Consider the following 57,671-nt stretch of genomic DNA (forward strand, 5'->3'; position numbering starts at 1 on the left):
TTACCTCCTGAAGGGTTCCAATGGTGTTATGACCATGTGAAAAAGGATTTATGGATTGCCTCAGCAAGTGGTGGGACCGATGTATGTACAGCATTTATATTAAGTGTACCTACCCTTCCCGTTCATGCTGGTGAATTACAATGCCGTGGGCTCGGTGCAAAAATAGAAAGCTTTAACGATTTAGGTCAGCCAACGATGGATGAAGTGGGAGAACTCGTATTAACCGAACCATTTCCTTCCATGCCCATCTACTTTTGGAATGATAACGATGGTTCGAGATTATATGAAAGCTACTTCAACGTCTTTCCAGGAATTTGGCGACATGGGGATTATATTAAAGTGACCAATCGTGGTACTTGTGTGATTTATGGAAGGTCCGATGCAACCATTAATCGAGGCGGTATTCGAATTGGAACAAGTGAAATTTACCGGGCAGTTGATCAGGTCAAAGAGGTTGCCGACAGTTTGATTGTCGATGTACCATTACGTAATGGCGATTCCTCCACCCCACTTTTTGTCGTCATGAAGGAAGGATATTCGTTAACCGATGAGACAAAACAGGCGATTAAACATCAAATCCGTACACAATGCTCACCACGTCATGTCCCTACTGGCATTTATGTAGTAGAAGACTTGCCTAAAACATTGAACGGCAAAAAGCTAGAAGTACCAATCAAAAAAATACTGATGGGCAAACCTGTGGAGGAAGTTGTTAACAAAGGGTCTCTAAATAATGCCAATGCTTTGGAATACTTTGTTAGATTTGCTCAAGAGGAGATTTTAACATAACTAGCCAAAGATAAATTAAAAATGGTTCCAAACATCTTTTTTGATGTTTGGAACCATTTTTTCGTAGAGTTATTTCCGTTAACTATTGTCTAATTCGCATTCATAATGGTGTCCTTCTTTAAGTTTACCGCCGTGAATACATTTTCTACCTTTTCTTTCCCCGTCATGGACAAACGAATGATACACAAAAAATCCAAAGACCTGTCCCTTACAGCATTCTCTCAACGGGGCACTTAGACCGATTCTACGTGACCGAATGTCCTCTAGATTCTTTCTTTGGGGCACCTAGAACGCTTCTACGTGACCGATTACTCAGAACTCAATCAAGCGTCATGGAAAGAAAGGGCAGATTCACTGTCCCAAACTTACTACAAACACAAATGGAACAAGTTACATGTGTAAGGCTGGATAAGAGTGTTTTAAGTAATGAAAAATCCGAACCATGATTCAAAATTCTTCATTTAGAATTCGAATTAGTTCGGATTTTTCTTTTACATGAAATTATCATCTTTAGATTTGGGGGAGTATGTCCAGCCAATCCATATAAAAAATTGGTAAATGTACCCCTTAAAAATAGTTAAACATGAATCTGCTTTTTCTCAGTCCCTAGGCTAAACCCTACATAAGCAATAAACGCCAATAAGATAGATAAAACAACTGTATGCATGCCTAGCGGGTCTGGATAGAATGTTTGGAAGATAATATAGGATGTAACCCCTACCGCCATTGAAGCAATGGCACCATATTTATTCCCTCTATCCCAATACAAGCCCATCACAATCGGCCAAATAAACGCCGCTTCCAAACCACCAATGGCAAATAAATTCAGCCATATAATTAAATCGGGAGGATTCACAGCCATTAAAAAGACAATAACGCCCAGTACCGCTGTAACCCCCATACTTAGACGCTGAACTTTCTTTCGGACGGCATTTGGATTGATATAATTGATATAGACATCCTTTACAATGGTGGAACTAACTAATAATAACAACGAATCTACCGTTGACATGATTGCTGCTAGCGGCGCTGCTAATACAATACCAGCTAGCCATGGTGGCAGTACCTCTAAAGCAATTAAAGGCATTACCGTATCCCCTACTTCGATTCCTGGCAAAATCGGTCGGGCGAACACACCAATTAAATGCATGTTCAGCATAATAAAGCCGACGACTATCGTGCCGATTATCAACGCACGATGAAAGGATCTCGTATTTTTATAGGACATCGCCCGTACAGCAACCTGTGGAAGTGCCACAACACCGACACCTACTAAAATCCAATAAGAGGAAACATATGCTGGTGTTAAAGTTCCCTCCGCACCAAACGGAGTAATTAAGTTGGGATTTTCCGCTTGTAAGTCAGTGATAATTGCCGGAAGTCCACCACCCGCAATGATAACTGCAATTAATAATACTAGTGTACCGATAAACATGATACTTCCTTGTATGGCATCTGTTATAGTTACAGCACGAAAGCCACCAAAGGTTACATAAATTAAAACGGTTATAACAAAAATAAACAATGAGGAAGTATACGATAATCCTGTCAGCGATTCTATTAATCGGCCTCCACCAATCCACTGTGCTGCCATCGCCGAAAACAGGAAGATGATAATACTAAATGCAGACAGCAGAACAACCCACTTCGATTGATAGCGTTCTTTCAGATAATCTACCAAGGTTACAGCTTTATATTTTCTAGTTACAATCGCAAATTTTTTCCCTAAAATCATTAAAGTGAAATAGCCTGTTGCGACCTGTGTTACCGATAATAATACCCAGCCAAGTCCTTCATTGTACGCAGCACCAGGGCCGCCAATAAAACTGCTGGCACTCCCATATGTAGCAGTCATTGTCATCGCTAAAACAAAGCCGCCCAAACTGCGTCCACCTAAATAATACTCTTGCATAAAAGAGTTATTTGTTTTCTGACTTCTGCTTGCTATTAAACCGATTAAAAATATGATTGCAACGGATCCAAACAATGTAATTGTAGCTTGCCAATTCATTTATCCTCTAACTCCTCATCCTCAAATGGTACATCTTTAAAAAACAATTTTACGACAATAAACACCAATACAGCCATGACAACAATGCCTAATACACAACTATAAAAAAACCAGGATGGAAGTCCAAAGACATACGAATATTCAGAAGGATCCTTACTTCCTAATCTATAAGCAAAAGCAAACCACCAGATAAAATTAAAAACAACTAATCCAATCCCTATTAGCGCTTCTCGATTTGCTATTTTATATCGATAGTCTTTTTCTTGAATCCTATCTTTCTCCAAGGTAAGTCCCCCTCTATTAATCTTATAGCAGGAAAATATCGTAAATGTAAATGTATTTTAACACTATTTTAACTGGTACAGTGGATAAATGCGAGAGGCAAATATGAAAAAGGACTCAGTCTTTTAATCGACTGAGCCCCTTTTCCTTAATCTAGGCTAACTTTTAAAACTCTATCTTCCACTCTAGACATTTCAAATGTCTCTGAATGAGTACCATCTGTTACAACTAATGTTACTTCTTTTTCTTTGAGAATATCTACTTGCTCTTTATTCAGCAATAAATCTCTTGGTTTCTTGTCATTATAAATATTGATAACCGCTTGTTCACCCTGTTCCAGTTCCTCTAAGTCTTCCGTATGAACAGTGGCAGTACCGTTATTTTCCTTTGGTTCGATTTCTGTGATAGGCTGTTCTTCTTCCGATTCTCCTGGAATGTCATCTGTTACGGAGATTCTTCCTTCAGAACCGTAAACAATTGGATTATCCTCAGAGCTGTTCAAACTTTTCACAAAGTCCACCGCAGCATCAATGTCTACTGGCCCCATTACAGGATTTTCGCCTAAATTCATAATTGGCCCATCCTGTGTTCCCATATAGTTATTAACTGTTAACGTATATGTCGCATCCTTATCAATTGGTGTTCCATCAGGGAATGTGATGTCAACAACCTGCTGTAATTCCGGATTATACGTATAGTGGAATCCTGCTACACTGTAATCTGACCCGTAGCTGGATAACTGATCATTTAAAATTGGGTATAAATCTGCCCCTTTGATTTCATAGGTCATAAGTGTGTTGCCAAATGGAAGGACGTTAAACATTTCACCCCAGGTAACTGGTCCAGCTAGGAGATCATCTCTTATTCCACCACCATTTGTCATCGCAAAATCACTGTCCATTGTCCAATTCATACCATCTGTAATTAAGTTACCTAAGCCATGGTCGCTTCCATTCGTGTAACTACCTGTTAAATCCTGTGTATTGTATCCAATTACTTCATTTACAATCGGAGCAATCTGTTCTTCATAATGTGCTAATATTTCAGCAACCGTTTCATCTGGCGTATAATCATTCTGTTTTACAAAGACAATCTCCGCTTCTTTCTCTACGATATCGCCTGATTCACGGTCAATCGCTATATCTACATCCGCAAAGGCTTTTCCATATTCTGAGGCTTGTACAATTAGCTTATTATCTACTTCCACATTATTCACGGCATGATTATGTGCTGCAAAAATGATGTCCACAGCATCATCCACATTCGCTGCTAAATCAGCTGCATCTCCAGTAGCACTATCCCCATCCTGATATGCTGGCATGTGAGCAAGAACAATAATTGCTTCTACACCTTGTGCTGTAAGCTCAGCAACTGCATCATTCACTGCTTCTGTTTCATCGGTAAATGCAATTCCTTCTAAGGAAGAAGGCATAACCATATTCACAGATTCTTTTGTATTAACACCGATAAAACCAATTTCAACACCATCTACTTCTTCAATGTAATATGGAGGTAGGTAAGTTTCCCCACTGTCTTCATAAACACAATTCGCACAAAGAACAGGAAAATTCATTCCATCATATCCTTCTGTACCTTTCCCCTCAGGGTGTTCCCCACCATTGATCATACGTAGTAATTCCTCTACACCTTCATCAAATTCGTGGTTTCCTACCGTACTAACATCAAAACCAATTTCTTCCATAATTTCGACAGTTGGTTCATCCTGCAATAATCCTGATACCGGGGAACTTCCACCAATCATATCCCCTGCATGAACAATCAATGTGTTTTCATTTTCCTGTTCACGTTCTTTTATCGCTGCTGACGTATAATCCATACGACCATACATATCATAAGTACCGTCCCCATCAGGATCCAAACTATATTCCTGATCAATTTTCCCATGAAGATCATTCATGCTTAATATTTGCAGGTCAAGAAGATCTCCATCAGAACCTCCTTCTTGTGCTGGAGTAAACCCGTAAGATTCTGCCTCTTCTGCACTAACGAAAAAGATTCGTTTCTCTACTGGTACTTCTTCATATGCTTCTGGTTCCACGTATTCCATCGTTTCTGAATTCCCTACATATCTTAGCAAACCTTTTTGGTCATCAAATGCACGGAAAACAAATGGTAATTCCAGAAGTGGATTTTCCGGATTCCAAATTCCAAGCCCTGCATCTTTGGCTTCTTTTACCGCATCCTGATATACCGGGTATGCTTCTTCATCAATTGGTGCTAAGAAATACGAAGATGCGTAGCCTTGTGCTACCATTTCCAAATTAATGTTCAATCCATCATCTTTACGAATCACTTCTGCTAAAATTCTTCCATAATCATCAGTTGGCTGATCACCTATTTTAAGTTGAATCTCATCACCTGGTTGAATGAGCTCTTGAATATATTCCGTTGCTAAATCCCCATAGTATTTTTGATTCTCATTAATTTCTGCCCGATCAGGATCATTATTTTTCGCTGCATATGTTTCGGGTGTATCCATATTCAAGAAACGAACCCTCGTTTCTCCAAATACCGGTGATTCAATGCGTAGTGTATCACCGTCCGTGACACTAGCAACCGTAGCATCATATAGTCCTGCTGCCGATGGTGCTTCTGGCTGTTCTTCCGCAACTTGCAAATCGTCTTGTTCAGTTGGAATCAATTGGTACGTATCATATTGACTGACAATTGCCGTAATATCATACCATAGCCCTGATTCCACTTGGGTTATATCCATGGAGTTTTCCATGATTCTTAACGTTGTTCCATTAAAATCCTCATCAATGAAAGAAACATTGTAGCCTCCACCTGCAGGACTTCCTGGAATATTGTTTACATATCCATTCACCTGTACGAGTTGCCCTTCATATTGTTCCGCAGTATCAGAACTTTGAAGGTCTTCAATGGTCATTTGCTGTGGTTGTGGTAGGTCTTGTCCAGTTTCGAGCACTTCAATGGAGGTTGGTATAATTTCTTTTAATCCATTATAGGAATCTAGTTCCCCAGAAACTAATACTCTATCACCTTTTGATACATCTGGTAATTCTCCCTGATTATAAGCAAACAAATTAATCCCTGCTGTTTCATCTTGAATGTATGTTGTAAACTGTGATCCATTGCTGATGGCATCATTATCAGCCAATACCGTTCCTTCCACCGTAACCACTGTACCATCACTTAGATTACGGGCTTCTCCAATGGTGTACTCTCCAGTACCAGGTTCTGAAGGTTCACCAGGCTCCTCTGGTGGATTAGATGGTTCAATACCATCCATTGCGTGACTTCCAAGATATGCAAATGTATTCGTATCATAATCTGTCCATTGTGATTCATCATAGATAGTACTTGGTGCGGTAACCGAAGCTTTTCTAACTAGGGTTACATCAGGAGCATAATTATTTTGGACCCCAATTTCTCCAAGAACATCTATGACATTATCATTTTTGGATAAAGTAAACGCATCATCCCCATTAAAATTAATAACGCCACCATTGGTTCCATCTGCATGTTCAAGGATGGTTGAATCTGCACTAGGGTGAGCTAAAACGTAGACATCACCATGCATTAATTCTCCTTTTAATGTAAAGGTTTGAGATGGGTCTGAAGCACCATTACTGTATAATGAAACTTGATACTCAGATAGATCCACTGTTTCTCCTGTACCATTATAAATCTCTATCGCCTTATTATAAGAGCTACCTTCCACATACTCTGAAATAAATAATTCCCCAGCAAAAACTTCATTCTCCTCTTGCGCTGTCTCTGCAAAAGTTATCACCGGAGAAAAGTTCATAAAGACAAGTGTAAAAATCAGCAACATAATAAGTGGCTTTTTCAACTTTACTCTCTTCATTGTCACCCTCCATAATTTGATAGATTTTTTTCCAATTCGTGTGTTTACAACATGTAGATACAAATTTAATATGACATATTCATAGAATGGATACTATTAAATTAGTCTAAAATTATTGTAAATACAGACTATTTACCTATATAATTCAAAAAAAGGTTATTTAGTCTCTCTAACAAAATCAAAACCGCGGTACTATTGAAATGGTTGAGATCGCGTTATATAAGTTATATAATAAAAATAGTCACGGGGCATTAGCTCAGCTGGGAGAGTGCTTGCATGGCATGCAAGAGGTCACGGGTTCGAGCCCCGTATGCTCCATTTATTAAAGAAAGGATGATAGGCTTTGTAACCTGTCATCCTTTTTTCTTTTATCCCCATACTTAAAGAGGATTTCAAAATCCCGGTGAAAATGACACGTCGAAACATACACGCTTAAAACCACCTTTTATAATATTCGCATCCTTAGTTTTTCTCTTAACTATACCAATCCTCTGTCTCATAAATTTTCTATATGATAACAAACAAAAATCTCCATTTCCCGGGCAATATCGACAATTGGGAAGAATAATTATGTGTAGGAAACTAATACATTATGCTAAATAATCCTATCTATTCATTTAATATTTAGGATCTTTTCGAAAGTTTCGTTGCTTTTTAATCCTCACGTCTATAGTAAAGTGAATCTTCAATCAATGGGGGCTTGCACCCATTTAATCACGTAATAAAATCCGACATAATTTGAAATACTTTAGACCATAGTTGTTCCTTACCTACTTTCGGAATACACTAGTCCTAGGCTATACAACTTTAAGTTAGTATTACGATGGTTGATTAAGGGGAAGGAGGATATAGTCTACAGTGCATGGATATGCCTTTTCTTTAAGTATGGTTGAAATAAAACCGTCCGGGTAGTATAGTTACAATTATATTGAATACGAAGAAGGTGTTTCATAACTATGGGCAGAAATTCACGAAAATCCGACATACTAGATGCTGCTTCGAAAATTGTAAACGAACAAGGCATATTTAATTTAACATTGGATGCAGTCGCAAAAGAAGCTGGATTAAGTAAAGGCGGCCTCCTTTATCACTACCCCTCAAAGGAAGAACTAGTGAAAGGAATGGTAGCGTATTTAGCTAATAACTATCAGGAAAAAATAGCAAAGGACATGGAGGGTGACCCTGAAGATAAAGGGAAATGGTTACGTGCATACGTCAATGTCACCTTTAATCAATCGGAACAGAACAAACAAAAAAATGCTGTCCTTTTAGCTGCAAAGGCCGTTGATTTCCAATTACTCGATCCAATACGTGACTTGTATAAAAGCTGGGAAAAAGAATTAGAAAATGATGGGGTTGATCCAATGAAAGCTGCTATCATCCAGCTTGCAGCAGACGGGGTTTGGCTGTCTGAATTATTTGATATCAATCGAATGGAAGATAAAAAGAAAGAAGAAGTGTTTCAATATTTAATGGACTGGGCTAAAGAGTAATTAACATTTTTAAGGCCCTCGAACCAAAAGGCTGTTTTCTAAAGAATTGTTTCCTTTTTGAGAAAAGGGATTCCTTGTATCTTCCCTACGCTTGGTAGGACGTATCTAATCCCACTTACGAATGGAATAACACCTCATTTCTTACTTTCTTATCTATCAAGAAAGGATTGACAGTATTTACAAGGGCCTGGAATACAGCGCATGAAATCTAGATTAATCGTCTTAGTCTTGATTCCATGCGTTTTTATTTTTATGTCCAACCTTTTTTCCATTTGTCCTCTAAATCAATTATTTCAGACAAATCACTCTAAAAATCCAAAAAAACTTTTATCCCCCCTCAGCTCTCCAATATCAAGGACTACAGCGATTTGTACCGACAATTCAAAGAAGTGGAAACTTGATACAAAATTTTAATAGTGTTATAGTTTTTAACTGTATTTATGAACCGTCTGGTTGGTTAACTAAAAAGCAAGGAGGCATTACGATGAAAAAGGTATTACTTACTGCTGCGGTTACAGGAGCTGGAGATACAACTAAAAAAAGCAAATATGTGCCAGTTACCCCTAAAGAAATTGCTGATTCAGCTATCGCTTCAGCAAAAGCAGGTGCCACAGTAGCGCATATCCATGCTAGAGATCCGCAAACTGGCTGGATAAGTCATGATATCGAACATTACCGTGAAATCGTGGACCGTATCAGAGATTCAGACACAGATGTCATTATCAATATTACCGCGGGTGGTGGCGGAGATTTTATTCCTAATTTGGACACTCCAGCTGCTGGAGGAAACGGGACACTCATCCAAACCCCTGAGGAAAGACACCAGCCAATTGGTGAATTACTTCCGGAAATGTGCACATTAGACTGTGGCAGTGTCAACTTTGGAGACATGATTTACATGAGCCCTACAGAGTGGTTAAGACAACAGGCAAAACTCATTCAAGATAGTGGTGTGAAGCCAGAGATGGAATGCTTTGACACAGGGCATTTGCGATTTGCTAAGCAATTAGTTGAAGAAGGATTAATTGATGGCGATCCGATGTTCCAATTTTGCCTAGGAATTCCATGGGGTGCGGAAGCTGATGTGGAAACAATGCTATATATGAAAAATCGTTTACCGGAAAACGCTAGCTGGTCTGCATTTGGGATTGGAAGAATGCAATTACCTATTGCCCTGCAAACTGCCCTCCTTGGTGGAAATGTGCGAGTTGGACTCGAAGACAACCTATATTTAGAAAAAGGCGTGCTTGCCAGCAATGAACAACTCGTTGATAAAACTGCAAATATGCTCTATCAAAATGGAATAACTATGATGACACCAGCAGAAGCACGTGAGTATTATGGTTTGAGACAGGTTAAGTAGGAGGATTTATGATGCAGAATAATATTAAAAAAATAGCCGTAGTTGGAACAGGCGTAATTGGTAATGGGTGGATTGCAAGATTTCTGGCAAAAGGCTATGATGTCATTGCCTTTGACCCAGCGGAAGGAGCAGAAGCCAGAACACGGGATATGCTCGCACGAGTTTGGCCATCATTACAGGAACTCGGAATGTCCGAGACTGCTTCCATCGATCGCTTGTGTTTTGTGGAAACGATGGAAGCTGCTATTAAAGATGCTGATTATGTACAGGAAAATGTACCAGAACGGGAAGATTTGAAGAAAAATGTGCTACAAGCCATTGATAAACATACAAATCCGGAAGTCATTATCGGTTCCAGCACTTCTGGAATTATGCCTTCAACACTACAAGAAGGGTTAACACATCCGGAACGTTTAATTGTTGCACATCCATTTAACCCCGTTTATATCCTTCCATTAGTAGAGATTGTTGGTGGGAAAGATACTTCATCAGAGGTTATTGAATATGCTGAAATACTTTTTGAAAATGTAGGTATGAAGTCACTCGTTATTAACAAGGAAATCGAAGGACACGTTGCTGACCGGCTAATGGAAGCACTATGGCGCGAAGCACTTCATTTAGTAAACGATGGAATTGCCACAACCGAAGAAGTAGACAAAGCTATCATTTACGGTGCTGGTTTACGCTGGGCACAGATGGGACCATTCATGACATTCCACTTAGCTGGTGGCGATGCAGGCATGAGACATATGCTGGAACAATTCGGTCCTGCTTTGAAGCAACCTTGGACAAAACTAGTTGCTCCAGAGTTAACCGATGAATTAAAGGAAAAAGTAATCAACGGCTGTGAAGAAAGTGCAGGAAATGAATCCGTTGCTCAATTGGAAGAGAAGCGAAATGAATTTTTAATCAAACTACTAGATTTAGTAGAAGATTACTGGCCAGCATTTCATAAACAGTAAATGATCAAAAGTCAGGAGGCTATACATGGAATCCTCATCTTTTCAATACGAATGCATAGTTAAAAAAAACTGGGTGGATTACAACTGTCACATGAACGATGCCGAATATGCGAAAGTATTTAGTTTGGCCCTTGATCAATGGATAGAAGAAATTGGATTAGACCAAAATGCAAGAAATGATTATGGATATACAATTTTCACCTTAGAAACACATCTTTGTTATTTACAGGAAGTACATGAAGGGCAAAATTTAAATGTTTCTTTACAATTGCTTGATAATGACGAGAAACGGATACATGTTATTTTCCTTATGAAAAACGATGAAAATAAAGTCGTTGCTACAAGTGAGCAAATGCTGATGGGGATCGATACCCAAACAAATCGACCAGCCCCATTTCCTGATGTGATTGCAAAAAATATAGATGAACTCAATGAAAACCAAAAAGAAATGGAAGCTCCAAAACAGGCAGGAAGAAGAATAGGAATCAAACGATAGGTCGCGCTAGACCATTAAAAAAAGAGGAGGTAAGAAGCAATGAATAAGATTGAAGTTAAAAATCTGACAAAAATCTTTGGTTCCCATCCTCAACAAGGTCTTAAACGACTTAAAAATGGAGAATCCAAAGATGAAATCCTAGATAAAACCGGGATGACAGTTGGTGTAAATCAAGCTAACTTTTCCGTTAAACCTGGTGAGATTTTCGTCATAATGGGGCTTTCCGGCAGTGGGAAGTCCACATTAATTCGACTAATTAATCGACTAATCGAACCGACAGATGGCGAGATCTCAATTGATGGCGAAAGTATTACCAGGATGGACAAAAATCAATTAATTGAGGTTCGCCGAAAGAAACTAGCAATGGTTTTTCAAAAATTCGGCTTACTCCCCCACCGGACCGTATTAAATAACGTTGCTTATGGCCTAGAACTCCAAGGTACTGATAAACAGGAACGTGAAAATCTCGCAGCTAAAACGATTGAAGATGTTGGTCTAAAAGGCTATGAAAATAGTTATCCAAGTGAATTAAGTGGTGGAATGCAACAGCGGGTTGGCCTGGCAAGAGCGTTAACCAACGACAGTGACATTCTGTTGATGGACGAAGCCTTTAGTGCCTTAGACCCCATTATACGAAAAGAAATGCAGGATGAACTGATTCGGCTTCAAAGTAAATTAAACAAGACCGTATTATTTATCACACATGACCTGGACGAAGCGCTAAAGCTTGGAGACCGTATTGCCATCATGAAAGATGGTCAAATTGTACAAATTGGCACATCAGAAGAAATTCTTGAAAATCCGGCCAACACATATGTTTCAAACTTCGTAAGGGATGTGGATCGTTCCAAAGTCTTAAATGCAAGTCATGTGATGAAGAAACCAGAAGTACTTGTTACTTACAAGGCTGGAGTTCGTGTAGCAGTTCGAAAAATGGAAGAAGTCGGTGCCTCCAGCATTTTTGTTGTTGATAAAGACCAAAACTTTAAAGGATTGCTTACGATTGATGATGCTATCCGGGCACATAAAGAACAACTCCCAATGGAAGACGTACTTATCGATAATGTACAAGTTATCACACCGGATACATTACTAAACGATATGGTTGGATTAGCAGTAGAAGCTAAATATCCAATAGCCGTCGTAGCAGACGGAAAATTATGTGGAATTGTTTCTCGCGTATCTATCCTGTCTGGGCTTGTTCTCGGTAAAGAAAGAGAGGAGGTTATGCAATGAATTACTTCGAGTTCCCATTAGAGGATATAACAAATGACTTTGTCAATAATTGGCTATTACCAACTTTAAGTGGATTTTTCGATCAAATCAGTGTTATATTACGTTCCTTTGTTGACGCTGTAACCAATGTCTTAACCTCCACCCCCGCAGAAGTGATCGCAATCCTGCTCATCGCCCTAGCGTGGTGGATTTCTGGAAAGGGAGTTGCACTGTTTGCACTTATCGGTATGCTTTACCTCGGATCAGTGGATCTATGGACAGAATCGATGCAAACACTAGCTATTGTCATTGTTTCTACTATTATTTCGGTTTTAATCGGAATACCGGTTGGAATTTTAAGTGCAACCAATTCTGTTATTGATAAAACCGTTCGTCCGATACTGGATTTCATGCAAACACTCCCTATCTTTGTTTATCTAATTCCTGCTATTCTATTATTCGGACTTGGTGGAGTTCCAGCAGTTATTGCTACTTTTGTGTTCGCTGTACCACCTGCAGTAAGAATGACTAGTTTAGGGATAAAACAAGTTCCTGGCGAAGTAGTAGAAGCTTCTCGTGCTTATGGATCTACTCCTAGACAGCTCTTAATTAAAGTTCAGCTTCCCCTCGCCCTGCCAACCATCATGGCTGGAGTCAATCAGACAATTATGCTTGCATTATCGATGGCAGTAGTAGCATCGATGATAGGAGCACCAGGTCTTGGATCGATTGTATTAACAGGAATTTCTCAAGTAAATGTCGGCCTCGGACTAACTGGTGGATTGGCTATTGTTGTACTCGCCATTGTTTTAGATCGAATCACTCAAGGTATTACAAATAAAGTAAAATAAGGAGAGATAATAATGAAAAATAATTTATTGTTCCTATCTATGCTATTAACCTTACTCGTACTGGCAGCTTGCTCAACTGAATCAGGAGCAGCTGATTCCAATGATAAAGAAGAAACTGAAAAGCCGGTTCTGACCTTTGGGGTAACCCCTTGGACTAGTACAGTCCCTCCAACAGAAGTAGCTAGCCTAATTCTTCAGGATATGGGATATAAAGTTGAACAAACGCAAGCAGATGCGGGAAATGTTTATATTGGTCTTTCCCGTGGAGATATTGACATCTTTATGGATGCATGGCTTCCAGCACATGAAGTGTATTTAGATAAATACAGTGATAACATTGAAAGTGTTTCTGTCAGCTATGATGGCGCAGATGCTGGATGGGTAGTACCAACATATTTAGAAGATATCAACTCTATTGGAGATATTAAGGGAAACGAGGACATGTTTAATCATGAAATGTATTCCATTGAAGAAGGTGCAAGTGCTACTGGAATCATTGATGAAGCAATCGAAGGGTATGAGTTAGATTTAACACAGATAAATTCTTCTGAAGGTGGAATGATTGCACAAGCCATGCGTTTAATGGAACAGGAAAAACCTGTTATCTTTTACGGCTGGCGTCCACATACGATGTTTAACCGATTCGATATTAAAATTTTAGAAGATGAGAAAGGGTACTTCAATAGTGCTTCTGTAGAAATCATTACAAATAATGAATTAAAAGAAACTGCACCAGAAGTATATGAGTTCTTAGGCAATTGGGAAATCTCCATTGATGATGTGGAAGAAATGATTGCCCAAATCGAAAACGAAGATCGTGACCCTACTGAAGTAGCTCAAGAGTGGATTGATAACAATGAGGATAAAGTAAATGAAATGCTAGGAAAATAAGAACCATATTTTGACATGCTGTACGGTTATGCAGCATGTCAAATTTACAAAGAATTAGTAAGCGAAGGGAGTATCAATGATTCATGACAACGAAGGAAAAAAATGTACAAATTATTGTTGATCGTGATGTAGCATGCACATTAAGAGATGGGACGAAATTGTATTCCAACATTTATAGACCCAACAATAATGAAAAACATCCTGTCCTATTAACCCGGCTTCCGTATAATAAAAATCTCCCTAATTTTTCCCATCGTTATATCGATCCGATTCGTATGGCGATGAATGGTTATATCGTTATTATTCAAGACGTCCGCGGGAGATTTTCATCAGAAGGAGAATTTGAACCATTTGTTCAAGAACTAAAAGACGGCTATGATTCAGTGGAATGGGCCGGAGCTCTCCCCTATTCAAATGGCAAGGTTGGTATGTTCGGTTTATCTTACTATGCGTTTACCCAATTATATGCAATGATGGAACAGCCACCATCTTTAAAAGCAATATTACCTGCGATGACCGGCCATATTTTTGAAGATGCATTTGACAGGAATGGCGTATTTAATTTAGCTTCCAGTGAAACATGGGTATTAGATTCCGTTGCCACCGATTATTTAAAACGGAAACAAAAATCCGGCTATTCGGAAGCATTAAAAGAAATTATCCATGATTTAAACAATATTGCTGAATGGCATACATTTACACCAGTTAACCTTTGGCCACCAGCAAATAAACATCCTGAACTGCAGGAGTTTTTCCGAAAATATTTACATCAGGAATTTACGAAACAAGCACGTGAGCAAATTAATTTTAAAGGAAATCCCAATGAATTAGGGATGCCAGCATACCATATTGCAGGCTGGTACGATAACTTCCTTGGACCAACCATTCGCAATTATGAAGCAATGAAAGGCAAACAGCATAATCAAAAATTATTAATTGGTCCATGGGGACATGGTATGTTTCACTCTGACCTTGGAGAAAGAAGCTTTGGGTTTAACAGTGCTGGAACTTCCATTGATGGGAAAGAGGATATAACAGGCCTACATATTAAGTGGTTCGATTATTGGTTGAAAGAAGAACAGGAATCCCTTCCAGAGGATGACAAACCGGTAAAAATCTTTGTAATGGGAGAAAACAAATGGCGTTCCGAGGAAGCTTGGCCTATCGAACGAACCATTTACACACCTATGTATTTGCACAGCAATGGAAAGGCAAATCTGAATCATCAATCCGGTTCCCTTTCTTTCGAACAGCCAGAAAATGAACCCTTTGATCAATATGTACATGATCCTAACCATCCTGTTCCTACCCATGGTGGGGGTGTTCTGTTCTATAATGGCAGAAATGCTGGCCCTCGTGATCAAAGGAAACTGGAAGAACGGGATGACGTATTAGTCTACACTTCCGACCCATTGGAAGAACCTATCGAGGTAACTGGTTGGGTAAAAATGAACCTATGGGCCTCTACTAATGCCAAAGATACCGACTTTGTTGTTAAACTTATTGATGTTCTTCCTGATGGTACAGCATACAATTTAACGGATGGCGTGATTCGTGCCAAATATCGTGATGGTAAGGATGAAGAAAAATTACTGAATGGGGAGATTATACAAATGGAAATTGACCTTTGGGCAACAAGTAATGTGTTTCTGCCAGGCCACTCCATTCGAATTGAAATATCCAGTAGTAATTTCCCACAGTACGATGTAAATCCTGGGACTGGAAAAACGTTAATCGACTCAACAGAAGTTAGAACAGCAAACCAAAAGATTTACCATGATGAAGACCATCCATCACATGTTGTATTACCAATTATTCCGAGAAGTGAGTGAAGTTTTTAAATTTACTAGATGACAATGGCGCTATCATTTGTTATCCTTAAAGTGATTCATAATTTAATAATCTTAGAAACTACTAGGGGTGCCCAAATCCGGGCTGAGAGGAATAGGTTTTCCGACCCTTATGGACCTGATCTGGTTAGTACCAGCGGAGGGAAGTAGTATGACGAAACGGTCAGTCTATATTCTCGAATGTAAAGCCAGGTCCTTATTGGATCTGGCTTTTTTGGTTCCCCTATTAGGAAAGGAGGAAAGGAGGAAATAATGAATAAAACACGACTAATCACAACCATGGCTGTCTTCATTGCAATTGGAACGATTACTGCACAGTTAATCTGGTTCCCGGCTGGTGTTGCAAAAGCATATCCAATGCAACATGCGATTAATGTACTGGCTGGAGTTCTGCTCGGGCCAGGCCCTGCCGTCATTATTGCATTTATGATTGGTCTGCTTCGCAATATGCTTGGTCTAGGAACATTACTGGCTTTTCCTGGTGGAATGGTTGGTGCCTTTTTGGCAGGTTATTTCTATAAAAAGTCAGGCAATAAGGGATTAGCTGTTGTTGGAGAAGGCTTGGGAAGTGGAGTAATTGGTGCGCTATTTGCTGTACCTTTTGCCTATATTTTTATGGGTAGCGCTGCCGGTGCATTTGCCTTCATGCCAGCATTCCTTGTCAGCAGTATTCCGGGAGCTATCATTGGATGGTTTATCGTATCTCGAATAACGAAATTAGAAGGTATAAAAATTAGTAAAACTAGCAACTAATAATATTTTAAACGGAAACTACTTGTACGTGTTTACCCCCATATTTCAAGGAGGAATTTTCATGTCATTTACAGAACAATTACGTAAAGAAAACGATGCTATTTTTCAGCAGATTTTTGAACATCCTTTTGTTGACGGAATCGGAAAAGGAAATGTTCCAAACGAATCCATTGCCCATTATATTAAAGCGGATTTTGAATATTTAAATGCATTTATGAAAATCTATGGAATTGCCATTTCCAAATCGGATAACAGAGGAGACATTCAATATTTCTTTGACAAGATGGCATTTATTTTAAACGATGAAATTCACCCGCATCATAATTTTTGCGAATATATTGGAGTTCCCTATGAAACGTTGCAAGGACACCCACTGCCACCGACAGCCGATCATTATATCAAGCATATGATGTACCATGCTCAAACAGGGACCATGGCTGAAACTTTGGGAGCACTACTTCCTTGCCCTTGGACCTATCAGGAGATTGGAATAGAGCTCATGGAAAAATATCAGCCGGAAAAGGACCATCCCTTTTACCAATGGATTAGCTTCTATGGTGATACGGGGTCCCGAAATGTTACTGCGGAAATGCGCGAACGTTTAGATGCTCTTGCGGAAGAAGCTTCTCCACTTGAAAAAGAGCGTATCAAAGAAGCTTTTCGTAAAAGCTGTGAACTCGAATTGGCTTTTTGGGAAATGGCTTATACATGTGAAGTTTGGCCATCCAAAAAGGCGGTGACCAAAGCATGACACAAACCGCCTGTGCACTTACTATCGCTGGAACAGACCCTAGTGGCGGGGCTGGTATTCATGCTGATTTAAAAACGTTTCAGGAACTAAAAAGCTACGGAATGTCAGTCATTACTTCCGTTGTTGCCCAAAACACGACCGGTGTTCAAGGGATTCATCACATTCCACTGGAAATGATTGAACAGCAAATGGATTCTGTTACATCTGATATGCCAGTTCACGCATTAAAAACAGGGATGATTGCCAATATTGATATGATGAGAGTTCTTGCAGAGAAAATCACTAAAATCGATGCACCGTATGTGATGGACCCTGTCATGGTAGCGACAAGCGGAGATGCATTAATCGAAGAACAAGCACGTGATTTTTTAAGGGAAAACCTTTTGCCATTAGCTACCGTCGTTACTCCAAACATTCCTGAAGCTGAATTTTTAATCGAAAAGAAAATAGAGATTATGGAAGATATGGAAAAGGCAGCAAAGACCATTGTTCATGAATTAGGTGCAGGGGCTGCCCTGGTTAAAGGTGGACATTTACAAGGGGAAGCCATTGACTATCTTTATGATGGAGACGAGTTACACACATTTTCTGCTAAACGGATTGATACCAAAAACACACATGGAACAGGCTGTACCTATTCCGCTGCCATCACTGCTTATTTAAGTCAGGGGCTGTCCTTATATGATGCAGTTGAAAAAGCAAAACACTTCGTAACAGCAGCAATTCAACATTCATTTTCACTAGGGGCAGGAAATGGGCCAACTAACCATTGGGCTGTACGTGAAGAAGAGGGTGTACGATGAATACGCAACACATTATTGAAGAAGTACGTACAAATACGCCATTGATTCATCATTTAACGAATCAGGTGGTTATGAATTTTACTGCTAATGGATTATTATCTTTTGGTGCTGCACCGGTAATGGCAAAAGCCGAGGAAGAGGCTGCTGACATGGCCTCTCATGCGGATGGCTTATTAATTAACATAGGTACATTAACATCAAACGAATTAAAAGCCATGATTTCGGCTGGAAAGGCAGCCAACAAAAAAGGAATTCCAGTTGTACTGGACCCTGTTGGAGTGGCTGCCACCCCATTTCGAACCAATGCGTTTCAACAAATTGTAAAAGAGGTACATCCGACTGTTATTAAAGGGAATGCTGGAGAGCTGGCTCACCTGGTTGATATACCTTGGCAGACAAAAGGGGTTGACTCTATTGGTGATGGAAATGTGGAAGAAATCGCGGTGAATGTAGCTAAAACCTATCAAACAACCGCCGTTTTAACAGGGAAGTCAGATGTCATAAGTACATCCCAATCGACATTAACCAATGATACAGGGCACGCTTTATTATCTAAGGTAACGGGGGCAGGCTGTTTATTAGGGTCGATTATTACTGCCTGTCTAACAACAAAGGATTCAGTGGAAGATCAAGCCCATGCCGCCGTATATTATTACGGATTAGCAGCTGAATTCTCTGCTGCCCAAGAAAATGTGAAAGGGCCTGGGACTTTCACCGCCCATTTTCTTGATGCCCTTTCCATGGATATCGATCATCTGAAGGGAGTTCAATAATAACAACCATGAATAGACAAATTTTGCGTAAATATTTTATTATGGGCAGTCAAAACTGTGATAAAGATCCAGTAAAAATATTAGAAACTGCTGCATTAGGTGGAATAACTGCTTTTCAATATCGTGAAAAAGGAGAAGGTTCACTGACTGGCAAAGCAAAATTGGAGCTTGGCAGAGAATTGCGTGAAATCTGCAGAAAGTATCATATCCCATTTATTATTAATGATGACGTGGAGCTGGCTGAAGCGTTGGATGTGGATGGAATTCATGTAGGTCAAGATGATCAGTCAGTCGAAGTGTTAAGAAAGATTTTTCCGAATATGATCATTGGGCTTTCTGTTTCTAATGACGAAGAGCTGGCAAAGAGTCCGATTGAGCTTGTAGATTACGTAGGTGCTGGTCCTGTTTTTTCTACTGCCACAAAGACAGATGCCAAAGAAGCTGTTGGACTAGAATGGATACAAACATTAAGAGGAAAATATCCTGATCTTCCAATTGTCGGCATTGGTGGAATCAATACGGAAAATGCAGCTTCTGTTCTGGAGGCTGGTGCCGATGGAGTATCAGTTATATCAGCCATTGCCAAAGCTAGAAATATAGAAAGTGCAGTAGAACAGTTGTAGAGAAAATAGAGTCCGTTGACTAAGAAAGGGAAAGAGAAACTACCCGCTTTCCGCGAATGAACTGGTGATCCCCTCGCTTTTTTACTGCAGGGGTCCCGCCAGCCCGTTTTTTCCACAGTACAGGAAAAGATTCGGCAGCGTTACATTACACGAAAAAACACATATTTGTTGCAGTTTCTCTTCCTAAATTAATTTTAGATGCACAAATTCACTTAAAAAATGGGATAAAGCTTATAAAGCTTATAATTGTCTTTTCATCTACTCTCTTGGCATTAATCCATTTGATAATAGTTCAATAATTTTGTCTATCTCCTTTGATTCATCTTCCCAATTCGCTTCAGGTATAGCTATATGTCTTGCTAAAATATAAGATAATATTGCTCCTGCCACCATACGAATAATCGTATTAGGGTCTGCTTCAATAATCTGGCCCTTCGCTTGATAGTGATCAACTATCTGTCTAAATTTATCAAAGATTTCCTTGCCGATATGCTCAATAAATCGTTCCTTTAATTCTGGATGGAACGGGATTTCCTGAACTAATATACGTAATAGCGGCAAATTCTTTTTAATAAACTCTTTTCGGTTTTCAATCATACCTCGAATAAAGTCCTGAAATGTTTCAAAATCCCGGTCTAGTACCTTATTCATATCGTTTTTTATCATCGGTGCAATTAATTTAACCATCATAGGTGATAAAACCGACAATAGCAGCCCTTTTTTTGATTTAAAATGTTTAAAAATGGTACCTTCTGCAACTTCGGCCTTTTTTGCAATTTCATTCGTAGAAGTTGCTGCAAATCCCTTTTCGGCAAATAATTCCACTGCTGCATCTAAGATTGCCTTTTGTTTTTCTGTTAATTTTTCCTCATCATTTCCCATGAATAATCGCCCTCTTATCTAGACTGTCTTTCTCATTAACTAAGTATATATAATAATGGTTACACTGGAAAGTATCTTTATATTTTACGATATTTTCTGAGTGCCGTTACATTCAGTAGGATAAATAAACATGAAAAACCGAGCATGACGCTTATATCAGCATAAATTTCTCCCCAGCCAGCTCCTCTTACCATGACATCCCGTAAAGCTTCCGCCGCATAATATAATGGCGTAAATGGTCCTATCTAGCTCACCCATTCTGAAATGGTTTCTAAATGGAACAAACCGGAAAAGAAGATCTGTGGGATGACGACAATTGGGATAAACTGAATCATCTGCAGCTCATTCTGGGCAAAGGAAGATATAAGTATTCCCAGTGTAAGTGCAGTGAAAGCTAAAAATAAGATAATGACAAGGACATGCCAAAAGGCTCCTTCCATTAGCATTCCAAGCACATAAATAGCATACCAGGCTATGATAGTAGATTGGACCATTGTAAATAAACCAAAGCCTAGCACATAACCAATAACAATTTCCCATTTTCGAATGGGGGTAGAAAGCAATCTTTCCAAAGTACCTGTTGTTCTCTCTCTAATAAATGAGACACCAGCAATAATAAAGACAAAGAAAAATACAAAAAAGCCTAATAAAACAGGTCCAAAATAATCAAATGAACTCATTTCACTGGAACCATGCAGGTAATGAATGTCGATTTCCTCACCACCTGCAATGCCTTGCATCGGAGTCAACTTCGTTTGCAGCCATTTAATTACAGCACTGTTTACCGATGGATCACTTCCTTCCAGAATTATAGAAGGAGAATTTTGATCAAATACTAGGTAAGCATCTATTTTCCGAGCATTTAGTTCTTCCTTAGCAATTTCCCCCTTCTCATATGTTTTTATTTCCACTTCGGATAAGTCCATTTGTTCTGTCACCGCTTCTGGAAACTCAACAAACCCTATTTTAGGTAGATAATTATCACCATTAAAAACTAGATGAAGCATGGTTAATACTAAAATTGGAGCAAAAATCAATAATGCCATCGTTCTCTTATCACGTACAAGCTGCTGTAGTATTCGTTTTGCTAAAGCCAATATTCTCACTTTAAACACCCCCATATGCCAAAAAGACTTCTTCCAGACTGACTGAACCTGATTTGCCTTTTAACTCTTCCGGTGTACCAACAGCAATAAGTGAGCCATCTCTCAACAGACCTAATCGATCACATTTTTCTGCTTCATCCATGACATGAGTAGTGACAAGGATTGTTGTCCCCTGTTTATTCAATTGATAAAACGCTTCCCAAATACTTTTTCGTAATACCGGATCTATCCCCACAGTTGGTTCATCAAGAATGAGCATTTCCGGTTCATGCAGCAATGCAATCGCTAACGAAAGCCTCCTTTTCATTCCACCAGAATAATTGGATACAAGTTTATGAACATGATCTGATAGTGCAACAACTTCCATCACTTCTTTTATTCTTTCAAACTGTCTTTTTCCTCTTAATCCATATAACTTTGCAAAAAATTCCAAGTTTTCCCTGGCAGATAATTCTTCATACAAACCATCCGCCTGAGCCATATAGCCAATTCTCTTCATTAAGTTTAAGTCTGGCATTTTTTGCTGAAATACATAATTGTCTCCTATTGTCGGGTTGTCTAATCCAGCTAATTGTTTAACAAGAGTGGACTTTCCTGCACCAGATGGACCTAGAAGTCCAAAGATTTCTCCATTCACAATTTCTAAACTTATCTTATTTAATACCTTCTGTTCGCCAAATACTTTGGATACATCTTGAACCGACACACATGTCTCCACAATATACACCTCTCCCTCGATTAAGTGATTACTCACTTTATTATATTACCCACCTCGGATTTTGTAAAGTGAGTAATCACTCATATATGTTTTTAAAAAAATCGTCCTTAAGTTTTTTAGCTTTTTATTCGATGCCAATTAAAAATAATTGTATTCCAATTTTCAGAAAATACAATGACCCACCTTATTTTCCTAGTTAAAAGCCTATTCTTCTTTAGACTAATCCCCAACTGGACGATTTTCCCATATAGTGTATAGACATGAAATTATTAAGGGGGAATTTTGAATGAACTACTATCCACAACACTATGAGTCACCGTATTATGGGGAGGAGAGACAATATGGACTTCCATGGTATTTATTAAACCAATACTTTGGTCCCGGTGGAGGTTACCCTGGTAGCGCTCCCGGAACAGGATTTCCAGGTACTCCAGAAGGTTTCCCTGGTGCAGGACCTGGAGCGGGCTTTCCTGGCGGAGGATTTCCAGGTGCCGGTCCCGGCCAGCAATTCCCGGGTGTACCCGGAGTAGGACAACAAGCAGGACCACCAACTTCACCACCACCTAGCTTTACACCTCAGCAGCCGCAGTTTCAGGCATTAGCAGTAGACCCTGGTGGGATTCGTGGATGTTTATTTCGATTTACGTATATTTGGCTTAGAAGAAGTGCTTTCTGGTTCTATCCAACCTTTGTTGGAAGAAGATCTATTGCCGGTTATCGTTGGATAGGATGGAGATGGGTATACTTCGGTATTGACCTAGACAGAATTGAATCCTTCCAGTGCTATTAATCTAGCTCGCTAACAAATAATTGGACAGCAGCACAATCTATATCCCTCCTTCACTCATAAATTAATGATGTAAGGAGGGATGCAAATGTATCAATTAGCATTATTATATTTAGCAGCTGTAGTCGCAGGATATTCACTTCTTGGTTTAACATTTATTGCTAGATTTGTTGAACCAATTGCACCCGTTCTTGTTGGAGTTGGAGCAATCGCAGTAATCGTTTTTGCATCGGCTATCTTGTATCTGGCACTCCGAGCATTATTTAATAAGCATATTAAATAACATGATTCTCATATTAGAGACCGTCTTTATCCGGTCTCTAATTTTTTATATAAGGCTCTTTTCGTAAGTTTTGTTGTTTTTTTAATTTTCGTGGTTGATATAAACTGCGACATAACTTTAAATGATGAGCGTAGTGTATTTCCGGAGCGGTATGAGAGCACTAAGTAATGTCGGAGTTTATATATTCAGTGACAAAAACAGCGGCTTCCAGAAGACAAACGAATAAAAATAGCGCAAGCGCCCGTTTAGCGACGTACGAACTGCCCCTGGCCATGCCAGGTGGTTCGGTGTTGCCGCGCAAAGCGGCGGTTCTAACCGAACAGTCCCCGTAGGAGATAAAGGAAACACGACGAACGGAGTGAGTCGATGTTGACTTTCACCGCAAGGGTATAAGTGCGACTAAGCCTCTGGTTTCACCAATCGGCAAGTCTTCTTTATCGTACGGAGGTGAGGGAAGTCCGCTAGTCGCTGGGCGACGGAGCTAGACATCAAAGCGCAAATTTATACTTTCTTATCTTTTTTAAAAAACCTTCATCTGTTTCTAGTAGTTAGAAAAGATGAAGGTTTTTCTTTCATTCAGATTTATCTACTTTCTTTCGCATTTCCCTTTGCCAAATAAGGCCTTGTTCTAATGCCATTTTTCTTGCAATTCTTGGTGCATTCCACAATGGCGGCAATAAAAGCAAGGATACTGGCACTGCGGTTATTACAATAGAGTTTTGAATAGCGGATATACTATTTTCTCCGATTGTCAATATCATCACGGTAGTAAGACCAAAGATGATTGCCCAGAATACGCGCAGCCATCTTCTAGGATGGTCATTACCAGTTAAGGTTGCAGCTATCGTATAAGACATCGTATCTGTTGTTGTCGCAACAAAAATAATCGATACCAGTAGGAATGCTACACCAAATATAGTTCCCATCGGTAATTGATCGGTTATCGCCATCACTGCTGCTGGCATTCCACCTTCATTTAGAGCATTAGACACTGATCCTGGGTTTTCTCTTTCAAAAAATACTCCAGTTCCACCTACAACCGAGAACCAAAAGTTATTTACTAATGGTGCAACGATTGAAACAGCGATAATCAGTTCCCTAATCGTTCTTCCTCGGGAAATACGGCTAATAAATACAATCAGCATTGGTGCATAGCCGATAAACCAGCCCCAAAAGAAAATCGTCCACCACGCAAGCCAGCCATGGTCTCCGCGGTACAAACTCATTTCAAAAAAGTGCTGAATGTGAAAGCCTGTTCCACCAACAAAGGCATCAATGATAAACATCGTAGGCCCAATAATAAGAATTACTGCTGCTAAAAAGATGGTAAACATCACGTTGTAGTTACTCAAATGATAGATACCACGGTCAACTCCTGTCGCAGCGGAGATCGCTGCAATTCCAGCTAATGCAAGTACGACAATGATACTTAGCGATAGCGTATTGGGAACATCAAATAGATGGTTTAGACCATAGGATATTTGCAGTCCAAGAAATCCTAGTGGTCCTAGAGTACCTGCAACGGTAGCAATAATGGAAAAAATATCCGCAGCAGATCCAATTACGCTGTTATGATAAATTTTTTCACCAAAAATTGGATACAATAAGCCTCTTGGTCGTAACGGTAATTTCTTTGTATAATGCACATACATCATCACAATAGTAGCTAATGTCCCAAGAATCGCCCACGCTGTAAACCCCCAATGCATAAAGGATTGTGCAAAGGCTGCTGGAACATTATTAAATTCACCACCACCGAATAAAGGGGGTGTTTCCATATAGTGGTTCATTGGCTCGGACGCCGCCCAAAATACGCCACCACTAGCCAATAATGTTACTAATATCATCGAAACCCAACCAAAGAAACTATACTTTGGTTTGTCCATATTACCTAATCGAACTTTTCCATACTTAGAAAAAGCGAGTACTAAACCAATTGCAAAATTTAATAATAACAAGACTTGCCAGTAAGCACCAAATAACTCTGCTGATAAATCAAACAGGGTGGATATTGTATTTCCAACCATATCACTATTGATAAATGACAAGACAATAAATAAGATTAAAAACCCACCACTTATTATAAATACTGGCCAATCTAATGTTGCTTTTTTCTTTGAATTCACTTTTTTCCTCCTAATTTTATAGGAACAAGCGTCTATAATATCGTATTACATTTTGCCATTAAAGACCGTTGGATGGAATTGAATGTAAATATTCAATGACAAATCCACCAACTTGCTCTATTTTATGACGCAGTTTTTCATTATAGGTAATTAATAATAAGACGTCAACCTCCTTCATATAATATGAATGTGTCCTCTCCTTACCGAAGATAATACATTCCTTCCGATTTAGTCTGAAATTTCTGAATAAACATTTCATAGAACGATTAGGTGACCTAATCGCTATCTATTAAATGCTATTCACTAATAATTTCATCCACTGTTGTTTCAACCTCTTTACGCGACATTTTTTCTTCCCCGCTCTTAAGTGCTTTTAATGTCTTTTTCGCGAGCTCCAATGGTATTTTGCAAAACACCAGGATATTTTTCGTCTTTATCGATTCTATGTATTGATCACCCATTTTTAAATTCTCATCCGCATAGGAAAAAAGATCTTTACGGTTCCACGTTTCAGGTAAAAACTGTACTCCACGTTCAGCATCCTCATCCTGATTTCGAAGCATATTTACTGCCTGTAACCCTCTTCCATAACCGATAGCTAGTTCTCGATCTGTTTTCGTATTATCATACCATTCCCATATATCAGATAGCATGACACCAACGAGACCAGCAACATAATAGGTGTAATCGTCTAAATCCTCTTTCGTTTTGATGACCCAATCTTTTTCCACCCATTTTGCCATTCCATCTGCCATTTCACTTGTTGATTCTTTCACTTTATCTACTATCTCTTTTGGACAGACAGAAATCCAGTCACCTAGTCTAATGGTTACTTCAGGTAATTGTACTTCATATGGTTTTATTAGTTGCTCATATACTTCATTATCGAAAGTACCCTTCAATAATTTGCTTATTGTAAGTAATAATTTTTGTTTTGTTTCTGCATCCAACTGTTCATGATCTTCAATCTCATCAATTGCACGCATACATAAATACGCAGACCCAACCGTCATTTTCAGCGGAGACTTTAATAAACTAATTGGAATGTAGAAGGTTCTACTTGTATCTTTTAATACCCGCATTGCATCTTTTTGTAGTTTTTTATCTATGCCCATTACTTGCCTTTCTCCTTCCATAAACTAATAACAGTATAACAGACATTCCAACTAATTTCTTCTTTAGGTGTGACATCTTATCCTTATGTATATACCCAAATTTTTGAAAAATAAACCCGTGTTAGGTTTAAAAAATTTAGTGCCTTTTCGTCTACTAAACTTGATGGAGCGGAAATCAAAGTTGTACAATACTAATTCCAATTTTATAATTCGTAAAAAACGACAATCTATTAGAAAACTCGCATTCGCTCTTCTTATAACCTATGTGTTTCGTTTTCCTTATATTGCGCGTTCAAAAAGGAGGATGAAAAAGACCGAGAAGTCGGGGAAGCTTTGAGTAGCGGGCCCCGAGCGTGTTGTGGTGACTTCTACGTTGCCCACAGGACAAGGAACACTTCGTCAGCGATACATCGCACGCAGAAAAAGTGCTTTTCTTTTTCAAGGACGTGGGCGGTTTAGAAGGTCCTCACCATACGTGAGCAACGGAAAGCGAGCCAACGAGCTTCCACAGGATGTGGTGACTTCGACGTTCGACACAGGACGTGTCGGTACTTAGTCGAAGGTCCCCTTTAGATGTGTCTTTTTCACCGGACTTTTTGAACATCCTCTAATAACCCCCCATCGGTTTAAAAATATAATCCCTACTTCCCTTGTATTTCAATTGAAATAAGCATAATATAAGTAAGTATTCTCATCTTTAGAAAGGCGTCATAATTATGGATAAACGTGTATATTTATTAACCATTGTTTCCTTTGTTGTTGGAATGGTCGAGTTAATTATTGGTGGAATTTTAGATTTAGTAGCTTTTGATTTAAACGTAACGATCGGACAAGCAGGATTACTTATAACCATATTTTCATTAACCTTCGCTGTGTCCGGTCCTGTATTATCCGTTCTAACAGCAAAACTGGAACGAAAAAAACTAATGCTTTTTACCTTAATTGTATTTTTAGCCGGTAATATAGTGGCTGTGTTTAGCCCCACCTACTCCATTTTATTCATTTCAAGGATGATTTCAGCTGCAAGTAGCTCGCTGCTCATTATTTTATGTGTGGTAATGGCTGCTACGATTGTACATCCTAAGTATCGTGGGAGAGCAATTGGTATTGTAAATATGGGGGTTAGTGGTTCCTTAGTCCTTGGTGTTCCGATTGGTTTGGTACTTGGAAATGCATTTGGATGGAGAGCCCCTTTTGTTTTTATTACGGTATTGACCCTTCTTTCTATTACTGGAATTTATTTCTTGTTGGAACGGGTCGCTCCGGAAAAGCAAATATCATTAAAAAGACAGTTTGCATCACTCAAAGATCAAAAGGTCCTTTTTGCTCATATGACCACCTTTATATTACTGGCAGGGCATTCTACTCTATATACATATCTAACTCCTTTCGTAAAGACGACGATGGACTTAGATGGAACTTGGGTTAGTATCATTTATTTCGTATTCGGAATAGCTGCCGTAAGCGGTGGTGCTGTTGGTGGTACTTTGGGAGACCGTTTTGGCTCTAAACGAACTATATTAAGTGTTATTATTGTATTCGGACTTGCCATCTTCATGATTCCTTATACAACATTTGCTTTACCTCTGTTCCTGGTCTTTTTGATTATATGGGGAATGATGAGCTGGGCAGTTACTCCACCAATGCAAAGTTATTTAATGACTATTGCACCAGAAACTTCCAGTATTCAAATTGGCTTAAATAATTCTTCCTTACATTTAGGCATTGCAGTTGGTGCATCCATCGGAAGTGTTGTTATTGATGTAACATCCGTTGAAAATAATGCGGCTGTTGGGGGAATATTAGCCATCATATCCATTGGTACTGCACTTATCTCCATGCGAAACAAAAAACAAAGCAGCGCTCACGCATAGGGTGCCCACTTAAAGGTGCCTGTCACTTCCCGAATTTTGTCGAATCACAGAGAAGGCTATGGTATATGACAACCATAGCCTTTTTACCCTTTGGGTGCCTGTCACTTCCCGAAATTTGTCGAATTAGAGGTTTCCGATTAGTCCGATGACTGCTGGGCCTAGTAGAACAACGAATAAACTTGGGAAAATGAAGATAACAAGAGGGAATAACATTTTAATTGGTGCTTTCATCGCTTGTTCCTCCGCACGTTGCTTTCTTCTTTCTCGAATTTCAATAGACTGTACGTTTAACATTTGTACCATACCAATTCCTAATTGCTCTGCTTGAATAATGCTTCCTATTAATGAACGAACATCATCTATGAAAATGCGTTCCCGAACACTGGATAATGCTTCCCGCCTTGTTTTCCCTAAACGCATTTCTTCCAGGCAGCGCTGAAACTCACGGGAAAGTACACCATCCTTTTTCGAAACCACTTTACTTAAAGCAGAATCAAATCCAAGTCCTGCTTCAATGCTCACGGTTAATAAATCAATAAAATCCGGCAATTCCTTTAATGCTTTCTTATTACGTGCCGCCGCTTTTTGCTTCAAGTAATAAGAAGGTAAAAACGCCGCTGCAATAACTCCAACTAGAATCGAAAGAAAAATCATCCCAGCTGAAAGTTGTACAAGATAACTATAAAGTCCAAAAATAACCGGCAGTACCATGTACATTACCAATTGCACGATACGAAATTCCACTGCCGTCATTCCAAACGGATTTCCCGCCTGTAAGAGCTGCATTTCCCATTTTTCTTTCTTTTCCGCTGATAAGTTTCGTTTAAATGATTTTTTTACTTTCTTCCATAACGGTGCCGTGATTCGTGTAGTGAAAGAAAGCTTTCTTACTTCATCTAACGGTTCCACCTTTTCCTGAACGTTTACTTCCGGTTGAAAAACAGCAGAAATCCGGTTTTGAATCGCACGCTTTTTCTCCTTGCGCCAAATCAATAATCCAAAAATCAACAAAAATATAGTTAATAAATAAGATACGAATAGCATGAGGCTACACCTCGATTGTCGTTATTTTTTGAATCAGGATATACCCAATCGTACAAGATATGACCGCAACAATAACAAGGCCAATTCCAATCGGATGCGTAAACAGCGCTCCGATATATTCCGGCTGAATAACATACAGAACCAAACCTAAAATAACCGGAAGTAATCCAATCACCATTCCTGACATTTTTCCTTGTGCGGTCAAAGTTCGGATTTGCCCCTGGATTTTAATTCTCTCTCGAATGGTATCGACGATTTTTTCCAGGACTGTTGCTAAATTCCCTCCAACTTGCCGCTGGATAACAACCGCCTGAATCATAATGTCCAAATCCTCACTTGGCATCCGTTCATAAAGATGATGCAAAGCTTCTTCTGTTGTTGTACCATACTGCATTTCCCGCAAAATAGTTGCCAATTCTTCCTTCATCGGTGACTTAGCCTCTGCCATTACGGATTTCAGTGCCTGAGGAAAGCTGAACCCCGCTCTCAATCCTCCAACTACAGAAGATATCATCTCAGGTAAATCATTATTAAAAGCCTTTAAGCGGTCCTGCTGTTTCTTTTTAAGAATGATATTCGGTATCGAAAACCCTATTGCAGCTCCAACCGGCAAAAAAAGGACATGACCAGTGACCAGATAAAAAATTCCTGCACCTAAAGCCACGGCAATCCAATGAAACATCACAAACTCCTCAGGTTTTAACGGAACACCAGCGCGATATAGGGCCAATTCCAGTTTTCGATTCTTATCTTTTGTTAAAAACCTTTCCCGTACACTTTTCTTTGTACGGTCCAAGTTGATTTCGAAACGCACCTTTTTCTTTGGTTCCTTCAAGGCTGCAACAGTTTTTCCATTCTTTTCATCCATCAAATAGCGGCCAATCCGCTTCCTCATAATTTCAGTGTTATTAGGAATGATCCTCTGCAAAATCAGAAGAAAGAAGAGTAATGCAGTTAAAAAAAAGAAAACAACAACAACTAGTTTCACCCTGCCCACTCCTCTTTCGTCATAAATACCTCTGATGATATGGTTATTCCGGAGTTTTCCAAACGCTCGTAAAACTTCGGACGAACTCCTGTTGACATTAGCTCACCAATTACTTTTCCGTTTTCATCCAAACCTTTCTGCTCATAGGTAAAAATATCCTGCAGTACAATGATATCTCCTTCCAACCCTTGTACTTCCGTTATTTTCGTAATTTTCCTTGATCCATCTTTTAATCTCGATTGCTGGATAATCACATCAATTGCACCAGCTATTTGTTCTCGGATAGCTTTTACCGGAAGATCCACACCAGCCATGAGCACCATCGTCTCCAGCCGGGAAATCATATCACGCGGACTATTCGAGTGACCCGTAGCCAGGGAGCCATCATGCCCGGTGTTCATCGCTTGCAGCATATCCAATGCCTCTGCACCACGAACCTCCCCGATTACGACACGATCAGGACGCATTCGCAGTGAATTTCGAACTAAATCACGAATCGTAATCGCACCTTTCCCTTCTATATTAGGAGGCCTTGATTCCAGAGAAACAACGTGATCCTGGCCTAACTGAAGCTCCGCAGCATCCTCAATGGTAACGATTCGTTCATCACTGGGAATAAAATTGGATAATACATTTAATGTCGTAGTTTTCCCGGATCCTGTTCCCCCACTGACAAACATGTTTAATCTGGCTTTCACACAAGCATCTAAGAAAATCGCCATTTCCTTTGTCAACGTTCCAAACTGCACGAGGTCATCAATCACAAATGGGTCTTCGGAAAATTTCCGAATCGTTATTGTCGGACCATTTAATGATAACGGAGGAATGATTGCATTTACCCGCGATCCATCCGGCAGGCGGGCATCCACCATGGGACTGCTTTCATCGACACGACGGCCGAGTGGTGCTACAATTTTTTCGATCACATGCATAACATGTTCGTTATCCCGAAACTTTACATCCGTCAAGACCAGCTTCCCTTTTCGTTCACAATAAACTCGATTTGGACCATTTACCATGATTTCTGAAACATCATCATCCAATAATAGTGGATTAATTGGACCAAAACCCGTTAAATCATTGGTTAGCTCGTCGACGATTTTCTTTCGGTCTGCGCCTCTAAAAGATTCATCCTCTTTGATAATCTCAATGGCCATCTCTTCAATCTTCGGAACGATAACATCAATGTCATCGGATTCCTTCATTTCCTGTAAAATCTGTTTATGCAAAAGGGCTTTTAACTGTTTATCCTTTTCATTGTCAGAGGAACGTTCCGGCTTTTTGATAATCGGTTTCTTAGGCGTTGGTTCCTTCTTCTCTGCTTCCGGTTTAGGTGGGGACTGCTGCTTTGGCCCCTTTTGGACATCGGAAGCTTTTTTATCCCCTTCTGTATCCTTTTCCTTCAAACGGCTTAAGAGACTCATTGATCAGTCCCCCCTTTCTTTTTAGAGAATGTGAAGCGAAGTGACTGCTTTTTCTTTCCTTCACTTGAAACATGGCTATTCGTAACTATACTTTCTGCCAACTTATAAAACGCCTTCGATAGATTGGATCTTGAACGGCTTACAACAAATGGAATTCCCAAATTTAAGGATTGGGATGCTATTTGAAAATTATTTGGGATATAAATGACATTGTCATAACCGAGCATTTCCGGTACTTCCTCTGCTTGAATCAAACTCTCCATATCATATCGATTCACTACTAACTTTACCTTTTTACGAAATCCTAATTTATCAAAGGTTTCCAATAGCAATCGTGTACTTTTTAAAGAGGTCATTTCTAAAGTCGTGACGACAAAAATATGATCTGCCTGTTCAATTAATTCCAAGGATTGTTCATGAATCCCAACCCCAGTATCCACAATAAGAAAATCAGATTGCTTCCTGAGTAAATCGACAACAGATAACAATGCTTCTTTTGTAATTAACTCCGCATATTCTGGTCTTTCTGGTGAAGGCAATACATGGATACCTGAAGAATGCTCCGTCAAGTAACTGCTAACGGACGCACTATCCACACTATTCTGTTCCTCCATCACATCCTTGATTGTAAATGTCGTCTGTAAATCCAACGCAAGGCTTACATCACCAAACTGGAAGTCGGTATCAAGCAAATTCACTTTCATATTCTTTTTACTTAATGCAATCGCTAAATTAACCGAAACTAACGTTTTTCCAATCCCACCTTTGGCTCCGCAAATCACAATCATTTTTCCATTTTTATTTTCTGCCATCGTCCTTCCTCCTTGCTGCTATTCTTCCTCACCAGGTGGAATGGTACTCGGATGTAGGGTGAAATGGATATTCCCTTTTTCATGGGCATTAATCAACTTTACCGCTTCATTTGGTTTCAGTTCTAATGTCACTGCATTATATTCCGTATAGGTAGACTCATCATTCACTGGTGCATCCATTTTTCTTCCAACAGCCAAAACCAAGACCCCTGAAAAAATTTTCTCCGTCTCGACTTTATCCCCTTTAACGAACGTTACAGCAACATCCACATAATCTCCTGGTTCCATTAAATTAGTGACCGTCTCCACTATATTCGCCTCAACGGAAACTGCCCGATATCCATCTTTGACTTTTCTGGATACATAAACTTTTTCTTCTTGCTGATCTTTAAACCTTGGAGCAATCAATATTTCCCCTTGTTCAATGACCCCATCTGTATATTTTCCTTCTACATCGGCAATACTTCTTACCGCTTGTGGATGGATGTTTTCCTCCGTTACCGTAACTACCTCCAATAAATCGCTTGAGATAATTTGATTTTCTGCAATTCTTTCTTTTGCCTTAACTACTTCTATCGTCTTTTGTTGGATTACTTCTTCACTATGAAATGGTTTGATATAACTAAAAAAGAGAATCGTTGTTATAATTCCCATTACTAAAGCTAATGGAAAAATTATCTTTGAACGCATATTTTTCACCTACTCTGTTAATTGAATGCTATATGCTCCCCGGTCTTTTGCATTTCCATCGACATAGCCTGTTCCTGTTCTTTTAATGAACTTGCCAGTTATCGCAGTGTCTTTATCACTCATCGGCTCTGTAATATAAAAATAAGCAAATCCGGTAATTTCCACTTGTTGATAATTCGTACAGGAATCAGGATCCGCACAAACCGGTTTATATACGAGTACCATGATGATTCTGGGACATTCACGGTCATCGATATCACAAGCACTGCTGACTTTTTCTTTTACAACTTCTCTTGTTGAACCTGCGATATTACCTGTTTGGACAGCAACCGTATCTCCAACCTTTAATTCTTCGCTGTACCCTTCTCGGAAGGTTTGTTCATACGTTTTTGCTCCCTTACCCTCCAATGCTAAAATACCAAAGTTCCCACTTGTTGAGTCCCCTGAACTTACTTTCAGCTGATACATTTCTCCATAAACGAGATTTAAATTTTCATCGACACCGAGTGGAGCTGCTCCTGTCGCCCTTCCCATTACACCGATTTTAGCTGTTGCATTCGCATGAATATCAACCGTATCGATACCAAAAAGCTTGGAAAAAGCGAGTGGAACGGTTTTTTTGAGTTCAACTTTTACTCGATCATATAGTATGACTTCAACGGATTCCAACGACTGTTTCTCCTGGTGGCGAAGTAAAATTTCATCTACTATCGATGTAACTGCTGATTCTTGACTTGCAGTTAGTTCCTGGGCACCTGATAAAGCTGCAGCATTAGCTGTTTTTTGCAAATCTGCCTTTGTCATATAGAGAATGCCACCATCAATCACTACACCAGTTATGGCTAATAATGCCGAAAATGCCAGTGAACCAAGAAAAAGAACACTGCCTTCTTCCTTTTTTAATAGTCTTTTATTCATACGAACCCCTCATTCCATTCGAATCGTTGAATCAGCATTAAGATTGATTTGATTTGAAAAAATAAAATTAGCGAATGGTGTTACTGGTTCGATGGGATATGTTAGTGTAACGGTTATATATTCGCCGGATTTACGTGTCCCTTCTGGGGTTATATTTACCTGAAGTTTGCTTGAATCACCTGTTGAAAAGTTTTCACGCGCAAATTGCACCAACTGCTCATCTGTTTTACCAAGTCCTCCCAACCTTACCGTTTCCTGTGCGGTAAAATGCAGTGAGGAGTAGGAAAAACCTAATCTGCCAATATCTACGATGCCGACAAGCAATAATAGAAAGAGTGGAACAACCAATGCAAATTCCAGTAATGCCTGCCCTTTCTCCTCACGAATCATAGCAATAGCCCTCCATTCAACATAAAGGCCATCACCGCTCCGCCAGCAATCGCAACCCCATAAGGATATGTGGTTTGAAGTGCTTCCTTATCCAATCCCAGAGGTACTTTGATACCATATCTGATGCTGCTTATAGAGAAAATGATAGATTTAATACGGTGGAAAAATCCTTTACGAAATAATAGGATGATAACGCCAATTAGCCCACCAATCAATGCCATATATATAGACGCCATAAAAACAAAAGATGCACCTTTTATTGCTCCAACTAAAGCCAATAGCTTTACATCACCTGCCCCCATGCCACCCATCAGATATGGAATCAAAAGGATGCCTAGACCGGTTAAAAAACCTAAGAAACTACTTAACAGTCCTGACCATCCATCAAAGATTCCATGTAATAGAAAAGCAAGGAGCAATGACGGGAAAATGACTTTATTATATATTTTTCTGCTTCTCAAATCGGTGACGACACTAATAGCTAAAACGAGTAATAATAATCCATTTAACATGTCAATGCTCCTTTTTAAAAATTTTGTATTCATGTAAAAATAGCTTTACGGGCGCAAAGCTATTTTTAAAAGGTAGGATAGTATAAATCCAACTGAGGCAATCGCCTAATCGTTTATAAACGTGAAGTATACTAGTTTGTTACGGAGTAGTAGTATCTGTAGTAGTGGATGGCGTAATACCGTTTTCTGTTAATCCGCCAGTGATAGACTCAAACATGGACATAATCTGGCCGCGGAACATAACTAAAAGTCCGATAACTCCTACAGCAATAACTCCTAATACTAAACCATACTCTGTCATACCTTGACCTTGTTCTTCAGCAAATAATCCTTTGATTTTGTTTAACATATCGTTCTCTCCTTTTATATTAAAAATGATTAATTAGTTGTTTGTTGACTCTGTTACACCATTTTGTGACAAGTCGCCGGTAATCGTTTCAAATAAGGACATGATCTGGCCGCGGAACATGACTAATAGCCCGATAACACCTACAGCAATAACCCCTAATACTAAGCCATACTCTGTCATACCTTGACCTTGTTCTTCCGTAAATAATCCTTTAATTTTGTTTAACATGAAATTCTCTCCTCTTATATTAAATTTTAAATAGTTTTTTTGTTTAGCCCTGCAAAGCTATTTTCTGTCCAACAGCCACAGAGGTACGCTTAATCGTGCCAGCCGGAAGCTCAATCACTGATTTAGTATTGTCAATACGTTTACCGATTTTGCCAGGATCTAATCCTTCTTCCATTCCAACGATCTCGTTATTTTGATTAAGGTATAAAATATCAATGCTAAATTTCATAAAGAAAGTATGGATGGAAGAACAAGGCATAATATGAAGACCTGAATTTTCAGGCATGCTTTTTTTCAGCATTAAACCTTTAAATCGGCTAAAAAACGAATATGCTTCTTTTACATTTACAGCTATGATTGTATCCGTGTTAACGCAGATTAATTTAATCTCTTGCACCTCCCGTGGTGTTTTAGCTGGTGTAGCGCTGCTGACCAACTTACATTCCCTATTATGCATGGCAATCGAAATTAAAAATATCCCCCACCATTCCTAAACTACAGATTTTCTTAATACAGGAACGGGCTCCTATTTGGCCTTAGAACAGGTCATTTGTCATAGGAGTAAGAACAAAAGCGCAAGCGCCCGTTTAGCGACGTACGGACTGCCCCTGGCCATGCCAGGTGGTTCGGTGTTGCCGTGCAAAGCGGCGGTTTTAACCGAACAGTCCCCGCAGGAGATAAAGGAAACACGACGAACGAAGGGAGTCGATGTTGACTTATCGTGCGGAGGCGAAGGAAGTCTCGCTATCGCTGGGCGCTGGAGCTGGATGTGCCTACTTATAGTAATAAAAATTATCCACAGGTTTTACATTTTATAATTTCCAATGAAAAAACCTCCTAATTATAGGAGGTTTAGCCTGATTGGTGCTTTAACCGGTATACTTTGGAGATAGCGTGGGCCCGGTCTGGCACTTCTAATTTTTGAAAAATCTTCGTCACATGGTTTTTCACCGTATGACCACTTATATATAACTGTTCGGCAATTTCCTTGTTATTATATCCTTGAATGACCAAATCCAGTACTTCCTGCTCCCTTGGGGAAAGTTTTAGCTGTTTGATTGTATTCGTTACAGAATCAAGCTCCTGTTCTGTTACAATGGATTCGTTTAAGGTGATTTCCTCTTCTATTACCTGTGTCTCATATAGGAATGCTTTAAATTCTTGAACCATTCCTCCACCATGATGAGAATTTACTATCGTGTCTATAGACTTCTTATCCAGGTATGACATAACAAGTGCATATACTTGTGCACTAACACTAGCAGTATCCCAATTTCCATTAAAATCCTTAGTTAATAGGGCATTCCCTTCCTCAATGATGGTACCGATTCGAGTTGCTGGTAACATCTCTTGAATAAATCCAGGTGAGTAATATGATAAAAGGCAAGCATGGGTCACATAATTGACTACCGGAATAGTTAGACCTTGACTCTCAGCGAATTCCTTCGCGAGTTTCGCTGCCTCTTCCGCAATAGAATAGGCCTCTTTATCAAATTGCTCGATGGCATGGAAAAGAGAATGAATCAATTTGTCATCCAGACCGTTCTCTTCCTGTTCAACAATTTGTAAAGAGATTCCACCCATAATGGACAACGTCTGTATAAAGTTAACATGTTCCTGTAATTGTTCCTTATTAAACTCGCTTGTCCCAACACAAAGTACACCAAAAAGCCTTCCGCGATTCCATAATGGGCATTCAATGGTCATAACTCCCCATGGTGTTTCATTTATGATTGGAGTTAAATTTTCAAATTCCTGGTTAGATTCGGTATGGAGCAAATAGTTTTCCGCAACTTGCTTTGCATAGTCACTTAAATGACCATCTACATTTCCGCGAGAGACCAATTTGACATTTTCACTTTGTTGTTCTTTAAGAATCACACATGAAAATGGGCCTTTTACCAGATTCAGGCTGATATCCACTAATATATAAATGATTCTCTTTAAATCATGTGTGGATACCATGAGCTTACAGACTTCGATCAATGATGTTAAACGATTTAACTGCTGAACATTATCCGTATGCAAATCCTGAATCAAATAACCTGTCTCCAGGAGTATTCCCAAAGCTTTTCCTAATTCGACGGTATGATTTGAAAATCTCGCGTTGGAATGACACCCGCCAAATAATAATGTACGGGAACCATCATTCCGTTTTATCGGAAAACAGAAAAAGGATTTTGGATGCAGAGAATAGCGCCTTAATGAAATAGCCCGGGGATCTTTATCCACATTTTCCCAAAACTCATGGCCATCCGTTATTAGAGGACGGCCCAAAAGACCTTCACCAGGTGAAAATGTCATTCCTTTTAAGGATTGAATAGCTTTTCCAAATACATCCGTTACTTCATACTGTTCCTCTGTCACTTTATTCGCAATACCAAGAAACTCATATTCCTGATGCCTTTCTAAAAAACCTTCCAAAATTTCAGCTGTATTTGTCCCCGTCTGCTTTACTTGCTGAAATAGCTGATTTTGCATTTGTATAGTTGACCCTGCATCCTTATCTTTCAAACACAAGGAAGCTAGGTGTGCCAGTTTTTTCATTCCTGCGATAAATTCCTGCTTTTTGTCCGGAGTATATATTGGCGTTTCTTTTATTATTTTATCTTCATTCATTTGTAATTGTTCTTGAATAAGATGCTGTGTTCCATCCTCAATCATTAGTCCCGCCCATAAAAAGTATCTTCTCCCATCTTCTAGATGAACGGGTGTAACAATCATAAATATGCCAGGGAGGATATCATAAATAAATGGAGTGGTGAACGTCCACTTTTTTTGTTCTGAGCTATCGATAACTCTTTTGATTTCATCGAACCTCTTCTCATAAAACCAATTAAATAACCGATTGCTGCCTTTTGGGTGGAGAATAAGCTTTCCGTTTTCATTGGTGATGATAATGGAAAGACCATAATTTTCCGCATAAATCGCCTGAAGCTCCTCTAACAGTTCTAAAGAAGGATTCATGCTTTCCTTTTTTCACCATCAAGCTTTGTTATGACAACTGGTTCCTTATAGCGATATAGCGGAGAATCATCATCACCAAGATTCTGAAGTATTCCCTGATTTACTAATTGCAATAAAACAGGAAGGATTTCTTCTTTCGCTCGATCTAGTTTGGCTGCTATGCCTTCGATGGATTCAATCATATATGGATTAGATTGAAAAAGCAATGTACATTCCATTTGTAATGGCAGCATTTCCTTTTGTACCATTATTTCCCCTCCTCATATGCAGAGAACACTACGAAAAAACGTTAGCTATTATTATATAAAGTAAAAACTATCCGTAGTATCTCCAACAATCTTTCAAACATGTATTTTTTCCTTACAAACCGTATCTACGTTAACACTTTCATAGACACACCCCCATACTATCCCATAAACCACAAAATATATATCCCCTATCATTCCCGTTTTGATGCTTTTTCGGTGCTTTTTTGGTGCCTGTCACTTCCCGGAATTTGTCGAATGTTGTCGTGGATCTAAGTAGTAAAGGGTGTTTTTAAGTATATTCCCTGTTTAGGAGTGATTAAACAGGGCATTCATTCATAGAGACTATCTGGATGCATGAAGGTTGTCCTTATAGGAATAATAATACTTACTTACAATGTTAAGGAGTGTTTATATTGGTACCAATTGAACGGTATGAACTGCAGAAATCAGGTGATGATTATACACTAGTTGTCTATTTAGATTCGAGCCTTGCAGAGTTTTCGGAAGAACTGGGCCAAATTCCAGGCAAGCGCCAGGAATATACTGAACAAATGGAAAACTTGGCTAGGCGTAGGTTTCCAAAAATTAAAATTAAATATGTGAAAATTATGATCGGCACAATGCTTGTTTCTTCACTTTATCTAGGTGACACAACATTCGCCTCCGCACAATCAACTACACAAATTGAACAGACGCTTGACGTTTATACCGTAAAAACAGGTGACAGTTTATCATTAATCGCTAAAAATCATGATGTTACAGTGAATGCCCTTAAAGAGGTCAACCAATTAAGATCAGATACGATCTATGTTGGGCAATTACTGAACTTGCCTTACACAACTTACAAAGTTACGTCTGGTGACACCCTGTATCGAATTGCTACTAGTCACGGAACAACAACAGATACGATTAAATCCTATAATAACTTAACTTCTGATTCTATTTTTATCGGACAAGCAATTAAAATTCCATATAATGAAACACAAAACAATCAGACACCGGCTGCCCAAGCAGAAACAGAAGAAGAACCTGATCCAACCACAGAAGAAGTTCCAACTACCTATACAGTACAACCGGGGGATACTTTATACGGTATTGCAGTTAAATTAAATACCACCGTTACCAAAATTAAAGAATAAAATAATTTAAGTTCGGATAACATTTCCATTGGACAGGTTCTACTCATCTCTGAAATAACAGAACAGCCAGCACCTGAAACTCCGCTTCCAGCGGACACGGAGAGAGAGGAAACACCTTCTGTTTCCTATACCGTTGTTGCTGGGGATTCCCTATCAGTGATAGCAAATAAGTTTCATACAACGGTAAGTGCAATTAAAGACTATAATCATTTAACTTCAGATATCATTTATATAGGACAGAAATTAGAAATTCCCCAGTCCGCTGCCAGCGACCCTGAAGTGACACAAACAGATGAGCCAACTGACACTGCAGAACCAATCGGAACGGATGGATCAGAAGAAACTGTGGAAGAAGCAGCTGAAGATCCTGCAGAAAACACGACCTATACCGTTGTTGCCGGGGACTCATTATCTGTTATCGCAAAAAGGTTTGATACAACGGTATCCGACATTAAAACCTTGAATCAGCTTACATCAGATACGATATTTATCGGTCAGCAAATTGAAATTCCCGATGAAAAAATGATGACTGAACCGGAAATCGTTACACCGAGTATTCCATCTTTATTAAATTTGGAGCCAATTTTTAGTGGCAATCATACTGCTTATCCGATTAGCGGAACCACAGATCCCAATCTAAGAGTTGAAATCATGGTGCGTGATTCTAACCATAACGAATTTACTTATACAGCTGCATCCAATAACGAGGGATTTTTTGATACTGCGATTGATGTTGCCAACCTTTCAGATGGAGATATAGAAGTTGCCATTACAGCTATGAATAAGTCCGGACAGAGAAGTGACACGTTACAAACAATGACGTCCAAGGTGACATCGATCGACGCTCCTGTTTTTCAAGCTTCTGCCGATATTATTAACCAGCAGACAGAGAAGGAATTTACGATCACCGGAACAGGTACGACAGGTTCCACTATTTTTGTTCGAATATTGGACGAAGTTGGAAATGAACATGCTACTGAAATACAATTGGATAATAATGATGATTTTTCACAAACCATTGACTTAAGTGGACTTTCTGATTCTACATTAGAAATTGAGCTAATGCAGCGTGATCAGCTAGGGAACAGAAGCGAGGCTGTCCGTGTCTATGTCGAAAAGGATACTACAGCACCGGATATTCCGGTTATCCACAATGAAGAATATATTAACAGCGAGAATGAAAAATCCTACGTTCTAACCGGGAACGCTGATGCGGGGAATGAACTTCTCTTTACTATTACCGATGAACAAAACCAAACCACTACCATTAGAGGAGAGGCAAACTCGGAAGGGAATTTTGCGATTCCAGTAAATGTAGCCGAATTTGCTGATGGTGATATTACCGTTCAGGCCCAGCAAATAGACAGAGCAGGCAATTTAAGTGATTTAACTACTGCAACACTAGTAAAACATACGGCTATTCCTAGTATAGACGTACAAGCATTAGAAACGATCTTTAGTGGAAATGAAAGGGATTATACGATTTCTGGAGTGTCTGATGTCGACAGTACCATCCATGTCACATTATCTGATGGAGAAACAGAATTAAAAGGGGCAGCAACAGCTGACAACCGTGGTAATTTTCATATTCCTCTTCATTTAGGTTCTCTGAAAGATGGTATGGTTGAAGTTACTATTCAATCCATATCACCTTATGGAAATAAAAGCGAAATCCGCAATCAATCTATTCTAAAAGATACTCTTGCTCCTGAAATGGTTAATTTTGAAATGGACAGCTATGTAAATAACAAAAATCAAGACGACTTTTTGATTCAGGGAATAACAGAAGAAGATGATGTTACGGTTTTGATACGTGTATCCGATGAAGAAACGCAACTAACAGATGAGGTTGTTGCTGAAAATGGTTCATTCCAATTTTCAATGGATTTAAGTACGTTAATGAACGGACTATTAACAATGGAAGTAACTTTAGTTGATAAAGCTGGCAATACTAGTGACGTAAATAATTTTCGGATTGAAAAAGACACAGAAATTAGTACCCCTACCATTACAAGAAGCGGCTATGCAGTAGCAGGTAATGAGATGATATTTAATATAGTTGGAACTGCGGAACCCACTTCGACCATAACAATTGAAATTACTGATAGGAATGGGGAAATCGTTAAAACCGTTATTCATGATGTAGATGAAAATGGGATTTTTAATTTGGATATCTCCTTGGAGGGACTTAATCCGAATGAGGAGTATACGTATTATTTAAGCCAGTCAGATTTGTCCGGTAATGTCAGCGAAATCATTACACCAACAACACTCTATCATACCGTCGAGCCTGGTGATACATTGAATGTCATTGCCAAAAGATACAACACAACCGTTGATGCCATTCGTTCCTTAAATAATCTTTCCGGTGACTTAATATATGTGGATCAGCAATTGAGATTACCGGTAACTGCTGGGTCCACTCTAAGTTTAGGTTATATGTATTTTGGAGATGTTAAAAACTTTACCAATCAGGTGTTGCTTACGGAAAAATCTTTTAATACTGTTTCTCCAAGCTATTTTGACCTACATTCAGATGGAACACTGAAGCTGACACACTTAGTTGATCGAACATTTGTAGAGAACATGCATCAGCAAGGCATTCGGGTAGTCCCATTTCTAAGCAACCATTGGGATAGAGAAGTTGGTAGAGCAATGCTTGATAATCGTGAACAAGCTGCAAGACAAATTGCTGATGCCGTCATAAGATACAATTTAGACGGAGTGAACGTGGATATTGAAAATATCACCCATCAGGATCGCGAAGCTTTCACAGAGTTCGTTCGATTATTAAGAGAGTTGCTTCCCGCTTCAAAGGAAGTTTCCGTAGCTGTCGCAGCAAATCCAAATGGTTGGAACGTCGGTTGGCATGGTGCGTACGACTATAATGCTTTATCACAACATGCCGATTATCTAATGATGATGACCTATGATGAAAGCTATCCCGGTTCTGACCCAGGTCCAGTCGCCAGTTTTGATTGGGTCGAGCAATCCATTCAATATGCCCTCACTCAAGGAGTACCAAGAGATAAAGTCGTTTTTGGTCTAGCTCAGTATGGACGTTTTTGGAAAGAAGGGGCAGCAATTGGTGGGGATGGGATATCGAATTATCAAATCAAAGAATTGCTACAGAAATACGAAAACACAGTTACATTTGATGAAGCCAGTAAAAGTATGAAAGCTATTGTAACCATCAAAGAAGGCGATCCGAAAATGTATATGATGGGAGCACCATTATCTCCTGGGACATATACGATTTGGTTTGAAAATGAACAATCATACGCGGCTAAAATCTCTTTAGTTCAAGAATACGGTATTCGCGGTGTCGGACACTGGAGTATTGGTCAGGAAGACAGGTCGATTTGGAGTGCTTATCCAACCTGGTTTGCAGCCAAGGATACTGCCGTGGAAAATTTCACGGAACAAACGGAAAATCCAGAGCCAGAGCAAGTAGCTGCCGAAGAACAAGTTAATACGTATACCGTAGTTTCCGGAGACAGTTTATGGAAAATAGCCGCATCGCATAACACTACGGTAGACACAATAAAAGAACTGAACAACCTAACTACAGACACCATCTATATCGGCCAAACCTTAAAACTACCATAGGTGCCTGTCACTTCCCGAATTTTGTCGAATACCACATGAGGCTATGGTCCAAATACCATAGCCTTTTTGCGTGCCTGTTACTTCCCGGTTTTTGTCGATATTTGTTTAGTTTATTCTTTTTAATCCACGGGTACACTATTTTATACGCATGCTTAAAACCGGCTTAAAACTATATTTCTAAGTTTGTGAACATATTATTAATATTTACATATTATAAATTTGGATAAGTACTAGTTATTGCGCAATATCATGTGTTAAATGGTAAACATTTCACAAACTCTCCCTTAAACAATTAGAAGGAAGAGGAAATTTACAACATAAAATATTATAAAAGAAATTACTTATTAGAAAAACCTATAATCAACTTATATTTTTAGTGAATTTATTCGTTTCCCTTAATTTGGGACGTTAAAATTTCAGCTAAGTCGTTCCCACTTCCTGGCTAAATTTTATACTTTAACTTACGTGTAAAAGATGAACTAATGGTAAAATGAAGCGATTTCATTTATAATATAATTAGTGAAATCATTCACATAAAAATATACCGTTTATTAAACTACAAGGAGAGTTCTGCTTATGAATATACACACACCAGTAATTCAACAAGCTAGCCTATTAAGTAAATTAACAAAGGCACACACATTATCGGATTATACGTATCAGACACCAGGCGTGATTAACCAGGAAAGTATCAGATATAACATTCCAGGCTATCATACAACCCAACTTATAATTGAAGCATCCATTGACGTTCCTGCCCCAGGTCTTTATAAAGTAAAAATCAAAGTAGAAGAAAACTGGTATGACGGAATCGCCATGGTATCTAAGTTAATTACGGATAACTCTAACGACCGAATCATCAAAGTATTTATTAAAGATTTAAAGATACCTTATAAGAACGAAAGGATTGCTGTTGCTTGGTATCACACTATCGATACCTATTATATGGGAGAAAAAGGCGAATAGATATTGTGGAGCAAAAACTTCTTCATTCTATATTCTCACAGCTTTCACCCAATGGGTTTATCCCCTATATGTCGCCTATTCCCCTCCCTATTTAAATCCGCCTTTCCCTTTATAAAAACGTATTTGAAGCTTAATTGGCATAATTATCCTATTTACACTATAATAGCTTTAGTGTGAAAGGAGCATGTAGATGAAGCAATCGAATCGATTTTTGAATTTTATTGGTGGACAATATTTGTTTTACCTATTAACCCTAATCATTCTTATCGGCATTACCATTTTCATTTACAGTAAGATTTCTTTTATCTTCTATCCAATTATCGTTATCTTTTCAACCATTACACCACCTATTATACTTGCATTTATCGCTTATTATTTACTTAACCCCATCGTTGATTTATTGGAACGGGCACGCATCAAGCGAATTTGGGGAATTGTTATCCTTATCTTAGGAATAAGCGGATTATTAACCGGAGTTATCCTTCTAACTGCTCCTGCAATTGAGTCACAGGTGAAAGAATTAGTTAGAAACTTTCCAATTTACTTGAGTCAACTCGGAAACGAAATTACTAGTTGGCTGCAAAATTCATTTCTAGGTCCTTATTATGATGAAGGTTATAACTGGTTTGTTACCAATTTTAGCAACATACCTGGCTTGATTGGCACATACATAGCAGAAGCTTTTCAAGGGGTGCGTAATGTAGCGAATACCGTAACCAATGTATTTGTCTCTATTATTACCTTCCCTTTTATTCTGTTCTTCCTTTTAAAAGATGGAAATCGTTTTAGGCGTTTTTGCCTAGTATTATTGCCTCCGAGATTTCGCAAGGATACCAATCAAATCCTAAAAAATATGGATACCCAAGTTGGCTCCTATATTCAAGGACAGATCGTTGTCGCAACATGTATTGGCATTCTATTATTCATCGGTTACCTTATTATCGGTTTAGATTACGCGATAACCCTTGCAATAATGGCTGCTGTCACAAGCGTTATACCATACTTAGGTCCAACCATTGCTATTATCCCAGCCATCATTATTGCGATTGTTGATTCGCCGTTTATGCTTTTAAAATTAGCCATTGTGTGGGTTGCTGTTCAATTCTTAGAAGGGAACTTTATATCACCAAACATCATGGGAAGAACGATGAAGATCCATCCGTTAACAATTATTATTGTATTACTTGTTGCTGGAAACTTATTTGGAATAGTGGGTGTGATTCTCGGAATCCCGGGATACGCAATTTTAAAAGTAATCGTTTCTTATCTGTATGACAAATTTAAAATTCGGTATAACCAATTTTATGGTGAAGATTATGGGGCATATGACCTTCCAAAAGACAAATAATGCAAAAATTTGGTGCCTGTTACTTCCCGATTTTTGTCGAATAATACGGTGAGTGGGTAGATATTCAAACATATTTGAATTTCCCGAACTTTATTGAGGTATATTTTGTCATTATATAACCAATTAACGTAATAGCAACTGCCCACTAAACCGTTATGATATCCCCAGCTGATTCTATCAGAATTAACAACAACAAGTGCATATAGCCGTTATAGGAAATGATTAAAAATCTTTTCGCCTTTTTCCTATTCGGCTAACACCTCATAGTAAATAGTTCATCATAATGCTTACCTTCTTCCCTTACCACTCCATATCAAAAAAACCGCTATATTCATCCAAATAGTAATCAGCACCCGTTTGCTTATTCTGGAAGAGACATGTTTTAATTCCCAACTGTTTTCCCGGCAGGATGTCCAGCAACCGGTCTCCAATAATTAAATCTAACTTATGTTTGTTATGTAAATATTCATAGGATGCTGGGTGAGGTTTTCTTGGATATCCATCATCAATGGTTACAATTTCAGCAAAGTAATCATTCCACCCATAATGATCGATAATTATATCAAGTTCTGCCCTTTTTTTGTGCGTCATGATTACGTTTTTTTCCGCGAACTTTAAAACATCTTCCACATCTGGAAATGGAGGGGCATCCTCTGGCGAAATAGCCATGATTTTCTCCTTTATAGCATTCAACTGTTGTTTTGTAGGGTTATAATAATTTATTGCTGTAGAAAAGGATATTTTCAATTGCTTATAGATCTCTTCCTCCAAAATCTCCCCGCCTAACACCTCTTTAAATATTTTTGTATAGGCAGGATACGTATTGCAAAGCGTCCCATCAAAATCCCAAAGAATATTCAATAACATCTCTCCTACTGAGGGTAACAGGCACTTCCCGAAATTTGTCGAATCGTGGCGGTGCCTGTCACTTCCCGGTTTTTGTGGAAGCACATACTTCCATTCAAATTATACACTGCCACATAATATCACCAAAATCTGTAGGCAAATCCTTTACCTCATTCTCAAAAATAACAATCCCCTCTGATTATCCTCTTTTATTCAATAGAAAAGGACATTCAACTATTTCAGTCAAATGCCCTTATTCTATTTAACTTGTCACTTACAAATAACGAACTTTTATTTATTTCCTTTTATCTCTTTTTCTAAATAATAAAATCAACAATAAACCTGCACCTAAACCTACTGCACCACCGATTTCGACGGAATGAAATAAAAATCCTAACCCTACACCAATAAGTAAACATAAAGAAAAGCCAAATCCAATGGTCGCATCATTCATCAGTCCACCTCCAAGTTTCACCTACACTATTACTTTATTCTTCCAGTCAAAATTGGTTCATTCGTGGAATTTTTACAACATCAACGAATTATTTAAAAATTCACTATTGCTATATTCCACCTTTCACGGTTACAATATATTCAATATATAATTCTAAGAATAAACTTGAGGTGATTTATGTGGGGAACAAAATATCTATTGGTCTTTTAGGTTTAGGAGTCGTAGGATCAGGAGTAATTAAGTTAATTGAGAATCATCAAGAAAAACTTGTTCATCAACTCGGCGCGGATGTACAAGTGAAAAGTGTATTAGTTCGTAATCTGGATAAGCAGCGTGATGTTGATTTAGATCGAACGTTTCTCACTACCAACCCTGATGATGTATTAAATGATCCTGAAATTGACCTTATTATTGAAGTTATGGGCGGAATTGATGAAGCCCGTGAATATATATTAAAGGCCTTTTCTGCTAAAAAACATGTTGTCACAGCAAATAAAGATCTTGTCGCATTACATGGACCTGAATTACAGAAAGCAGCACGAAAAAATAAATGTGACTTCTATTATGAAGCAAGTGTTGCAGGCGGCATTCCAATCCTAAGAGGGATTACAGAAGGATTATCTTCAGATCGCATTCGAAAAGTTATGGGTATCGTAAATGGAACGACCAATTATATCTTAACGAAAATGGATCAAGAAGGACTTAGCTATGAAGTTGCACTTAAACAGGCACAGGAGCTTGGATTTGCTGAAGCAGATCCTACATCAGATGTAGAGGGACTTGATGCTGCGCGGAAAATGGCGATTCTAGCACGCCTTTCCTTCTCCATGGATGTAGATTTAGAAGACGTGGAAGTAAAAGGGATTTCTGATATTTCCTTAGATGATTTAAAATACGCTAGTCAGCTTGGTTACACGATGAAATTAATCGGTTATGCTGACTTCAGAGATCGTCAATTAGAGGTTAATGTACAGCCAACCATGCTAGCTAAAAACCATCCATTGGCAAGTGTGAGTGATGAATATAATGCTGTATATGTATATGGAGATGCAGTAGGAGAAACGATGTTCTATGGCCCTGGTGCCGGAAGTCTGCCAACCGCTACAGCAATTACGTCCGATGTTGTTTCTGTCATCAAAAACATGCTGCTCGGGGTAACTGGATCTCAATATGTCGATCCACATTTTAATAAAGAATTAAAAGAATCAGATAAATGCTTCGGCCAATTCTATGTAAGATTACATGTAAAAGACGAGGTAGGGGTATTTTCAAGAATCTCTGCTCTATTTAATGAGCTGAATATTAGCTTCAAGCGAATTTTGCAAAATCCAATTATTAAACATGAAAAAGCTGAAATTATTGTTGTTACACACCAAACGTCATTAGAAAATTTCCAAACTGCACTGAATCACCTAAATGATCTTGATGCCGTCATGGAAACAAAAAGCTATTACAAAGTTGAAGGAGATGCTGAAAAATGAGTTGGCAAGGGTTATTGCATCAATACAAAGAATTATTACCAGTAACAGAAAAAACACCCAAACTCACATTACACGAAGGGAATACACCACTTATACACTTTGCTAACCTTTCTGAGCAATTAGGAATTGAGTTATACGGAAAAGTAGAAGGGATTAATCCTACAGGCTCTTTTAAAGACCGTGGGATGGTTGTTGCCGTAGCTAAAGCAATTGAGGAAGGCAGCCAGTCGGTTATTTGTGCATCCACTGGAAATACTTCCGCATCTGCTGCAGCTTATGCGGCAAGAGCCGGCATCCGAGCAATTATCGTGATTCCTAAAGGAAAAGTAGCACTTGGTAAGCTGGCCCAAGCTGTTATGTATGGAGCTGAGATTGTAGAAATCGACGGTAATTTTGATGAAGCATTAAAAATGGTACGTGAAATTAGTGAGACAACAGCAGTTACACTTGTCAATTCCGTTAATCCATATCGTCTGGAAGGTCAAAAAACAGCTGCATTTGAAATCTGTGACACACTCGGCGCCGCTCCAGACATCCTTGCCATTCCAGTTGGAAACGCAGGGAATATCAGTGCATACTGGAAAGGTTTTAAAGAGTACCATGAGAAGAAACAAACTGGTCTTCCGAAAATGTTTGGATTTGAAGCAGAGGGTGCTGCTGCCATCGTTAAAAACCAGATCATTGAACAGCCCGAAACGATTGCTACTGCTATTCGTATCGGAAACCCAGCAAGCTGGAATCTGGCGGTGAACGCAAGGGATGAATCCGGCGGTATGATTGGTTCGGTAACCGATGAAGAAATTGTACGAGCATTTAAACTTATCGCTAAAACAGAAGGTGTTTTTGCTGAACCAGGCTCTTGTGCTTCGATTGCAGGTGTCCTTCAACAGGTTGAAAATGGAACCATTGCCAAAGGAAGCAAAGTCGTTACGGTTTTAACAGGAAACGGACTAAAAGATCCACAAACAGCCATTGATCAACTGGAAATCAGTCCTGTATCCTTACCAAATGACGAGGCTGCTGTGAAGGAATACATTGAATCCGTGGTGGGCGTATGAGGAAGTTTCAAGTCTCTGTTCCAGCAAGTTCCGGAAATGTCGGACCAGGATTTGACTCCATGGGTTTAGCTGTGAATTTGCATTTAACTTTACAAGTGGAAGAAGCGGAACAGTGGGAAATTGTTCCCGCTTCCTCTTCTGCTGCTGTCATTGATTACAAAGAACATTTTATCTATCAAATCGCCAATCAAACAGCAGAGCGCCATCAAAAACAACTACCACCTTGTAAAGTTACCGAAAAAAGTGATATTCCTTTAGCGCGAGGACTTGGTAGCAGTGCCTCTGCCATACTTGCTGGCATTGAAATAGCCAATCAAGCTGGTAATTTGGGATTGAGCAATGAGGACAGATTACGTTATGGTACAGAAATCGAGGGACATCCTGATAACATCGCACCTGCCCTATTCGGCGGCTTGGTAATATCGGCTGCTTTTGATACGGAAATTGAACGCATAGAAATTCCAAATTTAGATATGGATATTGTTGTAAGTATTCCTGATGTGGAATTAAAAACAGAGGCAGCAAGAAAGGTTCTCCCAGACCACTATCCCAGAAATTTAGCAGCAAGTGCCAGCGGAGTAAGCAATCTCGTTGTCGCTTCCTTGCTACAAGGGGATTACAAGCTGGCTGGTAAAATGATGGAAAGAGATTTATTCCATGAACCTTATCGAGCAGAGCTTATCCCAAATTATGATAAGATTAGAAATAAAGCAAAAGAAAATGGTGCCTATGGATCGATTATCAGTGGTGCAGGCCCAACAATGATGTCATTTGTTCCCGCAGGCAGCGGTGGAGAAATCGCGAATAACATGCAAAGCGTCCTTCCTGATTATGATGTAAAACCCTTGAAGATAGATACAGAAGGTTTAAAAATTACATATCCTTCCTAGAGAGAAACCTTAAGATGGTTTCTCTTTTTTACTCCATAAAGACTATTAGAGGATGTTCAAAAAGTCCGGTGAAAATGACACATCTAAAGGGGACCTTCGACTAAGTACCGACACGTCCTGTGTCGAACGTCGAAGTCACCACATCCTGTGGAAGCTCGTTGGCTCGCTTTTCCGTTACTCACGTATGGTAAGGAACTTCTACTAAAATCGCCCACGTCCTTGAAAAAGAAAAGCACTTTTTCTGCGTGCGATGTATCGCTGACGAAGTGTTCCTTGTCCTGTGGGCAACGTAGAAGTCACCACAACACGCTCGGGGCCCGCTACTCAAAGCTTCGCCGCCTCGAACTTTAAGGCGCACAGGACGTGCTAGTGCCGGCGCCCGCAACAAATGTTTTCGGTGGGACGAGTAACCGAAGTCCCAGGACGTTGCGATCTTAGCCGACCGGTCCTTTTCATCCTCCTTTTTGAACACGCACTATTACATATTCACTGCTGCTCACATAAAAATCATGTACAATAGAATTAGCTTAAGTAAATGACCACATATAATAATTACATTAGAAAGGAGTTTTTCCATTGACTAAATCTTTTGATGCACTTGTCATTAATAAAAAAGAAGAAGATTTCTCTGTAACGGTAAAAAAACTAAACCTCGAGGATCTACCCGATGGCGAAGTACTTATTCGTGTTCATTATTCAGGTGTCAACTATAAGGATAGCTTAGCCTCCATACCAGATGGAAATATTGTGCAATCCCATCCAATGGTTCCAGGTATTGATTTAGCTGGGGTCGTTGTTTCCTCTTCAGATTCCCGTTTTAAGGAAGGGGATGAGGTCATTGCCACAAGCTACGAAATTGGTGTATCTCATTTTGGCGGGTATAGCCAATATGCTAGAATACCAGGAAAGTGGATTATCCCACTCCCAGAAGGTTTAAACTTAAAGGAATCCATGATTATCGGAACTGCCGGATTCACCGCCGCATTATCGGTTCAACGGTTAATCGAAAATAATTTAACTCCTGAAAAAGGCAAAGTGCTGGTGACTGGTGCAACAGGTGGAGTCGGAAGTTTTGCCATTTCTATCCTGTCAAAACTCGGCTATGAAGTCGAAGCCAGCACAGGAAAAGCTACCGAATATGATTACTTAAAACATCTGGGAGCTAACTCTATTGTATCCCGGGAAGAAGTATATAATGGGAAGCTCAAAACACTTGGAAAAGAAAAATGGGCTGGAGCCGTTGATCCAATTGGTGGTGAAGCACTCGCTTCCCTATTAAGTCAAATTCAATACGGTGGTTCTGTCGCAGCCAGCGGGTTAGCTGCAGGAAATAAAATTCCTACAACGGTATTTCCATTCATTCTTAGAGGAGTTAATCTTCTCGGAATAGATTCCGTCTATTGCCCGATGGAAACTCGTATGAAAATTTGGCAACGTTTAGCAACCGACTTTAAACCAAAAGATATAGAGGCGCTTGTACAGCAGGAAATAGGCTTAGAAAAGCTTCCTGATGTTCTCCCTACCCTATTAAAAGGTACAGCAAGAGGAAGAACGATTGTAAAATTATAGAGTTGTAGTGACGAGAGTCTTTCTCGTCACTTTTTTGTTGGTGTGGGTGCTTGTGAATTACCCTTTCTTTTATCAGCTCCATCAACTGTCTTTAAATCACCGGATCATACGGCTCATATCTTGGATTAAAATAATACGGTGGCCTTGGTCCTATTTTCGGAACTTCCCATGTATATGGATTATCATCATACAGCATTACTTCTTTTTCATCTGACTGTGAAATGACTAAATATCGAACCTCGGGATGATAATAATAGTCCATTAACATATCCTCCTACAATAAATTTTCTATCTATCGTATTCCACTTTCTCAGCCAATGAGCACGTACAACTTTCAACAAATAATTACATAAGCACGACGATCGCCTATCCAACATAAAGTAATTTGAAAGTTGTATATAGGAGGATAACCATGACTGAACATAAGTCAAATAAGAATGATTACCCACTGTACCCTAACTATGGAAAAATCACACAATATGAAGATGTTGCACTTAGCGTTCCAGAACAGCGACAATACCGCCAGCCAGGTGTAGAAAGCCTTATGGTACCAAGACCGATTGTAGAAAATCCCCATTATAAAGGTAGTGGAAAATTAGAAGGAAAAGTTGCACTTATTACGGGTGGTGACAGTGGAATGGGAGCAGCGGCAGCTATCGCTTTTGCAAAAGAAGATGCAGATGTCGCCATTTCTTATTTGGATGAACACGAGGATGCGAACGAAAAATAGAATTGAAAATCTGGGAAAACGCTGTTTACTGCTCCCTGGGGATTTGAGAGAGAAGCAGCAATGTATTGATATCGCAGAAAAAACGGTAAAAACCTTTGGTAAACTCGATGTACTTTGCAACCATGTCGGAATCCAGTTTCAGCAATTAAGTTTATTGGATATTACCGTTGAAAAATTTGATGATACGTTTAAAGTGAATATCTACTCCCATTTTTATACGATTCGTGTAGCACTTCACTACTTAAAAGCAGGAAGTTCCATTATTAATACCGCATCTGTTGTTGTCTTTGATGGAAATGATCAGTTAATGGATTACACGGCAACTAAAGCAGCTAACATCGGCTTTACTCGGGCATTGGCAAATAACTTAGTGGATAAAGGGATTCGGGTAAATGCCATTGCACTTGGCCGTATATGGACTCCATTAATTCCATCGAGTTTTTCTGCGGATCAAGTCCCTCTTGCTGGCAATCCAATGGACCGCCAAGGCCAGCCTTTTGAAGTAGCGCCAACGTTTGTTTATCTCGATTCGGATGACTCCAGATTCGTAACCGGACAAACGCTGCATGTAAATGGTGGCCAGATTTTTGGTTAACATAACACAATAAAAATGAGCCCCAGTAAAGGAGCTCATTTTTAAAAGTTTACTTATCCCATTAATGCCGTCATCAATGCCTTTTGAGCATGCAATCGATTCTCAGCCTGCTGAAATACGACAGAATTCTTTCCATCAATTACACCTGCTGTAACTTCCTCCCCGCGATGCGCTGGTAAACAGTGCATAAATGTTACATCTGGATTCGCCAGGGAAAGCAACTCCTCATTTACTTGATACCCTTTAAAGGCAAGCTCTCTTTTTGCCTGTTCTGATTCTTGCCCCATGCTTGCCCATACATCCGTATAAACTACATCTGCTCCTTTTACAGCATCCACAGGTTCATCAACCACGCTGATTTTCGCATCATGTTGTTCTGCAAGTTTGCTAGCTTTCTCCGTAATTACCGGATCTGGTTGATATCCTTTTGGCGCTACAACAACCAGTTCCATACCCATTAAAGCAGCACCAAGCATTAAGGAATGAGCCATATTATTACCATCGCCAATGTATACTAGTTTCACTCCTTGCAGTACACCTTTTACTTCTTTCACTGTTTGCAAGTCTGCAAGCACCTGACATGGATGATATGTATCCGTTAACCCATTAATGACAGGAATGCTCGCATATTCTGCCAGTTCTTCCACAGATTCCTGGGAAAAGGTTCGAATCATAATTCCGTCCAAATAGCCAGATAAGACTTGCGCTGTATCTGCGATGGTTTCACCTCTTCCAATCTGAATATCTTTTGAACTAAGAAAAATCCCCATCCCACCAAGTTGGTAAATTCCCGCTTCAAAAGATACTCGGGTCCTTGTAGATGATTTTTCAAAAATCATCCCCAAGGTTTTTCCCTTTAACGGCTCAAATGCGATACCGTTTTTCTTTTGTTTTTTCACATAATCAGCCAGATCCAGCAGATGGCTAATCTCATCTTTTGTATAATCTGCAAGGGTCAAAAAATCACGTCCATGCAGTTGCTGATTGTTTAAAATGATTTGATTCTCCTCAGTAATCATAAGGATTCTCCTCCTAAATAATCTATGTATGTATTATTATGCATTGTTTAGAATAAATATACAATACCTTTCTAGTAAATTATTAAAATAATTTTACTTAGTTAGGCTTCTTCACCCCTTGCCAAAACAAATATTCACATGTTAACTTGATTTATTGGATAGAGAATATGGGGGAGGGATTGACATGAACAAGAAAGCATTCTTTCTAGCATTATTAACCGTTATTATTTGGGCTTCTTCGTTCGCAGGCGTCCGTGCTAGTTTACAAGGCGGATATACGTCGGGACATTTAGTTCTTGTCCGATTTCTGATCGCTTCCAGTGTTTTCATTCTTTATAGTCTACTTCCTGGTGTTCATTTTCGTCTGCCTAAAAAGAAAGACCTGTTTCGCATTATTCTCCTTGGACTTCTTGGCATTACAGTTTACCATGTAGGAATCACATTTGGTATGGAAACTGTAAAAGCGGGAACAGCTAGCATTATTGTCGGTTCCGCACCTATATTCACGGCGATTATTGCTGTCTTTATCTTAAAAGAACGACTTCATCTATTTAGCTGGATTGGTCTTGGAATTGGGTTTATAGGAATTATTTTAGTTACCTTAGGTTCAGGAGACGCTTCCTTTGCCATTTCTGAGGGTGCTCTTTATATACTGATTGCAGCCATTGCATCATCGATGTTTTTCGTCTTTCAAAAGCCACTTTACAAACGATACAATCCTATTGAATTAACTGCTTATTTTACATGGGCTGGAACTCTGCCAATGCTCATCTTTTTGCCTGGCTTATTTGCAAATCTGCAGGAAACGACATTACAAGCAGATTTGGCCGCCATTTTCGTTGGGGTCTTTCCAGCAGCACTCGGATATGCAACTTGGGCCATTGCCCTGTCCTTAGGTAATACCAGTTCGGTTACAAGTATGCTTTATATTGAACCGGCCATTGCTATCATTATTGCATGGCTGTGGCTTAACGAATGGCCTAGCTCCATTTCCCTTATCGGCGGGGCTGTCGCCATATCCAATGTAGTGATTATTAATTTAATGGGAAGGAAACAGCAAGAAAGAGAAGAGAAATTAATATAGATTCGAATATCGAAACACCAACAATCTCTCCTTACTGAGAAGGAAGCAAAAGAACAGCCCCTTTGCTTCCTTAACTCATTTTTTTCACAATTACTACTTTCAAATAATTCCCTTGTGGATAGCCCCTATCGACATGAAAATCATCCGGCAATGAAAACTCTTCAAGAATCTTGTATTTTGTGTTACTTTCCCGAAATCCTTTATCAATAAACCCTTTAAATTTCTTCATGCCAAATGATGCATTATTCGTGGAAGCAACAATAATTCCATCCTTTTCTGTTATGTCAATCGTATCCTTTATCAAGGATGGGTAGTCCTTTGCCGTACTAAACGTTCTTTTCTTAGAGCGGGCAAAGCTTGGGGGATCCAAGATGACTAAATCAAACTTCAGTTTTTTGCGGTTGGCATACCTAAAGTAATCAAATACATCCATGACGATAATGTCCTGCGCTTCAAAATCAATGCCATTCACACTAAACTGCTCAATCGTCTTACTTTTACTGCGCTTTGCCAAATCCACACTCGTTGTCTTCTCTGCCCCACCTAGAGCAGCGGCAACTGAAAAAGCACCCGTATACGAAAAGGTGTTCAACACATGTTTCCCTTTCGCATACTTGTCCCGAATGGCTTTTCTTACGTTACGCTGATCCAAAAAAATACCTACCATTGCACCATCATTTAAATAAACGGCGTAATTCATGCCATTTTCTTTCACGATAATCGGGAACTCGCCGCGCTCTCCTTTAACAAAGTCATCATCATCAATATATTTCCCCTTCGTATCAAAGCGCTTCTTTTCATAAATGGCTTTATAGTCTCCTATTTCATCCAGCACACGAATGACCTTATCCTTAAAGGAATATGCCCCTTCACTATACCATTGGATGAGATAATATCCATCAAAATAGTCCATGGTCATTCCGCCAATACCGTCTCCTTCTCCATTAAAAACCCGAAACGTATTGGTATTTTCATCGTTAAAAAAAGGCTTTCGTCTATCGATAGCTGCTGTTATTTTATTTTTGAAAAAGACAAAATCTATCTTCTCCCCCTGTTTATATGTAAGTACCCAGCCTAAGCCTTTATTTTGATTTCCATAATATCCTTTGGCAATAAAGTTTCCATTGGGCTCCACTAAATGGACGATGGCCCCTTCCTCTTGTAAATCATCTGGATTGATAACCGCTTCTTTACTTATAAGCGGAAACCTTTGATGATATTGTTTCGTATAACTGTTTTTTACCTTTAGTTCAATTGGTTTCATGTTTTCATCCTTTGTCGTTTTCTCTCATTATCGTATAGTGTAGGGTAAAAGTGAAATTTTATAAGACATTATATCAAAATTTCCACATAATGGCCCTAAACAAAAATAAGCATATCCCTTATTTTGGAGATACGCCCTGTAGCTAAATTGTTAAGGAATTCATATTTTGATTAATAAGTAACGGGGTACTAAGAACTCAGTAAAATCAATACATTAAAAAAGTCCCAGTAGAGTGTACTCTATTGGGACTTTTTGTTTCGTTGCATATATAATAGTTCAAGGAAACACTATGGTTTAGACGAAGATGAAGGTCTGTTTTTATTCGCTTTATTGTGATTAGAATCCAGATTCTCTTCTTCAGGTATCGTTTCGCCTTTCGAAGCAGATTCATCTTTCTTT

At 39.1% G+C, this 57,671-nt stretch carries 52 protein-coding genes, 1 tRNA gene, 2 pseudogenes and 1 riboswitch (2 of these 56 running past the window's edge); of the genes and pseudogenes, 28 read left to right on the plus strand and 27 right to left on the minus strand.

Annotation, left to right across the window (positions count from 1 at the left end):
• Positions 1–789, plus strand: partial view of an acetoacetate--CoA ligase gene (locus tag GMJ66_RS10770; RefSeq protein ID WP_156290323.1) — the final stretch only. Its footprint begins 1,200 nt before the window's first position; only the last 789 of its 1,989 coding nucleotides appear in the window; its start codon lies beyond the left edge, outside the window; its stop codon occupies positions 787–789.
• Positions 790–1,366: 577 nt separating this feature from the next.
• Here the strand turns inward: GMJ66_RS10770 and panF are convergent.
• The 3 genes from panF to GMJ66_RS10785 form a co-directional block, all read right to left on the minus strand.
• On the minus strand, positions 1,367–2,800 hold the full coding sequence (panF, locus tag GMJ66_RS10775; RefSeq protein ID WP_156290324.1) for a sodium/pantothenate symporter: 1,434 nt from the start codon (positions 2,798–2,800) through the stop codon (positions 1,367–1,369).
• Positions 2,797–3,084: a YhdT family protein gene (locus GMJ66_RS10780; RefSeq protein ID WP_231514896.1), complete on the minus strand. Its 288-nt coding sequence runs from the start codon at positions 3,082–3,084 to the stop codon at positions 2,797–2,799. The genes panF and GMJ66_RS10780 overlap by 4 nt, the downstream gene beginning before the upstream one ends.
• Positions 3,085–3,230: 146 nt before the next feature.
• Positions 3,231–6,935, minus strand: a complete 3,705-nt coding sequence (locus GMJ66_RS10785; protein ID WP_156290325.1) for a 5'-nucleotidase C-terminal domain-containing protein — start codon at positions 6,933–6,935, stop codon at positions 3,231–3,233.
• A gap of 245 nt (positions 6,936–7,180) precedes the next feature.
• Here GMJ66_RS10785 and GMJ66_RS10790 point away from each other — a divergent pair.
• The 14 genes from GMJ66_RS10790 (at position 7,181) to thiE (ending at position 19,759) form a co-directional block, all read left to right on the plus strand.
• Positions 7,181–7,253: transfer RNA gene (locus GMJ66_RS10790), tRNA-Ala, on the plus strand.
• A 638-nt stretch (positions 7,254–7,891) separates the two neighbouring features.
• Entirely contained in the window at positions 7,892–8,428 is a 537-nt protein-coding gene (locus GMJ66_RS10795; protein ID WP_156290326.1) for a TetR/AcrR family transcriptional regulator, read from the plus strand.
• A gap of 484 nt (positions 8,429–8,912) precedes the next feature.
• The gene (locus GMJ66_RS10800) at positions 8,913–9,791 is read left to right on the plus strand and encodes a BKACE family enzyme (protein ID WP_156290327.1); all 879 of its coding nucleotides are present in this window, start codon (positions 8,913–8,915) and stop codon (positions 9,789–9,791) included.
• An 8-nt stretch (positions 9,792–9,799) separates the two neighbouring features.
• Positions 9,800–10,753, plus strand: coding sequence for an L-carnitine dehydrogenase (locus GMJ66_RS10805; RefSeq protein ID WP_407939226.1), 954 nt, complete (start codon positions 9,800–9,802; stop codon positions 10,751–10,753).
• A 25-nt stretch (positions 10,754–10,778) separates the two neighbouring features.
• Positions 10,779–11,249 (plus strand): thioesterase family protein, encoded by a 471-nt coding sequence (locus GMJ66_RS10810; RefSeq protein ID WP_156290329.1) that lies wholly within the window; start codon positions 10,779–10,781, stop codon positions 11,247–11,249.
• Positions 11,250–11,288: 39 nt separating this feature from the next.
• Positions 11,289–12,485: a quaternary amine ABC transporter ATP-binding protein gene (locus tag GMJ66_RS10815; RefSeq protein WP_156290330.1), complete on the plus strand. Its 1,197-nt coding sequence runs from the start codon at positions 11,289–11,291 to the stop codon at positions 12,483–12,485.
• A complete protein-coding gene (locus GMJ66_RS10820; protein ID WP_156290331.1) occupies positions 12,482–13,315 on the plus strand; it encodes an ABC transporter permease in 834 nt (277 codons plus the stop codon). The genes GMJ66_RS10815 and GMJ66_RS10820 overlap by 4 nt, the downstream gene beginning before the upstream one ends.
• Positions 13,316–13,327: 12 nt before the next feature.
• On the plus strand, positions 13,328–14,206 hold the full coding sequence (locus GMJ66_RS10825; RefSeq protein WP_156290332.1) for a glycine betaine ABC transporter substrate-binding protein: 879 nt from the start codon (positions 13,328–13,330) through the stop codon (positions 14,204–14,206).
• A gap of 83 nt (positions 14,207–14,289) precedes the next feature.
• On the plus strand, positions 14,290–16,038 hold the full coding sequence (locus tag GMJ66_RS10830) for a CocE/NonD family hydrolase (RefSeq protein ID WP_156290333.1): 1,749 nt from the start codon (positions 14,290–14,292) through the stop codon (positions 16,036–16,038).
• Between the two features lie 74 nt (positions 16,039–16,112).
• Positions 16,113–16,218: riboswitch (TPP riboswitch) on the plus strand.
• A 90-nt stretch (positions 16,219–16,308) separates the two neighbouring features.
• Positions 16,309–16,809: an energy coupling factor transporter S component ThiW gene (thiW, locus tag GMJ66_RS10835; RefSeq protein WP_156290334.1), complete on the plus strand. Its 501-nt coding sequence runs from the start codon at positions 16,309–16,311 to the stop codon at positions 16,807–16,809.
• 61 nt (positions 16,810–16,870) lie between these two features.
• Positions 16,871–17,560 carry a thiaminase II gene (gene tenA, locus GMJ66_RS10840; RefSeq protein ID WP_156290335.1) on the plus strand — a complete coding sequence of 230 codons (690 nt, stop codon included), beginning with the start codon at positions 16,871–16,873 and terminating at the stop codon, positions 17,558–17,560.
• Complete coding sequence (gene thiD, locus GMJ66_RS10845; protein WP_156290336.1) at positions 17,557–18,363, plus strand: bifunctional hydroxymethylpyrimidine kinase/phosphomethylpyrimidine kinase; 807 nt, start codon at positions 17,557–17,559, stop codon at positions 18,361–18,363. Before tenA ends, thiD begins: the two co-directional genes overlap by 4 nt.
• Positions 18,360–19,136 (plus strand): hydroxyethylthiazole kinase, encoded by a 777-nt coding sequence (gene thiM, locus GMJ66_RS10850; protein ID WP_156290337.1) that lies wholly within the window; start codon positions 18,360–18,362, stop codon positions 19,134–19,136. Before thiD ends, thiM begins: the two co-directional genes overlap by 4 nt.
• Positions 19,137–19,144: 8 nt before the next feature.
• Positions 19,145–19,759 (plus strand): thiamine phosphate synthase, encoded by a 615-nt coding sequence (gene thiE, locus GMJ66_RS10855; protein WP_156290338.1) that lies wholly within the window; start codon positions 19,145–19,147, stop codon positions 19,757–19,759.
• A gap of 258 nt (positions 19,760–20,017) precedes the next feature.
• Here thiE and GMJ66_RS10860 read toward each other — a convergent pair whose 3' ends face one another.
• The 3 genes and pseudogenes from GMJ66_RS10860 to GMJ66_RS10870 all read right to left on the minus strand — a co-directional run bounded on the left by GMJ66_RS10860 (position 20,018) and on the right by GMJ66_RS10870 (position 22,501).
• Positions 20,018–20,641, minus strand: a complete 624-nt coding sequence (locus tag GMJ66_RS10860) for a TetR/AcrR family transcriptional regulator (protein ID WP_156290339.1) — start codon at positions 20,639–20,641, stop codon at positions 20,018–20,020.
• A 77-nt stretch (positions 20,642–20,718) separates the two neighbouring features.
• Positions 20,719–21,747 (minus strand): annotated as a pseudogene (locus tag GMJ66_RS10865) (ABC transporter permease).
• A gap of 1 nt (position 21,748) precedes the next feature.
• Positions 21,749–22,501, minus strand: coding sequence for an ABC transporter ATP-binding protein (locus tag GMJ66_RS10870; RefSeq protein ID WP_231514897.1), 753 nt, complete (start codon positions 22,499–22,501; stop codon positions 21,749–21,751).
• Between the two features lie 250 nt (positions 22,502–22,751).
• Between GMJ66_RS10870 and GMJ66_RS10875 the strand changes: the two genes are divergently transcribed.
• Positions 22,752–23,255, plus strand: coding sequence for a hypothetical protein (locus GMJ66_RS10875; RefSeq protein WP_156290340.1), 504 nt, complete (start codon positions 22,752–22,754; stop codon positions 23,253–23,255).
• 85 nt (positions 23,256–23,340) lie between these two features.
• Positions 23,341–23,535: a hypothetical protein gene (locus GMJ66_RS10880; RefSeq protein WP_156290341.1), complete on the plus strand. Its 195-nt coding sequence runs from the start codon at positions 23,341–23,343 to the stop codon at positions 23,533–23,535.
• 572 nt (positions 23,536–24,107) lie between these two features.
• Here GMJ66_RS10880 and GMJ66_RS10885 read toward each other — a convergent pair.
• Positions 24,108–25,661 (minus strand): BCCT family transporter, encoded by a 1,554-nt coding sequence (locus GMJ66_RS10885; RefSeq protein WP_156290342.1) that lies wholly within the window; start codon positions 25,659–25,661, stop codon positions 24,108–24,110.
• A 296-nt stretch (positions 25,662–25,957) separates the two neighbouring features.
• Complete coding sequence (locus GMJ66_RS10890) at positions 25,958–26,776, minus strand: squalene/phytoene synthase family protein (protein WP_156290343.1); 819 nt, start codon at positions 26,774–26,776, stop codon at positions 25,958–25,960.
• A gap of 716 nt (positions 26,777–27,492) precedes the next feature.
• Between GMJ66_RS10890 and GMJ66_RS10895 the strand changes: the two genes are divergently transcribed.
• Entirely contained in the window at positions 27,493–28,650 is a 1,158-nt protein-coding gene (locus tag GMJ66_RS10895; protein ID WP_156290344.1) for an MFS transporter, read from the plus strand.
• Positions 28,651–28,773: 123 nt separating this feature from the next.
• Here GMJ66_RS10895 and GMJ66_RS10900 read toward each other — a convergent pair whose 3' ends face one another.
• From GMJ66_RS10900 to GMJ66_RS10960, 13 genes are all read right to left on the minus strand, one after another.
• The gene (locus GMJ66_RS10900; RefSeq protein ID WP_156290345.1) at positions 28,774–29,694 is read right to left on the minus strand and encodes a type II secretion system F family protein; all 921 of its coding nucleotides are present in this window, start codon (positions 29,692–29,694) and stop codon (positions 28,774–28,776) included.
• Between the two features lie 4 nt (positions 29,695–29,698).
• A complete protein-coding gene (locus tag GMJ66_RS10905; protein WP_156290346.1) occupies positions 29,699–30,682 on the minus strand; it encodes a type II secretion system F family protein in 984 nt (327 codons plus the stop codon).
• Positions 30,679–32,106: a CpaF family protein gene (locus tag GMJ66_RS10910; RefSeq protein ID WP_197046663.1), complete on the minus strand. Its 1,428-nt coding sequence runs from the start codon at positions 32,104–32,106 to the stop codon at positions 30,679–30,681. Before GMJ66_RS10910 ends, GMJ66_RS10905 begins: the two co-directional genes overlap by 4 nt.
• On the minus strand, positions 32,103–32,918 hold the full coding sequence (locus GMJ66_RS10915) for an AAA family ATPase (protein WP_156290347.1): 816 nt from the start codon (positions 32,916–32,918) through the stop codon (positions 32,103–32,105). The genes GMJ66_RS10910 and GMJ66_RS10915 overlap by 4 nt, the downstream gene beginning before the upstream one ends.
• An 18-nt stretch (positions 32,919–32,936) precedes the next feature.
• Complete coding sequence (gene cpaB / locus GMJ66_RS10920) at positions 32,937–33,608, minus strand: Flp pilus assembly protein CpaB (protein ID WP_156290348.1); 672 nt, start codon at positions 33,606–33,608, stop codon at positions 32,937–32,939.
• 9 nt (positions 33,609–33,617) lie between these two features.
• Positions 33,618–34,526: a Tad domain-containing protein gene (locus GMJ66_RS10925; RefSeq protein WP_156290349.1), complete on the minus strand. Its 909-nt coding sequence runs from the start codon at positions 34,524–34,526 to the stop codon at positions 33,618–33,620.
• 9 nt (positions 34,527–34,535) lie between these two features.
• Positions 34,536–34,916 carry a TadE/TadG family type IV pilus assembly protein gene (locus tag GMJ66_RS10930; protein WP_156290350.1) on the minus strand — a complete coding sequence of 127 codons (381 nt, stop codon included), beginning with the start codon at positions 34,914–34,916 and terminating at the stop codon, positions 34,536–34,538.
• A complete protein-coding gene (locus tag GMJ66_RS10935; RefSeq protein WP_156290351.1) occupies positions 34,913–35,428 on the minus strand; it encodes an A24 family peptidase in 516 nt (171 codons plus the stop codon). Before GMJ66_RS10935 ends, GMJ66_RS10930 begins: the two co-directional genes overlap by 4 nt.
• Positions 35,429–35,567: 139 nt before the next feature.
• Positions 35,568–35,777, minus strand: a complete 210-nt coding sequence (locus GMJ66_RS10940) for a Flp family type IVb pilin (protein ID WP_156290352.1) — start codon at positions 35,775–35,777, stop codon at positions 35,568–35,570.
• Between the two features lie 33 nt (positions 35,778–35,810).
• Positions 35,811–36,005: a Flp family type IVb pilin gene (locus tag GMJ66_RS10945; RefSeq protein ID WP_156290353.1), complete on the minus strand. Its 195-nt coding sequence runs from the start codon at positions 36,003–36,005 to the stop codon at positions 35,811–35,813.
• Between the two features lie 43 nt (positions 36,006–36,048).
• Positions 36,049–36,441 (minus strand): DUF192 domain-containing protein, encoded by a 393-nt coding sequence (locus GMJ66_RS10950; RefSeq protein ID WP_231514898.1) that lies wholly within the window; start codon positions 36,439–36,441, stop codon positions 36,049–36,051.
• 416 nt (positions 36,442–36,857) lie between these two features.
• A complete protein-coding gene (locus GMJ66_RS20420) occupies positions 36,858–38,972 on the minus strand; it encodes a LuxR C-terminal-related transcriptional regulator (RefSeq protein ID WP_197046664.1) in 2,115 nt (704 codons plus the stop codon).
• The gene (locus GMJ66_RS10960) at positions 38,969–39,220 is read right to left on the minus strand and encodes a hypothetical protein (protein WP_156290354.1); all 252 of its coding nucleotides are present in this window, start codon (positions 39,218–39,220) and stop codon (positions 38,969–38,971) included. Before GMJ66_RS10960 ends, GMJ66_RS20420 begins: the two co-directional genes overlap by 4 nt.
• Before the next feature lie 413 nt (positions 39,221–39,633).
• Here GMJ66_RS10960 and GMJ66_RS10965 point away from each other — a divergent pair, with 413 nt between their 5' ends.
• The 4 genes from GMJ66_RS10965 to GMJ66_RS10995 all read left to right on the plus strand — a co-directional run bounded on the left by GMJ66_RS10965 (position 39,634) and on the right by GMJ66_RS10995 (position 46,282).
• A complete protein-coding gene (locus tag GMJ66_RS10965) occupies positions 39,634–40,359 on the plus strand; it encodes a LysM peptidoglycan-binding domain-containing protein (RefSeq protein WP_156290355.1) in 726 nt (241 codons plus the stop codon).
• A gap of 156 nt (positions 40,360–40,515) precedes the next feature.
• Complete coding sequence (locus GMJ66_RS20690) at positions 40,516–43,968, plus strand: LysM peptidoglycan-binding domain-containing protein (RefSeq protein ID WP_407939229.1); 3,453 nt, start codon at positions 40,516–40,518, stop codon at positions 43,966–43,968.
• A gap of 576 nt (positions 43,969–44,544) precedes the next feature.
• A complete protein-coding gene (locus tag GMJ66_RS10990; protein ID WP_156290356.1) occupies positions 44,545–44,934 on the plus strand; it encodes a riboflavin kinase in 390 nt (129 codons plus the stop codon).
• A gap of 190 nt (positions 44,935–45,124) precedes the next feature.
• The gene (locus GMJ66_RS10995) at positions 45,125–46,282 is read left to right on the plus strand and encodes an AI-2E family transporter (protein WP_156290357.1); all 1,158 of its coding nucleotides are present in this window, start codon (positions 45,125–45,127) and stop codon (positions 46,280–46,282) included.
• 300 nt (positions 46,283–46,582) lie between these two features.
• On the opposite strand, the gene GMJ66_RS11000 is transcribed toward GMJ66_RS10995, so the two are convergent.
• The gene (locus GMJ66_RS11000; protein ID WP_156290358.1) at positions 46,583–47,143 is read right to left on the minus strand and encodes an HAD-IA family hydrolase; all 561 of its coding nucleotides are present in this window, start codon (positions 47,141–47,143) and stop codon (positions 46,583–46,585) included.
• 280 nt (positions 47,144–47,423) lie between these two features.
• On the minus strand, positions 47,424–47,582 hold the full coding sequence (locus tag GMJ66_RS20425; RefSeq protein ID WP_197046665.1) for a hypothetical protein: 159 nt from the start codon (positions 47,580–47,582) through the stop codon (positions 47,424–47,426).
• 179 nt (positions 47,583–47,761) lie between these two features.
• On the opposite strand from GMJ66_RS20425, the gene GMJ66_RS11005 reads away from it, so the two are divergent.
• The 4 genes from GMJ66_RS11005 to GMJ66_RS11020 all read left to right on the plus strand — a co-directional run bounded on the left by GMJ66_RS11005 (position 47,762) and on the right by GMJ66_RS11020 (position 52,580).
• A complete protein-coding gene (locus GMJ66_RS11005) occupies positions 47,762–49,063 on the plus strand; it encodes a homoserine dehydrogenase (protein ID WP_156290359.1) in 1,302 nt (433 codons plus the stop codon).
• Entirely contained in the window at positions 49,060–50,121 is a 1,062-nt protein-coding gene (gene thrC / locus GMJ66_RS11010) for a threonine synthase (RefSeq protein ID WP_156290360.1), read from the plus strand. The genes GMJ66_RS11005 and thrC overlap by 4 nt, the downstream gene beginning before the upstream one ends.
• Positions 50,118–51,011, plus strand: a complete 894-nt coding sequence (thrB, locus tag GMJ66_RS11015; protein WP_156290361.1) for a homoserine kinase — start codon at positions 50,118–50,120, stop codon at positions 51,009–51,011. The genes thrC and thrB overlap by 4 nt, the downstream gene beginning before the upstream one ends.
• A 576-nt stretch (positions 51,012–51,587) precedes the next feature.
• Positions 51,588–52,580 carry an NADPH:quinone oxidoreductase family protein gene (locus tag GMJ66_RS11020; RefSeq protein WP_156290362.1) on the plus strand — a complete coding sequence of 331 codons (993 nt, stop codon included), beginning with the start codon at positions 51,588–51,590 and terminating at the stop codon, positions 52,578–52,580.
• Positions 52,581–52,671: 91 nt separating this feature from the next.
• Here GMJ66_RS11020 and GMJ66_RS20430 read toward each other — a convergent pair whose 3' ends face one another.
• Positions 52,672–52,842, minus strand: coding sequence for a hypothetical protein (locus tag GMJ66_RS20430; RefSeq protein ID WP_197046666.1), 171 nt, complete (start codon positions 52,840–52,842; stop codon positions 52,672–52,674).
• A gap of 150 nt (positions 52,843–52,992) precedes the next feature.
• Here GMJ66_RS20430 and GMJ66_RS11025 point away from each other — a divergent pair.
• Positions 52,993–53,905 (plus strand): annotated as a pseudogene (locus GMJ66_RS11025) (SDR family oxidoreductase).
• A 53-nt stretch (positions 53,906–53,958) separates the two neighbouring features.
• On the opposite strand, the gene argF reads toward GMJ66_RS11025, so the two are convergent.
• Complete coding sequence (argF, locus tag GMJ66_RS11030; RefSeq protein ID WP_156290363.1) at positions 53,959–54,924, minus strand: ornithine carbamoyltransferase; 966 nt, start codon at positions 54,922–54,924, stop codon at positions 53,959–53,961.
• Positions 54,925–55,108: 184 nt separating this feature from the next.
• Here argF and GMJ66_RS11035 point away from each other — a divergent pair, with 184 nt between their 5' ends.
• Positions 55,109–56,008, plus strand: a complete 900-nt coding sequence (locus tag GMJ66_RS11035; protein ID WP_156290364.1) for a DMT family transporter — start codon at positions 55,109–55,111, stop codon at positions 56,006–56,008.
• Positions 56,009–56,078: 70 nt separating this feature from the next.
• Here GMJ66_RS11035 and GMJ66_RS11040 read toward each other — a convergent pair whose 3' ends face one another.
• Entirely contained in the window at positions 56,079–57,272 is a 1,194-nt protein-coding gene (locus GMJ66_RS11040; RefSeq protein ID WP_156290365.1) for a class I SAM-dependent rRNA methyltransferase, read from the minus strand.
• Between the two features lie 287 nt (positions 57,273–57,559).
• Positions 57,560–57,671 carry the end of an anti-sigma-I factor RsgI family protein gene (locus GMJ66_RS11045; protein ID WP_156290366.1) on the minus strand. 1,133 nt of this gene lie beyond the right edge of the window, so 112 of the gene's 1,245 nt are visible here — the last part of the coding sequence; the start codon falls outside the window, past its right edge; its stop codon occupies positions 57,560–57,562.

Source organism: Oceanobacillus salinisoli (assembly GCF_009733865.1).
Lineage (GTDB): Bacteria > Bacillota > Bacilli > Bacillales > Amphibacillaceae > Oceanobacillus > Oceanobacillus salinisoli.

What these genes read in the sequence shown, in the direction of transcription:
- panF (WP_156290324.1), bottom strand. Translation starts at nt 2,800, where the DNA reads ATGAATTGGCAAGCTACAATTACATTGTTTGGATCCGTTGCAATCATA.
- GMJ66_RS10785 (WP_156290325.1), bottom strand. Translation starts at nt 6,935, where the DNA reads ATGAAGAGAGTAAAGTTGAAAAAGCCACTTATTATGTTGCTGATTTTT.
- GMJ66_RS10795 (WP_156290326.1), top strand. Translation starts at nt 7,892, where the DNA reads ATGGGCAGAAATTCACGAAAATCCGACATACTAGATGCTGCTTCGAAA.
- GMJ66_RS10800 (WP_156290327.1), top strand. Translation starts at nt 8,913, where the DNA reads ATGAAAAAGGTATTACTTACTGCTGCGGTTACAGGAGCTGGAGATACA.
- GMJ66_RS10805 (WP_407939226.1), top strand. Translation starts at nt 9,800, where the DNA reads ATGATGCAGAATAATATTAAAAAAATAGCCGTAGTTGGAACAGGCGTA.
- GMJ66_RS10810 (WP_156290329.1), top strand. Translation starts at nt 10,779, where the DNA reads ATGGAATCCTCATCTTTTCAATACGAATGCATAGTTAAAAAAAACTGG.
- GMJ66_RS10815 (WP_156290330.1), top strand. Translation starts at nt 11,289, where the DNA reads ATGAATAAGATTGAAGTTAAAAATCTGACAAAAATCTTTGGTTCCCAT.
- GMJ66_RS10820 (WP_156290331.1), top strand. Translation starts at nt 12,482, where the DNA reads ATGAATTACTTCGAGTTCCCATTAGAGGATATAACAAATGACTTTGTC.
- GMJ66_RS10825 (WP_156290332.1), top strand. Translation starts at nt 13,328, where the DNA reads ATGAAAAATAATTTATTGTTCCTATCTATGCTATTAACCTTACTCGTA.
- GMJ66_RS10830 (WP_156290333.1), top strand. Translation starts at nt 14,290, where the DNA reads ATGACAACGAAGGAAAAAAATGTACAAATTATTGTTGATCGTGATGTA.
- thiW (WP_156290334.1), top strand. Translation starts at nt 16,309, where the DNA reads ATGAATAAAACACGACTAATCACAACCATGGCTGTCTTCATTGCAATT.
- tenA (WP_156290335.1), top strand. Translation starts at nt 16,871, where the DNA reads ATGTCATTTACAGAACAATTACGTAAAGAAAACGATGCTATTTTTCAG.
- thiD (WP_156290336.1), top strand. Translation starts at nt 17,557, where the DNA reads ATGACACAAACCGCCTGTGCACTTACTATCGCTGGAACAGACCCTAGT.
- thiM (WP_156290337.1), top strand. Translation starts at nt 18,360, where the DNA reads ATGAATACGCAACACATTATTGAAGAAGTACGTACAAATACGCCATTG.
- thiE (WP_156290338.1), top strand. Translation starts at nt 19,145, where the DNA reads ATGAATAGACAAATTTTGCGTAAATATTTTATTATGGGCAGTCAAAAC.
- GMJ66_RS10860 (WP_156290339.1), bottom strand. Translation starts at nt 20,641, where the DNA reads ATGGGAAATGATGAGGAAAAATTAACAGAAAAACAAAAGGCAATCTTA.
- GMJ66_RS10875 (WP_156290340.1), top strand. Translation starts at nt 22,752, where the DNA reads ATGAACTACTATCCACAACACTATGAGTCACCGTATTATGGGGAGGAG.
- GMJ66_RS10880 (WP_156290341.1), top strand. Translation starts at nt 23,341, where the DNA reads ATGTATCAATTAGCATTATTATATTTAGCAGCTGTAGTCGCAGGATAT.
- GMJ66_RS10890 (WP_156290343.1), bottom strand. Translation starts at nt 26,776, where the DNA reads ATGGGCATAGATAAAAAACTACAAAAAGATGCAATGCGGGTATTAAAA.
- GMJ66_RS10895 (WP_156290344.1), top strand. Translation starts at nt 27,493, where the DNA reads ATGGATAAACGTGTATATTTATTAACCATTGTTTCCTTTGTTGTTGGA.
- GMJ66_RS10900 (WP_156290345.1), bottom strand. Translation starts at nt 29,694, where the DNA reads ATGCTATTCGTATCTTATTTATTAACTATATTTTTGTTGATTTTTGGA.
- GMJ66_RS10910 (WP_197046663.1), bottom strand. Translation starts at nt 32,106, where the DNA reads ATGAGTCTCTTAAGCCGTTTGAAGGAAAAGGATACAGAAGGGGATAAA.
- GMJ66_RS10915 (WP_156290347.1), bottom strand. Translation starts at nt 32,918, where the DNA reads ATGGCAGAAAATAAAAATGGAAAAATGATTGTGATTTGCGGAGCCAAA.
- cpaB (WP_156290348.1), bottom strand. Translation starts at nt 33,608, where the DNA reads ATGCGTTCAAAGATAATTTTTCCATTAGCTTTAGTAATGGGAATTATA.
- GMJ66_RS10925 (WP_156290349.1), bottom strand. Translation starts at nt 34,526, where the DNA reads ATGAATAAAAGACTATTAAAAAAGGAAGAAGGCAGTGTTCTTTTTCTT.
- GMJ66_RS10930 (WP_156290350.1), bottom strand. Translation starts at nt 34,916, where the DNA reads ATGATTCGTGAGGAGAAAGGGCAGGCATTACTGGAATTTGCATTGGTT.
- GMJ66_RS10935 (WP_156290351.1), bottom strand. Translation starts at nt 35,428, where the DNA reads ATGTTAAATGGATTATTATTACTCGTTTTAGCTATTAGTGTCGTCACC.
- GMJ66_RS10940 (WP_156290352.1), bottom strand. Translation starts at nt 35,777, where the DNA reads ATGTTAAACAAAATCAAAGGATTATTTGCTGAAGAACAAGGTCAAGGT.
- GMJ66_RS10945 (WP_156290353.1), bottom strand. Translation starts at nt 36,005, where the DNA reads ATGTTAAACAAAATTAAAGGATTATTTACGGAAGAACAAGGTCAAGGT.
- GMJ66_RS20420 (WP_197046664.1), bottom strand. Translation starts at nt 38,972, where the DNA reads ATGAATCCTTCTTTAGAACTGTTAGAGGAGCTTCAGGCGATTTATGCG.
- GMJ66_RS10960 (WP_156290354.1), bottom strand. Translation starts at nt 39,220, where the DNA reads ATGGTACAAAAGGAAATGCTGCCATTACAAATGGAATGTACATTGCTT.
- GMJ66_RS10990 (WP_156290356.1), top strand. Translation starts at nt 44,545, where the DNA reads ATGAATATACACACACCAGTAATTCAACAAGCTAGCCTATTAAGTAAA.
- GMJ66_RS10995 (WP_156290357.1), top strand. Translation starts at nt 45,125, where the DNA reads ATGAAGCAATCGAATCGATTTTTGAATTTTATTGGTGGACAATATTTG.
- GMJ66_RS20425 (WP_197046665.1), bottom strand. Translation starts at nt 47,582, where the DNA reads ATGAATGATGCGACCATTGGATTTGGCTTTTCTTTATGTTTACTTATT.
- thrC (WP_156290360.1), top strand. Translation starts at nt 49,060, where the DNA reads ATGAGTTGGCAAGGGTTATTGCATCAATACAAAGAATTATTACCAGTA.
- thrB (WP_156290361.1), top strand. Translation starts at nt 50,118, where the DNA reads ATGAGGAAGTTTCAAGTCTCTGTTCCAGCAAGTTCCGGAAATGTCGGA.
- GMJ66_RS20430 (WP_197046666.1), bottom strand. Translation starts at nt 52,842, where the DNA reads ATGGACTATTATTATCATCCCGAGGTTCGATATTTAGTCATTTCACAG.
- argF (WP_156290363.1), bottom strand. Translation starts at nt 54,924, where the DNA reads ATGATTACTGAGGAGAATCAAATCATTTTAAACAATCAGCAACTGCAT.
- GMJ66_RS11035 (WP_156290364.1), top strand. Translation starts at nt 55,109, where the DNA reads ATGAACAAGAAAGCATTCTTTCTAGCATTATTAACCGTTATTATTTGG.
- GMJ66_RS11040 (WP_156290365.1), bottom strand. Translation starts at nt 57,272, where the DNA reads ATGAAACCAATTGAACTAAAGGTAAAAAACAGTTATACGAAACAATAT.